The 48,122-nt window shown below is 41.5% G+C and carries 40 protein-coding genes and 1 pseudogene; 14 read left to right on the top strand and 27 right to left on the bottom strand.

What is annotated here, in order from left to right:
- Positions 1–400: 400 nt before the first annotated feature.
- Complete coding sequence (locus H6G08_RS30765; RefSeq protein WP_190550088.1) at positions 401–1,183, bottom strand: ABC transporter ATP-binding protein; 783 nt, start codon at positions 1,181–1,183, stop codon at positions 401–403.
- The gene (locus H6G08_RS30760) at positions 1,173–2,306 is read right to left on the bottom strand and encodes a branched-chain amino acid ABC transporter permease (protein ID WP_190550087.1); all 1,134 of its coding nucleotides are present in this window, start codon (positions 2,304–2,306) and stop codon (positions 1,173–1,175) included. The genes H6G08_RS30765 and H6G08_RS30760 overlap by 11 nt, the downstream gene beginning before the upstream one ends.
- Positions 2,307–2,596: 290 nt before the next feature.
- On the opposite strand from H6G08_RS30760, the gene H6G08_RS30755 reads away from it, so the two are divergent.
- From H6G08_RS30755 to H6G08_RS30745, 3 genes are all read left to right on the top strand, one after another.
- A complete protein-coding gene (locus H6G08_RS30755) occupies positions 2,597–2,806 on the top strand; it encodes a hypothetical protein (RefSeq protein ID WP_190550097.1) in 210 nt (69 codons plus the stop codon).
- On the top strand, positions 2,806–3,063 hold the full coding sequence (locus H6G08_RS30750; RefSeq protein WP_190550085.1) for a cytotoxic translational repressor of toxin-antitoxin stability system: 258 nt from the start codon (positions 2,806–2,808) through the stop codon (positions 3,061–3,063). Before H6G08_RS30755 ends, H6G08_RS30750 begins: the two co-directional genes overlap by 1 nt.
- A 108-nt stretch (positions 3,064–3,171) precedes the next feature.
- Positions 3,172–4,758 carry a glucose-6-phosphate isomerase gene (locus H6G08_RS30745; RefSeq protein ID WP_190550083.1) on the top strand — a complete coding sequence of 529 codons (1,587 nt, stop codon included), beginning with the start codon at positions 3,172–3,174 and terminating at the stop codon, positions 4,756–4,758.
- Between the two features lie 155 nt (positions 4,759–4,913).
- Here the strand turns inward: H6G08_RS30745 and H6G08_RS30740 are convergent, their stop codons facing one another.
- Positions 4,914–5,141 (bottom strand): hypothetical protein, encoded by a 228-nt coding sequence (locus tag H6G08_RS30740; protein ID WP_190550081.1) that lies wholly within the window; start codon positions 5,139–5,141, stop codon positions 4,914–4,916.
- 702 nt (positions 5,142–5,843) lie between these two features.
- A complete protein-coding gene (locus H6G08_RS30735; protein WP_190550079.1) occupies positions 5,844–9,356 on the bottom strand; it encodes a WD40 domain-containing protein in 3,513 nt (1,170 codons plus the stop codon).
- Between the two features lie 363 nt (positions 9,357–9,719).
- Between H6G08_RS30735 and H6G08_RS30730 the strand changes: the two genes are divergently transcribed.
- Positions 9,720–10,280 carry a hypothetical protein gene (locus tag H6G08_RS30730; protein ID WP_190550077.1) on the top strand — a complete coding sequence of 187 codons (561 nt, stop codon included), beginning with the start codon at positions 9,720–9,722 and terminating at the stop codon, positions 10,278–10,280.
- Positions 10,281–10,418: 138 nt separating this feature from the next.
- On the top strand, positions 10,419–14,267 hold the full coding sequence (locus H6G08_RS30725) for a hypothetical protein (protein WP_190550075.1): 3,849 nt from the start codon (positions 10,419–10,421) through the stop codon (positions 14,265–14,267).
- 389 nt (positions 14,268–14,656) lie between these two features.
- Here the strand turns inward: H6G08_RS30725 and H6G08_RS30720 are convergent, their stop codons facing one another.
- From H6G08_RS30720 to H6G08_RS30700, 5 genes are all read right to left on the bottom strand, one after another.
- The gene (locus H6G08_RS30720; protein ID WP_190550074.1) at positions 14,657–15,082 is read right to left on the bottom strand and encodes an HNH endonuclease; all 426 of its coding nucleotides are present in this window, start codon (positions 15,080–15,082) and stop codon (positions 14,657–14,659) included.
- 3 nt (positions 15,083–15,085) lie between these two features.
- The gene (locus tag H6G08_RS30715; protein ID WP_190550072.1) at positions 15,086–15,439 is read right to left on the bottom strand and encodes a hypothetical protein; all 354 of its coding nucleotides are present in this window, start codon (positions 15,437–15,439) and stop codon (positions 15,086–15,088) included.
- Between the two features lie 80 nt (positions 15,440–15,519).
- Entirely contained in the window at positions 15,520–15,666 is a 147-nt protein-coding gene (locus H6G08_RS30710; protein WP_190555535.1) for a hypothetical protein, read from the bottom strand.
- Positions 15,659–15,988: a type II toxin-antitoxin system RelB family anti-toxin gene (gene relB / locus H6G08_RS30705; RefSeq protein WP_190550069.1), complete on the bottom strand. Its 330-nt coding sequence runs from the start codon at positions 15,986–15,988 to the stop codon at positions 15,659–15,661. The genes H6G08_RS30710 and relB overlap by 8 nt, the downstream gene beginning before the upstream one ends.
- Positions 15,972–16,385: a type II toxin-antitoxin system RelE/ParE family toxin gene (locus H6G08_RS30700; RefSeq protein ID WP_190550067.1), complete on the bottom strand. Its 414-nt coding sequence runs from the start codon at positions 16,383–16,385 to the stop codon at positions 15,972–15,974. The genes relB and H6G08_RS30700 overlap by 17 nt, the downstream gene beginning before the upstream one ends.
- 119 nt (positions 16,386–16,504) lie before the next feature.
- Between H6G08_RS30700 and H6G08_RS30695 the strand changes: the two genes are divergently transcribed.
- Together H6G08_RS30695 and vapC are read left to right on the top strand one after the other, a co-directional pair.
- On the top strand, positions 16,505–16,705 hold the full coding sequence (locus H6G08_RS30695) for a type II toxin-antitoxin system VapB family antitoxin (RefSeq protein WP_190550065.1): 201 nt from the start codon (positions 16,505–16,507) through the stop codon (positions 16,703–16,705).
- Positions 16,702–17,112 carry a type II toxin-antitoxin system VapC family toxin gene (gene vapC / locus H6G08_RS30690; protein WP_190550063.1) on the top strand — a complete coding sequence of 137 codons (411 nt, stop codon included), beginning with the start codon at positions 16,702–16,704 and terminating at the stop codon, positions 17,110–17,112. Before H6G08_RS30695 ends, vapC begins: the two co-directional genes overlap by 4 nt.
- A 151-nt stretch (positions 17,113–17,263) precedes the next feature.
- On the opposite strand, the gene H6G08_RS30685 is transcribed toward vapC, so the two are convergent.
- From H6G08_RS30685 to acsF, 6 genes are all read right to left on the bottom strand, one after another.
- Positions 17,264–19,906 (bottom strand): chloride channel protein, encoded by a 2,643-nt coding sequence (locus H6G08_RS30685; protein ID WP_190550055.1) that lies wholly within the window; start codon positions 19,904–19,906, stop codon positions 17,264–17,266.
- 199 nt (positions 19,907–20,105) lie between these two features.
- On the bottom strand, positions 20,106–21,506 hold the full coding sequence (locus tag H6G08_RS30680; RefSeq protein ID WP_190550053.1) for a collagen-like protein: 1,401 nt from the start codon (positions 21,504–21,506) through the stop codon (positions 20,106–20,108).
- 212 nt (positions 21,507–21,718) lie between these two features.
- Complete coding sequence (locus H6G08_RS30675; protein WP_190550051.1) at positions 21,719–22,126, bottom strand: hypothetical protein; 408 nt, start codon at positions 22,124–22,126, stop codon at positions 21,719–21,721.
- A gap of 63 nt (positions 22,127–22,189) precedes the next feature.
- Positions 22,190–23,476, bottom strand: a complete 1,287-nt coding sequence (locus H6G08_RS30670) for an FAD-dependent oxidoreductase (RefSeq protein WP_190550049.1) — start codon at positions 23,474–23,476, stop codon at positions 22,190–22,192.
- Positions 23,477–23,538: 62 nt separating this feature from the next.
- Complete coding sequence (locus H6G08_RS30665; RefSeq protein ID WP_190550047.1) at positions 23,539–24,081, bottom strand: DUF6174 domain-containing protein; 543 nt, start codon at positions 24,079–24,081, stop codon at positions 23,539–23,541.
- 380 nt (positions 24,082–24,461) lie between these two features.
- Positions 24,462–25,538 (bottom strand): magnesium-protoporphyrin IX monomethyl ester (oxidative) cyclase, encoded by a 1,077-nt coding sequence (gene acsF, locus H6G08_RS30660; RefSeq protein WP_190550046.1) that lies wholly within the window; start codon positions 25,536–25,538, stop codon positions 24,462–24,464.
- Positions 25,539–26,417: 879 nt separating this feature from the next.
- On the opposite strand from acsF, the gene H6G08_RS30655 reads away from it, so the two are divergent.
- Positions 26,418–26,909 carry a TM2 domain-containing protein gene (locus H6G08_RS30655; RefSeq protein WP_373462017.1) on the top strand — a complete coding sequence of 164 codons (492 nt, stop codon included), beginning with the start codon at positions 26,418–26,420 and terminating at the stop codon, positions 26,907–26,909.
- Between the two features lie 86 nt (positions 26,910–26,995).
- On the opposite strand, the gene H6G08_RS30650 is transcribed toward H6G08_RS30655, so the two are convergent.
- The 5 genes from H6G08_RS30650 to hemW all read right to left on the bottom strand — a co-directional run bounded on the left by H6G08_RS30650 (position 26,996) and on the right by hemW (position 33,652).
- Positions 26,996–27,649, bottom strand: a complete 654-nt coding sequence (locus tag H6G08_RS30650) for a DUF2996 domain-containing protein (RefSeq protein WP_190550044.1) — start codon at positions 27,647–27,649, stop codon at positions 26,996–26,998.
- Between the two features lie 243 nt (positions 27,650–27,892).
- The gene (locus tag H6G08_RS30645) at positions 27,893–28,927 is read right to left on the bottom strand and encodes a threonine aldolase family protein (RefSeq protein WP_190550042.1); all 1,035 of its coding nucleotides are present in this window, start codon (positions 28,925–28,927) and stop codon (positions 27,893–27,895) included.
- A gap of 353 nt (positions 28,928–29,280) precedes the next feature.
- Positions 29,281–30,528: a glycerate kinase family protein gene (locus tag H6G08_RS30640; RefSeq protein ID WP_242046341.1), complete on the bottom strand. Its 1,248-nt coding sequence runs from the start codon at positions 30,526–30,528 to the stop codon at positions 29,281–29,283.
- Between the two features lie 94 nt (positions 30,529–30,622).
- The gene (locus tag H6G08_RS30635) at positions 30,623–32,089 is read right to left on the bottom strand and encodes an SLC13 family permease (RefSeq protein ID WP_190550040.1); all 1,467 of its coding nucleotides are present in this window, start codon (positions 32,087–32,089) and stop codon (positions 30,623–30,625) included.
- A 381-nt stretch (positions 32,090–32,470) separates the two neighbouring features.
- Positions 32,471–33,652, bottom strand: coding sequence for a radical SAM family heme chaperone HemW (gene hemW, locus H6G08_RS30630; RefSeq protein WP_190550038.1), 1,182 nt, complete (start codon positions 33,650–33,652; stop codon positions 32,471–32,473).
- A gap of 252 nt (positions 33,653–33,904) precedes the next feature.
- On the opposite strand from hemW, the gene H6G08_RS30625 reads away from it, so the two are divergent.
- The 3 genes from H6G08_RS30625 to H6G08_RS30615 are packed head-to-tail and all read left to right on the top strand — an operon-like array spanning position 33,905 to position 38,365.
- A complete protein-coding gene (locus tag H6G08_RS30625) occupies positions 33,905–34,981 on the top strand; it encodes a PIN/TRAM domain-containing protein (RefSeq protein WP_190550036.1) in 1,077 nt (358 codons plus the stop codon).
- Between the two features lie 10 nt (positions 34,982–34,991).
- Positions 34,992–35,147: a hypothetical protein gene (locus H6G08_RS30620; RefSeq protein ID WP_190550034.1), complete on the top strand. Its 156-nt coding sequence runs from the start codon at positions 34,992–34,994 to the stop codon at positions 35,145–35,147.
- A gap of 59 nt (positions 35,148–35,206) precedes the next feature.
- On the top strand, positions 35,207–38,365 hold the full coding sequence (locus tag H6G08_RS30615) for a two-partner secretion domain-containing protein (protein ID WP_190550032.1): 3,159 nt from the start codon (positions 35,207–35,209) through the stop codon (positions 38,363–38,365).
- A 67-nt stretch (positions 38,366–38,432) separates the two neighbouring features.
- On the opposite strand, the gene H6G08_RS30610 is transcribed toward H6G08_RS30615, so the two are convergent.
- Positions 38,433–39,941 (bottom strand): UbiD family decarboxylase, encoded by a 1,509-nt coding sequence (locus tag H6G08_RS30610; protein WP_190550030.1) that lies wholly within the window; start codon positions 39,939–39,941, stop codon positions 38,433–38,435.
- Between the two features lie 147 nt (positions 39,942–40,088).
- Between H6G08_RS30610 and H6G08_RS30605 the strand changes: the two genes are divergently transcribed.
- Together H6G08_RS30605 and H6G08_RS30600 are read left to right on the top strand one after the other, a co-directional pair.
- A complete protein-coding gene (locus H6G08_RS30605) occupies positions 40,089–40,442 on the top strand; it encodes a papain fold toxin domain-containing protein (protein ID WP_190550029.1) in 354 nt (117 codons plus the stop codon).
- A 31-nt stretch (positions 40,443–40,473) separates the two neighbouring features.
- The gene (locus H6G08_RS30600; RefSeq protein ID WP_190550027.1) at positions 40,474–40,857 is read left to right on the top strand and encodes a hypothetical protein; all 384 of its coding nucleotides are present in this window, start codon (positions 40,474–40,476) and stop codon (positions 40,855–40,857) included.
- A gap of 158 nt (positions 40,858–41,015) precedes the next feature.
- Here the strand turns inward: H6G08_RS30600 and H6G08_RS38580 are convergent.
- The 6 genes and pseudogenes from H6G08_RS38580 to H6G08_RS30570 form a co-directional block, all read right to left on the bottom strand.
- Positions 41,016–41,471, bottom strand: a pseudogene (locus H6G08_RS38580) (sensor histidine kinase); the annotation flags it as partial.
- Complete coding sequence (locus H6G08_RS38575) at positions 41,468–41,956, bottom strand: hypothetical protein (RefSeq protein ID WP_190550025.1); 489 nt, start codon at positions 41,954–41,956, stop codon at positions 41,468–41,470. The gene H6G08_RS38575 and the pseudogene H6G08_RS38580, both read right to left, overlap by 4 nt.
- Positions 41,957–42,560: 604 nt before the next feature.
- Positions 42,561–43,355 carry a phosphate ABC transporter ATP-binding protein PstB gene (pstB, locus tag H6G08_RS30585; protein WP_190550023.1) on the bottom strand — a complete coding sequence of 265 codons (795 nt, stop codon included), beginning with the start codon at positions 43,353–43,355 and terminating at the stop codon, positions 42,561–42,563.
- Positions 43,349–44,275, bottom strand: a complete 927-nt coding sequence (pstA, locus tag H6G08_RS30580; protein ID WP_190550021.1) for a phosphate ABC transporter permease PstA — start codon at positions 44,273–44,275, stop codon at positions 43,349–43,351. The genes pstB and pstA overlap by 7 nt, the downstream gene beginning before the upstream one ends.
- A 71-nt stretch (positions 44,276–44,346) precedes the next feature.
- Positions 44,347–45,261 carry a phosphate ABC transporter permease subunit PstC gene (gene pstC / locus H6G08_RS30575; RefSeq protein ID WP_190550092.1) on the bottom strand — a complete coding sequence of 305 codons (915 nt, stop codon included), beginning with the start codon at positions 45,259–45,261 and terminating at the stop codon, positions 44,347–44,349.
- Between the two features lie 136 nt (positions 45,262–45,397).
- Positions 45,398–46,411, bottom strand: coding sequence for a PstS family phosphate ABC transporter substrate-binding protein (locus tag H6G08_RS30570; protein ID WP_190550019.1), 1,014 nt, complete (start codon positions 46,409–46,411; stop codon positions 45,398–45,400).
- Between the two features lie 390 nt (positions 46,412–46,801).
- Here H6G08_RS30570 and H6G08_RS30565 point away from each other — a divergent pair, with 390 nt between their 5' ends.
- On the top strand, positions 46,802–47,584 hold the full coding sequence (locus tag H6G08_RS30565) for a phosphate ABC transporter ATP-binding protein (protein WP_190550090.1): 783 nt from the start codon (positions 46,802–46,804) through the stop codon (positions 47,582–47,584).
- Positions 47,585–48,122: the final 538 nt, after the last annotated feature.

Raw genomic sequence — 48,122 nt, 5'->3', positions numbered from 1 at the left:
TAACGCTACAGGACTAGTAACCTCTACTCTGCTTGGGGAAACCCTGGTAGAGCAAGTAACTAGGGTGAATGTAGAATCCCCGACCCTTTAGGGCGGGGAGTGTCAAAGGTGGAGTTTTAAGCTAATGCGCATCTAATACCAATTCTCCGTGACGATGCACTTTATTTTTTTATGAACCGCCAAGAACGCCTTCTCTGCGAGAGGCTTCCGCCAACGCGTTAGCGTCTCGAAGAGAAGAACGCCAAGAAAAAAGCAAGAAGAGAGATTTTAATTATTTAGTGCAAGTTTATAGAGAATCGGTATAAATTGCATAACTATTAATCAAGGCTGTTAACTGTCAACGGTTAACTGTCAACAGCCCTCGCAATGAATTGTGGAACTTAAAAGCAGAATAGCTGAATTAAGTCCCTAAGTAAGCTTCTAAAACCTGGGGATTAGTTTGAATTTCTGCGGGTGTACCGTCAGCGAGGTTTTTACCTTCAGCTAATACCCAAACGCGATCGCACAAGGACATAATTACGTCCATATTGTGTTCGATAATCAGAAAAGTCATGCCGTCTTGGCGGTTCCAGTGAAGAATGCGATCGCAAATATCATCAATTAATCGCGGATTTACCCCGGCTGCGGGTTCATCCAACAAAATTAACTTGGGATTCGTCATCAGCGCCCGCCCCATTTCTAGCAGCTTGCGTTGTCCCCCAGATAAACCACCGGCGTAATCGTGGGCTTTTTTTGCCAAACCCACTGACTCTAACAAGAACATTGCTTGTTCTTTGAGCTGCTTTTCTTCCTTCGCTACTATATGCGGTTGGAATTGTACCTGCCAAAAATTCTCGCCAGTTTGCTTTTGCGCCGCTAGCAGCATGTTTTCTAGCACCGACAACCGTGAAAGAGTCCGGGCTACCTGAAAGGTTCTGACTACGCCTTGTTGGGCAATTTGGTGTGGTTGGAGGTGATGAATCGGTTCCCCATCAAAAATCACGCGCCCTTTATCTGGACGAATGAAATTAGAAAGTAAGTTAAAAAAGGTAGTTTTACCAGCACCATTAGGGCCAATTAAACCTGTGATGCTACCTTTAGCTACCTCAATGCTGGCATCATTGACGGCTTTAATCCCACCAAAGCTTTTAGACAGTCCAGTAGCCGCCAGTAAGGGAAGTTGGGGTGACTGGTTATTTCCCAAGGGTAAGTTCCTCCTTTTTCCCTAAGATACCTTGTGGACGCCAAATCATGAGTACCATCAAAATTAACCCGATTACCATGATGCGAAATGCACCCAACCGCGCCTCATCTAAGGGAATAATTTTCGGTAAGAGTTCGCGGGTAATGGCATCATAGGCAAAGTAAATCACCGCACCCAAAATTGTGCCGATGTTATTCCCGGAACCGCCCAAAATTACCATGATCCAAGCGTCAAAAGTTAGCTGTGGCTGGAAATTATCGGGATAAACGGCGCTAAGTTGCCAAGCAAAGAATGCACCTGCTATTCCCGCGATCGCACCGCCTAACATCAATGATTGCAGTTTATACCAAAAGACGTTTTTACCTAAAGCTTTGGGAATTTCCTCATCTTCGCGGATGGCTTTAAGAACTCTACCCCAAGGCGATCGCACTAACATTTCCAACCGCCAGAAAACAAAAGCTAAGACTAACAAGGCTACCACCATTAACCCCGCTTTGGGGATGTAGTTATATAGGGTGACGATGCCAGAAATATAAACAATTACCGCCAACAGTCCCAACACAAGCCCCACACTCAGCCGAGATGCGAATTCTTGTTTACTAGTTTTCTTCGTTAAAGTCTCAGTACCGCTAGATACTCTAGTAGTATTTATCCAGCGCCACAATGAGAAAACTGTAACGCCCAAAAGTCCTGTCAGTAAACCCATCATCACAAATCTGAAAAATATATTCGGCGTAGTTGCAAAAGGTATCGGGTAACTTTGCACACCAAAAGCGCCGGAAATCCAGGTATTACCCACAGGTAAATCTTGGTTATTCACCACCAAGCGAATTAGTTCACCCACGCCGATGGTGACAATCCCCAGGTAATCTTCTCGCAGACGGAGAGTAGCAAAACCAATTACCAAGCCTAACAAAGCGGCAACAATAGCGCCGACAATTGCCGATAATAAGATGGGAACGCCCTTTAAGGTCAACAATACCGTTGTGTAGGCTCCCAAGGTCATAAAAGCAATATGACCAAAGTTAATTAACCCCGTGAAACCCCATTGCAAGTTTAGTCCCAAACTGAACAGGGCAAAGGTGGCTGTAGAAATCGCTAAAAAAATTAAATATTCAAACATATGTCATTAGTCATTAGTCATTAGTCATTAGTCAGTAGAGACGCGATTAATCGCGTCTGTACAATTGTCATTTGTTATTCTCCTTATCTTCCTTCCCTAGTCCCTAGCCCCTAGTCCCTACCCTAGCCCCAGATTGTAAGGCATCGTGCCATCTTACGGTTAACGATCGCCTAATTTATGGGCATACTATTTTTGGATTAGCTTAGGGGAGACAAGCTGAGGGTGAGACGCAGCGACACAGAGAACAACAAATGACGAATGACGAATGACAAATGACAAAGGTTAAATTTATGAATTTATTACGAACGAGAATTCATCACTTAATCGATCAATTGGCGGATGAGGATGTACCAACCACTTGGGAAGTTGTCCACAATCTCTATTGTGACTTTTCTATGCTCAAGGCTATAGAAGAAACCAAGCGATCGCAGCAACCGTGGGACATCTTAACTCAGGATGAGGCAATTCGACAGTTAATGTATTGGGGAAGTGAAACTTAGTGATTGTAGAAGTGCGTTATACTAGGTCTTTTTTACACGACCTGAAGAGTTTAGAAACATCTGCTTATGAGCAGGTGTATAATTTTATATTTTACGAGTTTCCGCACCACTGGCAAATGCGTACTCTTCCCCAACTGCGGCAACTTGATAATGATGGTATATTTCACCGCTTCACGGTTGATAATTATTTAATTGGGATAGAAGTCAGAGGTGAAATTGTGAAATTTTTATGTGTCATACCTATGCCGGATGTCTAACGGTAGAGCTTAGATCAACACTTAAAACTGTATAAGGCAAAGCAGGGATCGCTGTAACCTTACATTAAACTGGTTTTTGAAAAACACTTTAAAGTTGAGATTTCCCTTATGGATGCTAAAGCACTTTGGCAACGATACCAAAATTGGTTATATTTCCACGAGGGATTAGGGCTGTATCTTGATGTGAGTCGGATGCGGTTTGATGATACCTTTGTAGATTCGTTGCAGCCGAAGTTTGATCAGGCGTTTGCGGATATGGTAGCACTGGAAAAGGGTGCGATCGCTAATCCGGACGAAAATCGCATGGTTGGACATTACTGGCTGCGAAATCCCGATTTAGCCCCAACTCCAGAACTTACCCAAGAAATTGCCCAAACCTTAGAACAAATCGAAGCCTTTGCCGAAAAAATCCAAACAGGTGCTATTCATCCTCCTAGAGCTAATCGCTTTACTGATATTATCTCCATTGGCATTGGTGGTTCTGCTTTAGGCCCCCAATTTGTTGCTGAAGCCCTGTCTCCCGATTTTCCACCGCTAAAAATTCACTTTATTGACAACACCGATCCCGCAGGAATCGATCGCATTCTCACCCAATTGCGCAACAGTCTCGCCAGCACCTTAGTTTTGGTAATTTCCAAATCTGGCGGCACACCCGAACCGCGCAATGGCATGATTGAAGTTAAAAAAGCCTACGCTGGGCAAAATTTAGAATTTTCTCAATATGCAGTAGCTATTACCAGCGTTGATAGCAACTTAGATAAAATCGCCAAAGCTGAAGGCTGGTTAGCGAGATTCCCCATGTATGACTGGGTAGGAGGACGCACTTCTGAAATGTCTACAGTTGGCTTAGTACCAGCCGCCTTGCAAGGCATTGACATTCGCGCCATTCTAGAAGGCGCAAAAGAAATGGATGATGCTACCCGTGTAGCAGATATCAAAAATAACCCAGCCGCCCTACTCGCTTTGTCTTGGTACTATGCTGGCAATGGTAAGGGTGAAAAAGATATGGTTGTGCTTCCCTACAAGGACAGCCTGCTATTATTCAGCCGTTATCTGCAACAGCTGGTAATGGAATCTTTGGGTAAAGAAAAAGACTTAGATGGTAATACCGTATATCAAGGTATCGCTGTTTATGGTAACAAAGGCTCAACAGATCAACATGCTTACGTACAGCAGTTACGCGAAGGCGTACCCAATTTCTTTGCTACCTTAATTGAAGTTTTAGAAGATCGTCAAAGTCCATCTCCAGAAATCGATCCGGGAGTAACATCAGGCGATTATCTCTCTGGTTTTCTCCAAGGAACCAGACAAGCACTTTACGAAAATCACCGCGATTCCATCACAGTTACTATTCCTCAAGTTAATCCGCGTACTGTTGGCGCTTTGATTGCTTTATACGAGCGTGCTGTTGGATTGTATGCTAGCTTAGTCAACATCAACGCTTACCACCAACCAGGGGTAGAAGCTGGTAAAAAAGCCGCAGCTGCTATTCTTGATTTACAAAAAAGCGTCATTGAAGTGCTGCAAACAGAAAAATCTCCCTTGACTTTAGCAGAAATTGCCGAAAAAGCAGGCGCAACCGAAAAAATTGAGGCAATTTACATAATTCTGCGTCACCTGTACGCCAATCAGCGAGGTGTGGTGTTGCATGGTAATCTGGGACAACCCAGCAGTTTAAAAGTTTCTCTCGGCTGATGGATACCCTGGTTGTTGCCAATGCAACAATTTTTTATCCGTAAAGATTTCCAATTAAAAATACCCAAATTGTAGGGGCACGGCACCATCAAAGGTAATTTTACTGCAAGTCTGTAATGCCGTGCCCCTGCTTGTTGTCGAAATTCAGAATTTTTCTACCTCCGGGAACCACCTTTTTCAGTTTCTTCTAAAGCCCTTTCTGTACGCGAATAAGGGTTAGTTTTTGGCTCCCAATCGGGAAACAAGCCAATTATAAATTCGTTGATTTTTGTTCGAGCTTGGAAGCTGGCAGTACTTAAAGGTTTGGGGAGGAAGCTATCGCCAAAACCTATAAATATCAAGGACAACAAAATAAACCATGTATTAGCTTTTTTGCGACTCATTTTTTATAAGTTAAGTAGTAATATTTGATTCATAGTTTAATCGATATTTTTTGCAAATAGCTATATCTTCATACTATTTGAGTTGGCTTAAAGATAGCATCATGAATTTTTAGCAAAGTGAAAGTAATACCATTTCACAAAAATATGTATGACTTAGGCAGCAAGTACGGAATGTAAGTGAAATTAATGAATTGCCCCTATGGTAAATCAAGGTTTTAACGTCATTTTTGCGTAAGTACCGAGATGATATCAATGTATATTGATTTGAGAAAAAAACGAAAATATTAAAGTTTTATATTATAATTGTTGGCTTTAAAAATAGTCTGCCTAACCCGAATTTATTTTTTATTGCCAAAGTGAGAGAAGCGGTTAATTTACCAAGTTAAATAATTTTTGCTGCGTTCTTCTCAAGCTGAATTATACCAATTCAAATAATGTTTGCGAAAGATAAATTCTTTGTAGGGGCACGGCACCCACAATCTTTTGGTACATACAATAATTTTACTGATGCCGTGCCCCTACAGCGTGGTCTATTTACCTGAAAATAGCTGTAAATTGCAAATAGGATAAATTATTTTGAGTAAGCTTATACAAATTCTATGTGAGGCTGCACATTAACGCCCTCACCCTAGAAGGGTGGGGCTAAACAAACAAAGCCTGCCTTTGCAGGCTAATTATATGCATCTTCATAGAAAATTGGTATTAAATAGCTCCTAATGCTTTGAGGTTCATTTTTTGCCCCTCAGAAATTCCTTTTACCCCGTTAATATTGACGCCTTCATAGGGAAGATATCTGCTTAAAGTTTGCACAGTTTCACCGATTTGCAGATCGTAAATTTGAATTGGTTGTTCTAAAAATGCGATCGCCAGTAAGTCCTTGACTGGATGCCAATGCACCGACATTCCGTGATTTTTGCCCTGGATAATCTGTTCGCAGTCCCCCGTGTCAACATTCCAGATTCTCACTGTTTTATCAGTACAGGTACTTGCAATTTTGTTGCTATCGGCACTCCAGTCCACTGAATAAATCCGCCCATTTGTATGCCCCAGGAAGGTTTTTAAACACTCTCCAGAAGCCACATCCCAAAGTTGAACTACACCGTCGTAGTCTCCACTGGCTAAGGTTTTGCCGTCTGGACTAAAGGCAACGCTACCGATGAAACGACCCACAGAAATGACGCGAGAACAAACACCACGGCTTAAATCCCAAAACCGAACAGTTCCATCTAAACCTCCACTGGCAACTTGATTGCCTACAGAACACCAAGCAACGGAATTTACCAGACTACTATGCCCTGACAGAGTTAATAAACATTGCCCAGAATGAGTATCCCAAAGTTTTACCGCTCCATCACTGGCGCAACTAATCAGACAATTTTCATCCCGACACCAGGTGACTCCCCTTACCCAACTTTGATGTCCCTGCAACACCTGTAAGCATTCCCCCGTCTGCACATCCCAAATGCGAACAGTGGTATCTCCACTGCCACTTGCCATTAAGCGTTCGTCTGGACTCCAGGCAACAAACATCACTTCGTTGCTATGCCCGCAAAAAACTCTCAGACATTCCCCTGTTTGACCATCCCACAGTTGCACTGTATGGTTGGTGCTAGCGGTCAACAGACGAATGCCATCGTTACTCCACCGGACACACCAAGATGAATTACTGTAGCCGCGTAACGTTTTGACACATTGCCAGGTTTGTGTATTCCACAATTTAACCACCTGATCGAAAGATGTACTAGCAAGGATGCTGCCATCCGGACTCCAAGAAACTGACCAAACCCAGTTTTCATGTCCCTGCAACACTTTTAGACATTGCAAAGAGCAATCCCACAGGTTGACAACACAACCATTCATACTTCCCCCTGCTAGTCTCTCGCCATCCGGACTCCACATTAATTGATAAAAAGGCTCTTGGGTGTTAACGGCTTGCAAACATTCCCCTGTTTGCCAATTCCAAAGTTTAACGGTTTTATCGTACCCACTACTGGCGATGATTTTGCCATTGGGATGCATTGCCACAGAAAAAACCCAATTTTCACGGTCTGAAATTACGCGAATACACTCGCCAGTCACCACATCCCAAAATTTAATCGTGCTATCCGTATAGCCTCCTGCCAGCACTGCCCCATCCGCTAACCATGCCAGACTCATAATCCAGCAACTGCGATCGCCAGAGTTACTTCCAAGCTCAGTCAAATGCTCTCCAGTGATAGCATTCCAAACCACAAGTAAGGACTGTTGCCCGCCACAGGCTACATATTTACCGTCGGGACTCCAGGCTAATGCCAAAATGGAACTGTTATAGCCGTGCAAGTCCCGCAGTTTTTGACCTGTGCGGGCATCCCAAAGGCTGACTACGCCATCGACACCGCTAGCTAACATTGTGCCATCAGGATGCCAATCAGCGCCCATAATCCAGCCTTGATGTACCTGGATCGATATTAATGGCTGCATCCCTTCCACCTGCAAAATATGCAGTTCTCCTTTGGTATCGCCAACAGCAAATTGCTGCCCATCAGGACTAAATTTTGCAGATACTCCACCTGCAAAGAGTTGGGTAAAGGTAGATTGAGCAAAATGAGCAAATTGAAAATTAACATCTTTTAACCGCACACCCCGGAAATCTGCGTGGCGAATCTTCAGATGGGAAAAGTCATAGCCAGTGAGGTCAATTTTTAGGCGCAGACACAGGTTAATAAAATTTCCTACTCCATAACCAAAGGTTGATTCTGGATCGTTACGTAATGCCAGCAAAACCGATTTTAAATGCTGCTCTAACTGTGCAAAATTATGCTGAAATGCCGCTTTTAATTTTTCAATTATTGGATTGATAATTAAGCGAATCTGACTTTCGCGGATATAGTCTAAAACAGTTGTTTTTAGAATTAGATAATGGTTAAAAAAGGATGTTTTAAGTATTAATAATTCACTGACAAGCTGGCGAATTAAACAATCTGTGACATATTCCATAATCACGGGCTGTTGGGTATATTCACCCGATCGCCTTTCGATGAAACTGCGCCAAGTGAGCGATTCTAGGGACTCTAACAAACTAGCGCGAGAAACCGCAGGGACAATATCTGCTTCTAGTTGAGCGATCGCAGTCCATTCGCGATTAATTGCCAACCAATACATAATTGTCTGTTCTAGAGATGATAAACGCTCAAATTGTTGCTCTAACAAGCGACGGATACCGTTAAATACCAGGGTTTCTGTCTGTAAAAAGGCGTTAATTTCCCCAGCAAACAAACTCTGAATCGAAGCCGCAATCATTTTTACTGCTAGGGGATTGCAACTATAAAATTCACACAGTTGGCGTTTTTGGGCTTCGCTTCCCACAAGTTGCTTAGAGTCAATTAATTTTAGGGAACTTGCCCAGGAACCTTTGAGAGAAAGCGATCGCACTCCGCCATTCCAATCTTCCAAAATGGCAATTTCCGCAGATTTTTCCCGACTGGTGAGTAAAATACAACTTTGATGACTCGATTCTCCCAGCGATCGCAACAAATCGCTATAGTTTTGGAAATCTGGCTGATAGTAGCCAGCGCGATCGCCTGGTTGTAAGATTGTCTCTTGATTATCCAAAATTACCAAACAGCGATGAGTTCGCAGCCAGTGCAGCAACCGTTCTGACTTTCCTTGGCTGTCTTGCTGTTGGGAAAGGAAAGCAACCAGTTCAGCTAATAAAGTTTCTAAGGGTGGGGCGTTACGGAGACTGCGCCAAATTACAAATTCAAAATCTGTTTGTACCAATTGAGAAATTTTAGCAGCTAAAGCACTTTTACCCATCCCACCCATTCCCACCAGGGCTATGAGGCGACAGCGTTCTGCAATTATCCACTGACTCAGGTTTTCTATTTCTGCTTCACGAGCGCAGAAGTGAGAAACATCAATCGCCTCACCCCAATCTACGCAACGGGGAATTTGCGGTTGGCTATCTGTGATTGGGGGAGTAAATTGAGACAGAATACCACGCAGATTTGTTTTGTTAACTTTGCGACCAAAGATATCACTGAGAAGCTTCCAGAACTTAGGGCCGATATCTCGCTGTAAGTAGTTTATAGAATACCCAGAGCGATCGGCAATTTCCTCATAGGTCAAGTTATTACAAGCACCGAACAACAGAGCAATTTCCACCTCAGTCAGGGTTCTAGCGAGCTTTTGATTGACAGCAGAGTTAGCGATCGCCTGTGCCTGTGCAAACTCCATACGCTTTTAAGTAAATATAATTAAGTATTAATCTTTATCAAACCATACTTTACATACTTTAACTCCATACTTTTCTGTAAAGACAGCATCACAGAGTTTTTGGTAGTTTTTTAAACAACTCCAAGAATTGAATGCTTAATCATGAATCCTACTTCTAAGGTACGCCCTTGTTGATATAGATATTGGCGCTTCTAGTTTGTGGTGAAACGAGAATTAAGCAAGGGTGCTCATATAAGCTTCAGCTATCACTTTATTGATCGTGCGTAAAACCCCACCCACAAGGGGATAGGGCAGTTGATCCTCAGAAGATAGCAATGTAATAAGCCTTTAAGATTTTTACGTAGAGGATATCAAATTATAATCATGGCTCAACAAACGACTTCTCCATCTCCTACAGATCGAGTGCAGGCAGCTCATGCAAATGTTGTTTTTCTGACTAGTGTGCTCTCAGAGCTTAGACTGCAAATCGAAGATGAAAGAGCTAATGTACCGGGATCAGAAGATGTAATCAAAGCTGACATTCTGAAAGCAGAAATGCAGCTTGAGAAAGTAGAGAACAAAATTAATAGAGAAAAACAAGAGTGTAAACAGCGTAAACATGAAATTGATGAATGGAAGCGGTGGTATAGCAGTATTGCTCAAATAGAAAAATCACAAGAACGCGAAAAGTTAGACTTTGAAATCAATTGGCGAAGTCAATCCATTGCTGAAGGTGAAGCCAAAATTAGCCAGCTTGAGCAAGAGAAACTAGCTGCAATCACAAATTTAGAGAAAAGTAAGATCCAGCTTGAAGCGTTTCGTGAGGGAGTTTATAACAATCCCATCGAATCAGATCCTCGATTAATTGAAGCTGAATTAGCTCTTCAGGCAGCTCAAGATGAACTAAAAGCCGCCCAAGCGGAAGAGATTGCCAAGGCTCTATAAGGATTTCTCACAGTCCTACTCCAGAACATAACACTTAGTAAGACATACCTCTAAGTGATGAATTGACTTGCGGATTTGTTTGTAAAGACATCTCTAAATTTTAGATGACGTAAACCAATTATTTGAGGATAAAGCAGGATGAATCTAAGCGAAACCAAGAAAAAGATTGAGTCCAACCTGTTGCAGCAAGTAAACCCGATACAAGGAATTTCCGTTAACTCCACAGCAATTCTTGAATTTCTTAATGGGGTTATGGGCAAGAGTAAACTGGATACTGTTCAACTTTCTCAGCCCGATGAAGATTCTCTGCGAGTGTCGATGACTGAACCCCTTGTTTACCCTATCGCTGCCAATGGAGCAGGCAATTTAGAGGTAAACAAAATTGCATTGACCCTAACCCAAGGAAAAGATGACAAACTTAGTGCAACTTTAGATTTGGATGGAGCATTTCATCTCCAAGTCGGCAATCGCAGCCTGGCTGTACAAGGTTCGTTATCAGATCCAAATAGCGGTACTCTAATGCTGACGGTTACTTCAAACGATATGCCCCAGCTTGCTGAATTAGCTATGCTGATGGGTATTGGCAGCCTGACCGAAAGTTTGAAGTCTGTAGGGCTTAGTCTGCCTGTACTCGAGCAAATTACACTTGGATTGGAATTACTTAACAAAAAAGTAACTCAAGTAATTACTACAGGTTCAATGACATTAGGTGCAAGCACGCTAGATACAACCTGCAACCTGTTGCCAGATCTAGTGATCGAAGGTGGACTCAGGGAGGGGAGTCAACTTACTGTTGCTGATTTATTAGCATCCCTACCGCTAGATCCATCACAGTTGCCGAGGAGTGTACTTCAGACTCTGCGCCTTGTCACCCAACCGAAAGCTAAAATCTACAATGCGGCTTTTACATTGGTGAATGATTGGGATATCGATCTGGGCGGTGCTACTTTAGCTCTGACTGCAATTGAAGGTCAGATTGACTCTGTTGGAGAAGTAGTCACTGCAAAGTTCAATAGTGCTGTTGATATAAATGGAACAAAACTACTCCTAACCAGTAACTATAGCAGCGATCGCGCCTTAGTCTTTGCGGGCGAAATTACGCCAGGACAACGTATCTCCCTCAAAGCTCTGGTGGATAGACTTATGGGGAGTTTGATCTCGTTACCCAATGAAGTACCAAATCTAGATTTAACTGAACTAGCGCTGACTCTAACTCCCAAAACAGGCGAATTTAAAGTCAATGCCGCCGCGATGGAACCCTGGCTCATTCCTGTAGGGATTAATGGGTTGCAACTTGATGACATTACCCTCACCCTCAATCGAACTTTGGTTGAAAATGGCAAAAAAGTAGCAACTGGAGCCATTGGTGGCGAACTTAAAGTGGCTGGTAGTTCATTTCGCGGTAATTACACCTTCCCTGGCGAGTTTGTATTAACTAGCAATGTGCCTGCCCTAAAATTGTCGCCTATTTTGCAGAGTCTATGTGGCAGTAGTATCCTGCACGATATTCCCATACCGACAAGTGTTCTAGCCGTTGATTTCAAAAATATTGCGATTACGATTGCTCCCCAAAGTAAATTTTTCTCACTTAAAGCTGACTCTCCCTTAGGGATAGTAGAACTCTTGGTCAAGAAAATCGCCAGTGATTGGGGATTTGTTGTTGGCTTTTTGCCTCCAACTTCTTGGAAATTCTCCACCATTGCAAAGGAATTAAGTGTGTTGGATGGGCTGAGGTTTTCAGATACAGCAATGGTGCTTTCATCCTCAAATGACCGGACATTAACCCTAACCAGCCTGGATGAAGTTGGATCAGATATAGCGGTGATTCGCGGTCTTAACTTTATCGCCAATTTGAATATGCAAGGGCTGGGGGTTGATGCTCTTCTGGGTATTGAGCAAGTGCGAGTCAAAACGGCAATTGGGGGTAATCCATCCGACATTTTGCTGGAAGCGCAAATTGATGGTGAGTTCAAACTGTCGGAAGGTGTTGCTTTTGGGGATATTCAGTTCCGACTTCAGCCATCACCCAGCAATTTTTCGTTGACGCTCTTGGGTGCGGTCACTGCTATCCTTGATAATAGTACTCTGGCTTTTGTCGGTGGAATGCAGGTGCAGCCTCGCGCTGCTGTTTTTCAGGCATCAATGGTCGGCTTATGGAATGAACCCTTTGGCACAAAAGGTGTGATGATCGGCAATGTTGCCCTGGATTTAGGGGTGAGCTTTCCACCACCGCTACCCACTATCGGCATTGCTGGTACTCTTCAAGTAGGAAACTTCCAAGGTGCTGTCGCTGTTAAATTTGACTCTGCCATGCCCAGTCGGAGTATGTTGGCGATCGCTTTCAACAGCCTCTACTTGATGGATGTGATAAATACTTTCTGTGGTGCATCTGTGGCACGGGCTATTCCCAGCTCTGTCGCGAGTACGATTCTAAAAATTGGCTTTGAAAACGTCAACATTTACATTGTGCCCCAGCCCACTAGCATTGGTGAGTTAACCTTTGAGCAGGGCTTTTACCTACGTGGTACTCTCAACTTCTGGGGGCTACGGGCGACAGCTTCCCTCTCGATTGACTACCTTGAAGGCACAGAACTGAAAGCTGAAGTTGAGCCGATTAACGTCGGCGGCATCTTTAAGTTGAAAGGCTCAAGTGGACAACCGAACGCCTTCCTTTACTTCAAACTGTCGCCAAACCCAACAGTGTCTCCTAAGATAGATATCTCGGGTGCTGTTGAACTTTTGGGGTTGGTCAGCGAAACCCAGTTAAGTTTCTCAGATAGTGGCTTTTACTTCTTGACCCAAGGTAAAATATTTAACCTATTCGAGGCTAACCTGGAAGTGAAGGGTGCAGACTTTAAGAGTAGTAGCGGTATCTGGGTTAAGGCAAGCATGAGAAATGATCTGCTTTCTTACCTGCGAAAGGAAGCTACTGCTGCGATTCAATCTGCTGCCGATGATGCCACTCGCGAACTGACGAAAGCTCAGAATGAGGTCAATAAAGCCCAAAATGAGGTCAATAAGCTAAACAACACTATTGCAGAAACGCGAAAAATCATTGAAGGTGAGCGCGAACGTGATACTCGTCGGTTACAAACTGCTCAAGCGGAAGTCAGCAAAGCTCAGAATGAAGTCAATAAGCTCAACCGTGATATTGACAATATGAGAAATACCATCCAGGGTGAGCGCAATCGCGATACGCAACGGTTACGCGACGCTCAGAACGCAGTTAGGAGTGCCCAAGCTGAGGTTGATAAACTTCAAAACGAAATTAATAGTACTAAGAGTCGTATTTCTCAACTTGAACGCGATATTGCAGATAAAAGGCGTTGGTTCGATAGTTCAAAGTGGTATCAACAGTCCTACCGATGGGCAGAGTTCTCAGCTTATGCCGCAGCTAAAGGCTCTGAAATCGCAGCTCTTTATACGAAAATTGGAGGAATTGAAGCTGCCAAAGCTACTGCTAATGGAGTATTAGAAGTCGCTAAACAAACGTTGCGCGGTATCGAAGCAGGAGCCAAAACTTTTCCCATTGATGCCGATCCTCGTATCATTGGTTTGTTTACTGCCCGTGAAACAGCGAATGGTGCCCTTGAATTAGCAAAACTGACATTGCGGGGCATTGAAGAGGGTGCTAAAACCTTCCCGATTGACGCTGATCCTCGGATAGTTGGTTTGTTTACCGCTCGTGAAACAGCAACCGGTGCATTGCAGGTTGCCATCCTTTCGTTAGAAGGCATTAAAAAGTCTGTTGGAGCGATGGCGACTGTTGGTCAATTCATTGCTGAGGTTGGCTTAGGGGGACTGCTGGATGTTAAGTCTGCACAGTTTGAAGGTTCACTGCAAGCTACACAAGGCGGTAGTGTTATGATGGCTATCGAGGTTGTGTTTATGAAAGGGCAACCGCAGCATCTGACCTTAGGTTTCAATTTTATAAGTCCAAAACAAGCTGCACTAGAACTAGCTAAAAAACTCTTACCTGCTCAGTAATATCAGATTCGCCTATTAGAGGTTTGGGATCGGTGATTTGAGGCGTATAACCCTGTGGGCATGGTTACGCTTAAGCAAAAGCATAACGCATCAGCGATCACTCTTTTAGCTTGATTTGGATAAGCGAGCGCTCATATCTAGAGTAGTTATGAGCGCTCGCTGAATTTTTTAGGCTAGTGCGATCGCCAATATTGTAGGCTATGTTAGCTGCGAGAGTACGGCATCGCCGAATTATGGTTTATTTACTAAATTTGGGCAAACTAATCAACAAATCTCAATAGTGCGATCGCCGTTTGGGTAACGTAAGGTTCAAGCAATTTTGCAATGGACAACATAATTGGCGATCGCTTATTTCAATTACTTGCAAAGCAATTTAGCCATCACCCTCATTAACAGTCGGGCACAATTAGCACATTTGCTTGTAGCAGCACCTTTCGTTCTTCCACACGTTCCGGACGATTCATCTGTAACAATCGCACCGTCACCCGCCCAATCGCAGTCAACGGCTGAATTTCGCCATCTTTTAACTGAAAATGGTCGTACCAACGATCGTGACGCGGCTGATACAACCTCACAATTTCTCCATTGCTGGGATCGATTGATGTCAAGTCGCTGCCTTTATACTTATTGCAAATTGTACAGGCCAGTGCCAAATTAGTTTCGTCTGTTTGTCCACCATGCTTTTCGGCAATTACATGATCGACTTCATGAGGCACAAGAACCGCAATTTCCGGTATTAAGCAATACTCACAAGCATGATTAGCGCGATCGCAAACTAAGCGTCTGAGCGCTGCTGAGATGTATGTTTTGCTCATCCGTTACAACGCCTTGAGCTTCAGCAATGCTTTCGCCTTAGCCATCCGCACTAAATGTTCAACATATTCATATTGCTGCCAAGCTTGTTGTTCTTGGTCTGTTAATCCCACCGTTCTATTCTTTTCTAACAAGCTGGTAATTTGCTGTTGTAACGCCTCAGACGGCTTCAATGCCAAAATTTCCTCCCCAGAGGGAAGATTTGCCAAAAACTCCAACACTTCTGCCAAGCCAGAAAAACCAGATTGACCAATTGCGTTCCATTCTCGCAATCCCAATTCTAAAATCTGGGGCAACTGGTCTTGTAGTGGACTCAGCCTGAGTGCCAACTCATCGGGAATGTCAACTCTAATCTGCATGATATGGCGTTCAGAGCTTGCAAAATATACTCCTGATCTTAGCCCATCTCACCGATTCTCTGGGTTAAATTGGTTTTGCGTTAGCGTAGCTTACCGCAGGTATCGCCAATCTTGTAGAATTCGCAATTCGGCGAGAGTACGGCATCGCCGAATTGCAGAATTAGCGATCGCTGTTTAAGCTTGATTTGGATAAGCGATCGCACAAACTCATTTCCCAATTTATGCACTACGCTGTTCAGTGTGATTTTCATCAGGCGCGATGGGAATCAGATGAACCTCCAACCTTTGATTAAGCGCATAAGCAATTTTTTGCAGCATGGAAAGCGAATGTCCCTCATACTCAGCATCTTCTAGCCGCGCAATCACCGACTGTTTTGTGCCAATGCGATCGGCAAGTTGCTGTTGAGTTAATCCTGCTTGCCTCCGAGCATGATAAATAAGTTGTGCCAGTTCTGCATTTAATGAAGATTCCTCGATCATTTCCGCCATTTCCGGATCTTCAGAAGTCATTTGTTGCAGAATCTTCAGTGCATCATTTGTCTGAGCCATTTTCTATTTCCTCTGTGTAGGTATGAATTGCTGGATTGACTTCAAATTCAGTCTTTCGCTGAATCGCTCGCTCAATTTCCATATCAGGTTCCATATCAGGGACTTGATTCTCATCTTTCGCGATCGCATGAGCTAAAATCGCTACATTCTGTCCAGAAAAGAAGTATAAAATGCGATACTGCACCCGGACATGTTTTGCCCGTAATTCATAAATTCCGTCACGCAGATAATCTGCCGCAGGTCGTCGCAATTCGTAACCTGTACTTGCCAGTTGTTGAATGCGAGCCACACAGTTGGCATAGCCTTTACGATCTTGCTTCAGCAGCATCTTCAGCCATTCCAGAACCGGAGCTACGCCATCTCGATCTTGATAAAAAATAACTCTTGTTTCGGGCACAGTTTTCGCGCCTTGTAATCTATATCTACTTTATCACAATATTGCTATAAATATGGTGCGATCGCTCCTAGCAGAGTGCGCTACTATCAATTTAAACAGTTGTTGGATGGGAATTAATTGTGGCTACACCACTAAACATCAACGAAGCTTTACTACAAGAGGCGTTGGCACTTGACAACCAGGTGAGCATTGATTCTCTGGTGGAAACAGCACTGCGCGAATATATTCAACGTCGCAAACGGCTAAAAGTGTTAGAACTCTTTGGTACTATCGATTATGACGAAGGCTATGACTACAAACACCAACGTCAGCAAACATGAGTGCGATCGTTGATACTTCAGTTTGGTCACTGGCTCTGCGTCGGAGAACGCCACCTGATTCTTCCCCTATCGTCGCAATATTACAAAATTTAATCACTGATGACCAAGTTGCAATGCTTGGCGCAATTCGCCAAGAAATTCTTTCTGGAATCCGCAATTTTGAACAGTTTACCCGTCTGCGAGATTACCTGCGAGGTTTCCCAGATTTAGAACTCATAGCTGAAGACTACGAACTCGCAGCAGAGTTTTTCAATACTTGCCGCAGCAATGGTATCCAGGGTTCAAATACTGATTTTTTGATTTGTGCAGTTGCTCATCGTCGAAGCTACAGCATCCTGACTACTGATAATGATTTTTACACTTTTCAGACACACATTCCCATTATTCTATTGCCTGTTGACGCTTAGAAAACATCTTGGCAAGCTATTTGGGAAAACTGAGCGATCGCCTAAGCTTGAGATAGTTGTAAGCGATCGCCCTATAGCTGAGATAGTTGTAAGCGATCGCAGAATTTTTGAGACTAGTGCGATTAGCAATAACGATTTAATAGTCAATACCCTAACTATTAACTGCACCTCTGACCAAAATCACTGTACTTTCGACACCAGAAGCGATCGCTTCGGGAATATTACCTTGAATTGCTTGCTGTAATAATCCTTCCCTGGAAGCACCTAAAACAACTACATCATAACCTTCGGTTTTCACGAGGTTAATTACACCTTGAGAAACAGAATCAGCTTTCACCGGCGAAGCCACTACAGTACTAGATAGCTTCCGACGGCGAATTAATTGACGAATGGCTTGTTCTAAAACTGTCATGTCTGGTGCTAATTCTGACGGTGTGAATACCCTGGTAAGGCGAATTTGCGGATCGTTTCCTAATGTCACCAAAGCAGGGAGTAATTTAATTGCTATCCTTGCATTCGGCCCGCCAGCCATTGGTACTAGCCAACGGTTAAAACTATACTGATTGTTGACTGTTGACTGTTGACTGTTGACTGTTGACTGTTGACCATTACCTAATTTCACTAAAACAACATCGCAGGTAGCTTGGCGAATGATGGTATCAACAACTGTGCCAAAAATCCTACCTGGGGTAGATGTGTTGCCTTTCCAACCCATCAAAATTAAATCTATGTGGCGTTCGCTGATGGTTTCTAAAATTGCTTGGGCAACATCGTGAGCTACGCGAATTTGTGTATGTAGGGGAATTTTCCACTTTTTCGCTAAGACTTCCGCTTGTCTAAGTAAGCGGCGACTTTTTGCAGTTCTGACTTGGGTTTCTGTGGGCGAACTGTGGCGCGAGACTAAAATAACTTGGACGCACTCTATCTCATAATGGCGATCGCGGGCTATAGCTGCAGCCATTTGTAATAAAGTCCCGGCTGTTTCGGGATTCGCCACTGTCACTAATAATCTGCCTCTGCCAATATTGGGCGATCGCGTTTGATAAACTACATAAGATGGTTCCGGTTGCGGCCCCATAGTTGCATTTTCGCAATTTAAATGATCGGCTTCAGCTCTGATAATATCTGCACGGGTAATAATCCCAATCAGTTTGCGCCCTTCAACTACCGGTAAGCGACTAATTTGATAGCGATCCAGCAAATACAGCACATTTCGCAGATTGTGTTGCGGTGTGACTGTGATTGGCTTGGATGTCATCACCTCTCCAATCGATGTATCGTTGGGTAAGTTGCGATCGCGAACTTTGAATAAATCTGATTGAGTAATAATTCCGACTAATTTACCTTCTTCGACTACGGGAAAACCCCGATGATGAGAACGAGAAAAGGCTTGAAGCGCTTCCTCAATAGTCATCTCGACATCGAGAGTTTCTACTCGCTGTTGCATTACTTCTTTAGCTGTTAACTTGGTCATGATCCCTTCTATAGGGACGTTTGCAGCTAGGGTAATGCCTTTTAATTTTAAAAGTTTTTCATACAAAGAACCCGGTACTACCTTCTCTGCTACTAAGTAAGAGGTGACAGAGACAATCATTAACGGTAGCACCAAGTTAAAATCTGCTGTCATTTCAAACACAATCACAATCGCTGTGATTGGGACTTTAGAAACGGCGCTAAAAAATCCGCCCATTCCCGCTAAGGCGTAGGTAGTATGGGAATCGCCGCCTAAAAGTTGAGATTCAAATACACCGACAATATGACCTAAACAAGAACCTAAAATGAGACTGGGCGCAAATAACCCTCCTGGCGCGCCAGAACCAAAGGCTACTAAGGTAAGAACGAATTGAGCAACAAAGGCGATCGCAGCTAATAAAGCATTGGACTGTCCTGTAATTAAATATTCTCTTAACCCAGTATTATCGCGGAAAGATGCTGGCAACATTGCCACCACACAACCAGAGATAAAACCAGCTAAAGCAATTCTGAGCGGTAAACTAACATGCAATCTCCGGTAGGCTTTAATACTAAATACTAGACCTTGATTAAATAAGGCAGCCAATAACCCTGCTAAGACACCCAAAATTAAGAAGAAAGGAATTTCCGGCAGAGAAAATTGACTAATGTATTCGGTGGAAGGTAAATTCAAATCCAAACTGCGACCACCCAACAACCGAGAGATTACCCCACCAATAAACGAGGCAATAATGGCAGTTCCGAGAGTAATTCCCGATAAATCTTGCAGTAACTCTTCCACAATAAACAATACGCCAGCGATCGGTGCATTAAACGCCGCCGCCAAACCAGCACCGGCACCCGCAGCAATCATCTGTCGTCGGTGATCTGGGGAAGTAGGAACCCAGCGACTCAATCCCGCCGCTAAACCTGCACCGACATGAACAGTCGGGCCTTGTCGTCCAAGAGTCATCCCCGAACCCAACGCAATAATCGCACTGATTAACTTCACAGCCGCCACGCGCCAAGATAGTGTCATCGGCACATTCGCCAGCGTCGCCTTGACTTGGGGAATCCCACTTCCGGAGGCTTCTGGGGCTAAACGCTGCACTAACCAGCCAGAGAGAAACCCAAAACCCATACCCACTAAGGGTAAAACCACCCATGCTGGTAAAATCTGGGTACTATGAACTCGCCAAGTACCCAACCATCCCGACCCCACTTTGAGAAACACCGCCGATAAAGCAGCAACAATACCAATAACAGAAGCTTCTGCGATCGCTAAACCTCTTCTAGGCTGCCACAGACTGCGAATGCGCTGAGTCAGAACAGGAAGCGACATATAAATCTAAATAAAGAATTAATACATAAAATCATATTTTAGATTTGGTAATCTTTGTTAAAGAGTCAACAGTCAATAGTCAACGGTCAATAGTCAACGGTGAACAAGTCTTATAGCAATTTGAAAAAATAATGCGATAGATACATAACCTCAACGCCTTGTTCTGTCTGGATTCTTAATTTTTAATTTTCAATTGGTATTACCTTCTGCGAATCTGACCTTGCCAATTAATGCTTTGCTTGGCTGAACGTCCTCCTAGTGAACGAGTGGCGATGACTTCAATATCAACATTAACGCCAGGACTAAGGGCGGTTGCGGGAATTGGCAGTTTACCTAAAGCGAGAATAAAACGATTATAATCGCGAGTCACAAGTTCACCAGGGAGATCGCCTTCATATACAGTGCGGAAATCAGAGAAGCCGGAAGAATTATCCTGTGCCCGGAATTTTACGCGGAACTTTGTCAGCAGGGCATCAGATTTAGCGGCTAAATCGACTATTTTTAAATTGAGATTTTGTTCTGCGCCAGCAAATTCCGCTACTGCTAAACGTGTTACATCCTTTTTAGCAATTGCATTATTTACTGTAAAAGTAGTCAAATTCGCCTCAGTTTTACTGTTACCATCAACCCATAAATCTTCAGGAAAAGTTACTTCAACTTGTTTATTATCGTTTAAATTTATTGTTGCCACCTGACCCGCAAAACTGCTGATTGGTTGTCTATCTTGCCATACTAGCTGAAAATTTCCTTCTAAGCGTTGGTCAAATTCGCGGTACTCATCGGCGATCGCGGAACCAGGTGCAAGTAAAACATTCGCCCCTGTCTTGATATTCCACTTATTTTTGGAAAGGTTAAATTGCTTTGCGGCTAATTCCGCAACTGCTACTTGTAAACTGGGAACGTCCGCCGCTAAGGATTCCTTACCTTTGACAATACTCAAAGTGCCTAAGCGACCTCTGTTACCATCACTACCATCCTCACCAGTCCGTCCATCTTGACCGTCATGGCAGCGATAAGTTTTTTCCGTACACTTATAATCTGGGCTACCAGGAGTTCCCGTACAGGTTTTAACTTCCCATTTGCGACGGCGACAATTACAACCTTGAGCGCCATTAGCGCCTCGTCCACCGCGTCCGCCTTCACCACCAGTCGCCCGGATGGAGATTTTGCGTAAATCTTCCAAATTCTTGTAATAAACAGTCAAGGAACCACCATTTCCTCCATCACCACCTCTACCACCTCTACCACCATCACCGCCATTTGGTGCATGAATATCGTGGGATACATCATCTGGCTGATTACGACAGGAAGGGCGATCGCCTCTTTCACCATCTTCTCCATCTTCGCCATTTTGACCAGACAAATCGAGATTTACAGGCGAACCATCTACAACAATAGTTTGGTTTTCACCGTTGCGCCCACTTCTACCAGAACGCCCATCGCTACCTTTACTACCATCTGTGCCATAATCTCTATCTGTTATTCTGTAGTCGTCATGAGCAGATGCAGTACAGAAAACCGATCCTGAAGCAGGTAATAAGCTAGTAAATAGGCAGAATATCAACAATAATGGCAGCTTATGTAATAAACCCTTCTTCATCTCTATATATCTCAAATATTTATCACTATTGCTATAAATGACGCTAATTTTGTGTATTTGCTCCCGATGAGCTTGGTATGAGGAGCGATCGCTTAAAATATATCCCCATCATCCACCAAGGGTTGAAACTTGTAGAGATGGGAAAACCTCCTATCGACAACTTACGATTTTATTTTTTAGTGTTCCTGCAAGTAAAATTCGTTTAATTACTTTCAACTTTTACGAAAAATAATGATGTATGAATTACTCTTGACTTGAAGAGACATATGTTTTTGATCGATAGAAAATATCTGCCGTTTAACAAGGTTGGAACTAGGGGAATATTTCTTGAATATATCCATCAATGAGAAGTTCCAGCCTAGCAAATCTAAATTCAATAATGAATTGGGGTTATTGTCATTTATGAGATGTAATGTACTATCCTTTACATACCAGCTTCCCGTAAACTTTGAACCTAATAAACCAATCGCTGACATGGTAATCAAGTTTTTTCCCTGCACCATTATTTGATAGGTGAAATTTTTTTGAAATTCTTCAAAATATGAAAAACCATTATGTTCATATTGCCATTTACCAATGACTAATGATTCTATTTCTTTATCTGAATAATCATGGGTCATGTTAATATCAATTGTTTGACAATAAAAAGTTTTGCTGCATCTGGGTTGATTAATGGCGAATTGTCATGAGGTACGCAGCTGCGATCGCTTAACTTTGTTAATCCAACCCTGGCTAAGGCTTAAAATTTGGGAATAAGACAAATTTTCATCTTGCAGTAGATCGAGAACAAATGGCTTCACCCATTGCGGGAACCATTTATGCAAGAGTTTACCCGTCATCAACCGCAAGACAAACTCAATTGCTAGTATCTTTGTTGGTGGGAACGAATAATCTGACAATTCCTTCAATGCATGGGCTTCAGGAACTCGGTGGGCAGAAAAGGCGGGTAAAGCTTGCGCCCAATCATCCTGATACTGTGCCAAAAACTGCTCAAAAATCAGCACATCCTCTAAGGAAGCATTGCAGCCTTGCCCAATTGACGGCGATACTGCATGAGCCGCATCACCAATCACCAAAATACTATCGCCCTCATGAAAGCGATCGCAACTTACGGTTACCAACCGCGCCACCGGACGCTGTAATAACGCTTCTGCCTCATCTGCTGACATTAATTGCCCGATAAGGGGAAATTTATCTTTAAAAAACGCTAATATCTCCTCTTTACTAGATAATCCGGCTAAAGGGTTTTGCTGGGCATCAAAAACAATCATCCCATTAAGGCGATCGCCTGGTTGGGGTACCATCATCATCCGGGTTTTGTTGAGATTCCATGCATGGATTTTGTCGGCTTCCAACTCTAAACCCAGCGCTGGATTGAATCGCGGTAGAATTACTGTTTTATAGGCATCAGGTACATAGCTTTGTTCGCAATGCAAACCTGCATCTTGGGCTAAATATTCTCGAATCCGCGATCGCGCTCCATCTGCTGCTACCAAGCGATCGTAAGTGAGAGTAAAAGCTTCACCCTGTTCTGGCTGCAATATTACAGTTTTCGCTTTCCGATCCACTTGCAGACATTGACAGCCAAATTTTACTCTGAGTTGTTCTGTGGTGTAACTTTGAGTCAAATGTTCCAACAAAATCATCACCAGACGATTGCGATCAATAGTCATAATTGGTACTGCACGGGAAATATCACGAGCTTTACCTGACTGACGATAAATTTTAGTTCCATTACAAAATACACTAGCAGCTGCGATCGCCTCTTCTAAGCCAGCAATAGAGCGGATTGCTTTTCTACCCCGTTCCTGAAGCGAGATAGGAAAGGTACGTTCTGGAGATGTATCCATCAAACGCGGATCGGAACGTTGCTCATAAATTTCGACATTATACTTGCCCCGACGTAACAAATAATGAGCAAGTAAAAGTCCAGCCGGGCCTGCTCCAATAATGACAATTTTTTGGAGCATAGACTTTCCCCCTTACGCTGATTGATCGCAATTAATACTACTACTTATTGTTTCTATTGAGCTTATCTTATAGTTGTAAGTCTACTAACCTCAACTTTGTGTCCGAGAAAGCCAATTAATGTGCAATAACTCCCAGAAAATTGATGTTTCCAGTAATCAAAATATTGCCAACGCTGTTCTGGCTTTAATTTAAAGTCAAGTTGAATTGGATAACCGTATTTAGGATCGTAGTTTGCATCTATACGCACTGGCCCGTCACACGCACAGCCATTAGGTCCGCATTTTTCGCCATTAGCCGCCGATTCTATCTCCGTAAATAAATTAGTAATAGTATGTAGAGGAATTGTTTGACAAGTATTTTTCTTGACAGCAATTATTTTGTCATCTTTAATTTCTACCTCTTGCTGACAATTGTGGCTAGAATAATTGAAAGTTGCTTGATAATGTTTAATATTTTGTGCTTCCCACTTTTTCTTAGCTGCTGTTAGTTCGTGGGTAGATGAATTTATGAATAATGCACGGTTAGTAAAAATTGCTATCCCACCACTGAATAATAAGCCAATAATTATTGCCCATTGTAAATAGGGTTTATTGATATTAGACATAGTTTTTTATCTATATAGATAACCATGAAATATGTTGATTATTTACATTTTGCATACTTTTTCTAAGTTAACTATTTTCACATATATGTGAATAGTACCCTTGAGGGTGATATAGCAATTGCCAATTATTGTTTATGACATTAAGCTAAGATAAAAGCCTTTCAAGTCTGTCAACGGTCAATAGTCAACAGTGAATAGTCAACAGTCAATAGTCAACAGTCAATAGTCAACAGTCAATAGTCAACAGTCAACGGTCAACAGTCAATAGTCAACAGCTATAAAATTTATATCCCCGATTTTTCAAATAAATCAGGGATATATACAAAAAATGGCTCTGTGCGAACACAGAACCACTAAAAAACTAGCAAAACCGTTATCAATTAACGAGCCATACCTTGAGCAGAAACCGCGTCAATCGGTTTAATCAGGTATAACTTGAGCATGTGCCAACCAATGGAGGTTAAAAGGGGTAATTTTTGGAAGAATTGCAGGAATTTGGGAGTATTGGAATTAGCGATCGCATTTAATTTTGCCATCTTCTCTACACAATCATCCAAGCGTTGATAAAATTCTGGATGATCTACATCCAACATCAACGGGAAGACTCTTCCTGCAGTTTCATTAGTTTTTTTGATGACGTAAATGTCATATTCCCGCGCATCCAAGCCAATAGAGGCGTAAAAGTCTTTGCGTTGGATGTCATTGAGGTACATGGTGACAAATACCGACAACAGGAAGAAGCGACTCCATAGTTTAGCCTTCCAATCGTTGAGCATTTGTGGCTGGGATTTCATGATTGCATCGAAGAAATCACCATGACGGTTTTCATCCTGACACCAGTTTTCAAAGAAACGGAAAATTGGGTAAATCCGGTCTTCTGGATGTGCTTCTAAATGGCGATAAATGGTGATATAGCGCCAGTAACCAATTTTTTCTGAAAGATAAGTAGCATAGAAGATAAATTTCGGCTTAAAGAAGGTATAAGCGCGACTTTTTGTCAAAAACCCTAAATCTAAAGAGAGATTAAAGTCTGACATTGCTTTATTTAAAAAGCCAGCATGGCGTGCTTCATCCCGTGACATCAAATTGAAGCATTCAGCTAAAACTGGGCTTTTATCTTTTAAGCGCCGTCCCAGTTCTTTGTACAGCAAAAAGCCAGAGAACTCGGCTGTACAAGAACGTTCTAGAAATTCCACGAACAAACGGCGAGTTTCCCCATCAATATGATCCCAGGATTGTTCAAACTCGGCATCCCGAACAAAATGATGGCGGTTGTAGTCTGCACGAAACTCTTCGAGAATGGCTATTAATTCGTCTTCATTGACGGAGATGTCCATCCGCGCCATTTCATCAAAGTCGGTGGTGTAAAACCGGGGTGTTAAAAGTGTTTCTTTTGCGGGGACTTTAATCCCTGGTCGCAATTCGTCAAAGCCTGGTTTTTTGAGGGAATCTACCATGTCTTAATTTCTCTTTTGTCTTTATTATCTTGAGTACACCAACAAAGCCAAGAATTTTGGCTGTCATTAGGCGCTTCTAGATGACAATAAACCATTCGTATAAAATTCAGTCTACCAAGTTGCTGGATCAAAACAAGTACAAGAAAAGTTAAGAGTTGCAACAATCAACAATATTTTTATATTTGGCTCACGGCGATTGGGAACTGGTAGTCATGATTTGCGCGTCTATTCTGGAATGAGATTCAGCCCCACTACTGACTCTATGGCTGGAGTTCATCCGCACCAGCCGCATTTGCATAGACAAGATACTACAGAAGTAACCTAGATGTTGTTTCCGCAACAAGGTTAGTTAGAATTTGTAGTAAAACCACGATAGCAACAGAGCTTTTAATGAGTAATCATTCAGATAAGCTGCAACTAGGCTGGGAGCGATTTCAAAAAGCTGGTAACGACCCAGAATTACTCGGTTATGCACTGATCAGTTTTCACGGCGCGCTAGAAGACTATTTTCGTGATTGGTTGAGTAACAACAATTTTATCGATCCCCAAATTCGCCACAGAGTCCAAGATAAACAACAAGTGCAATGGAAAGAATTGATCGATCTGATGCAACAGTATGGAGGAGTGAGCCTAGAAACACGTAATAGTATCCTCAACGCCAACAGGTTACGTCAGCAGGTTGCACATGGTAGTCGGTTTTCCGGAACCCGTGCTGATGTTGAAGCCTATGCTAACCTTGTACAACAACTGATGGATAATTACCAGGGCGCAGCTTTTGCTTCCAGAAACCCTCGTGCCGCTAGTAATTACAGTTCCCCAAATTATAACCAACCTGCTTCTTCTCAGATCTCTAACGCTATCGACTCGTTCACAAACGAAATTAAAACTCTCAACAATAATCGCCTAAGTACTTCTTACATTTTGTGTGCTTTCGGCCTATTAGGCATAGGCGGACTGCACCGATTATACAATGGCAGATTCGCCACAGGTGTGTTGTGGCTTTGTACTGGTGGATTGTTTTATGTTGGTCAGTTGGTTGATGTCTTCTTAATGCCTGGTATGGTTGAGGAATATGAAGCCAGACTGAGATCTAGAGCAGGTATCTCACCTTTCGGTGTACCAGTAAATCAGCCTGTAGTCGCCACTCAAGTTCAGCGCCCTAATGGTAATCAATTGATGATTAAACTGATCGAAGCTGCGGAAAATAATGGTGGTAGATTAAGTGTGACTCAAGGTGTCAAAGCTACAGGCGCTAACTTCGCGGAAGTGGAAACTGCGCTCAAAGAAATGTATAAATCAGGTTATGCCAGAATAGATAACGACCCCGATACCGGAGCCGTCACCTATTATTTTCATGAGATATCTAGTTAATTGTCATTTGTCATTTGTCATTGGTCATTGGTCAACTGACAACTGACAATTGTACAGACGCGATTAATCGCGTCTCTAACAAATTATTAATTTCTACCTAGCCATTTTTGACCGTTCAAACGTTGAACTAAGCCAAATACCAGTAAGTCAAGGGTGATTTTCCGTTCATCAATTAAGAATGACTCAAAGGTGCTAGGTTTCTTGCCTTCGTTACAAGAAAATCCCTTTTTACCTTGAATATCTTCATCGGGAAAATAAACGTTGAACTGGCGTAAACCGTTTTGCCAACTACCTACAAGTTGCCAGCATTCTTCACCAGATTCAAAGCCAGTGATGGGAACTTTTTGTTTAGCAACAGATAGTTGTAAATCTGCCACGCCTTGCTGAGTAATTGCCTTTTGTACAGCAGGTAAGTATTCTTGCTGGATGAACTCTACAAAAGGCTTATCTTCCACGGCGGGAGCTTTTTCTTTTTTAGCTGCGGCTTTGGCGGCTGGTTTTTCTTCTCCATCTGCTTGAGCGGCGGGTTTTTCGCGCTTCGGTGCAGTGGTGGTTTTAGCAGCATTGGGGTTAGTTTCTGGGTTTGCTGCTTTGGGATCTGGCGTGTTGGCAGTAGGAAGGCTGGTTGCTACTGGTTCGTCAGTGCTAGGAGCGTTTTCTTCAGCGACAGTAGGGGCCTGTTTGTCAACAGTGCTGGGAGCTACCTCTCCCGCTTGATTGTGATTGGTTTCGTCTGCCATTGCTCAGGTCAATCCTTTATCTAGCTTTCAGAGCGATCGCTCACCTTATGGTATTAGTTACTTTCATTTTGGCATAGGACAGCTTCCCTATAGCCAGCAAATCTAATTTCCTCAGCCATAGCTAAGGGAAGGGGAAGAAGGACAAGGGGGACAAGGAGGACAAGGAAGACAAGGGGGACAAGGGAGAAAAGTAACCAATGACAAATGACAAATGACAAATGACCATTGACTATTGACTATTGACTATTGACCATTTTTGATATCATTCACTAATTCATCAATTCTGGTTTGTGTGGTGTTCCAAGAACACATAAAACGAACTCCACCCACGCCAATAAAGGTGTAAAACTGCCAACCCTTATCTTTGAGAATTTGAATTGTATGTTCTGGTAGTTTGGCAAAAACAGCATTAGCTTCTCTAGGAAACATCATTTCTACGCCATCTATACCTAATAATTTCTCCTCCAAATATGCTGCACATTGATTGGCGTGACGGGCATTTTTTAGCCAAGCGCCAGTTTCTAATAAACCCAACCAAGGAGCAGAAATAAACCGCATTTTAGAAGCTAATTGACCAGCTTGTTTACAACGATAATCAAAATCTTCAGCTAAAGCTTTGTTAAAGAAAATAATCGCTTCCCCTAAAGCCATACCATTTTTGGTACCGCAGAAACACAAGACATCTACACCACTTTTCCAACTAATTTCTGCAGGACTTAGATTCATGGCGGCGACTGCATTCGCAAACCGCGCTCCATCCATGTGAATTTTTAAGTTATATTTGGTTGCAGTTTCTTTAATAGCTAAAAGTTCATCTATTGTATATAAAGTCCCTAATTCAGTTGCTTGCGTAATACTAATAACTTTTGGTTTAGGATAATGAATATCTGTGCGTTTTGTGACTAATCCTGCTATAGCTTCGGCTGTTAATTTACCATTTTCGCCTTTAGCTAGTAGTAACTTAGAACCGTTAGAAGCATATTCCGGTGCGCCACATTCATCTGTTTCTATATGGGATGTTTCATGACAGATGACGCTGTGATATGACTGACAAAGTGCAGCTAAAGATAAAGAATTGGCTGCTGTACCGTTAAAAGCAAAAAATACTTCGCAATCTATTTCAAAAAGTTCGCGAAAATAATCGCTGGCTTTTTGCGTCCAAATATCGTTACCATAAGCGGGAGCGCTACCTTGATTTGCTTGCAGCATATATTCTAAAGCTTCCGGGCAAATTCCAGAGTTATTATCGCTAGCAAATTGTTCTGACTGATTATGCATAATTTTAACTGTGCTGGTCTTGTCATTTGTTAGCTGTGAGGAATTTACAGCCAATGAAAATTTTGTGATTAGATATTATTATAAGGGCACAATATTATTGTGCCCCTACCTATATGGATTACTTGGAAGCAGGTGTATTTAAAGGAAAATGAATCAATTCAAAATTCAAAATTCAAAATTCAAAATTAAAGACAGCCACCCACAAGGGGGAGCCAGTCTCGTGGGCGGGTGTCCCGACTTGAGAGAACTGGCGTTGGGGTTTCTACCTACCTTGCGAAACAAGGATTTTTTCGCCCACTAGGGGCGAGGTTTTAAACCTAACTTTTTCCAATAAAATTTGCTAAAACTTCTGATTACACATTATTGCAACTAGCCAGATAACTAGCTCTAGTTTTGAATTTTGTTGCTGGTTTCTCGTATGGCATCTTGAATTTTGGATTTTTAAAACTGCTAATTTGCCGACCAACTAACAATAACCTGCCTACCTGTTCGGCAGCATTTGTTAACAATGTTGCGGTTTGAGAAAGGGCTTCACTCAATTGACAAGGATGAGTCAAAATACTATTAAAATAATCAATTCCTTGTTGGAAATTAATTTCTGCACCATCACCAATAGTTCCCACTAGGGCAATTACAGGTAAGTTATAACGCTTGGCACGCTTGGCTACTTCCGCAGGAATTTTACCGCGTGGGGTCTGAAAATCAATGCAGCCTTCTGCTGTAATGACTAAATCAGCGTTGGGAATCAGATTATCTAATTCCAAATACTGCATGACGATATCATAGCGTGAGTGTAAATTAGCGCCAATTAAAGCATGTAAACCTGCACCTAAACCACCGGAAGCACCACCACCTGGGATGAGTCGCACATCCATATTTAAATCTGTTTTGATGACTGCGGCGTAATGTTCTAGCGCTGAAGCCATTGCTTCTACTGTGGCTGGAGATGCGCCTTTTTGCGGGCCGAAAACTCTGGCTACACCCTTGTCACCACAGAGGACATTATGCCAGTTACAAGCCACATCTATTTGGACTTGATTTAAACGCGAATCGCGCTCAGAAAAATCAATGTGTTTGAGTTTAATTAATTCTCCACAACCCAAACCTAACTCGTCGCCATTTTCATCCAACAGCTTGACACCTAAGGCTTGAGCCATTCCCGCACCACCATCATTAGTCCCAGAATCACCGCAACCAACTAAAATTCGTTCTGCACCAGCATCTAAGGCTGCTTTGATTAACTCCCCTACACCGTAGGTAGTTGTCATCATGGGATTGCGCATATCGGCGGGTACAAGGCGTAACCCAGCCGCAGCAGCCATTTCTAAGACAGCAGTTTTTTTCGTGGTTCCACCTAAAAAGCCAAAGTGAGATGGTACTTGTTGTCCCACAGGGCCAGTTACTTGTAGATGATGTAATGTCCCGCCTGTAGCAGCTACTAGGGTTTTGGTAAAGCCTTCACCGCCATCTACTAGAGGTGCTTTAAAAATATTGACATCGGGTAAAACTCTAGCAATACCTGTAGCTATGCAATCAGCTACTTGTTCGGCATCAAGACTTTCTTTAAATCCAGAAGGAGCGATTAGAATGTTTAGTGTCATTATAATTTCCTGCGGCAATCCAGCCGCTTTTTTTGTGATTAAATCGGGAGTGGAGAGTCAGCAATTCAAAATTGAAAATTCCACAATTGCTGACTTAGAAGGATAAACCTACCCAACGCCACCAGGTGTAATAAAACAAGAGAACTAAAGCGAGGTGAATAACAATCATCACTGAACTTAGCCGGAGTAAATCTGTTGCTTGAAAACCATCTGTGTCTGCGTCTTGATAAACCATCAATGCTTTGGAACTGACAGGGAAGGTGAGACAATAGTCCATTCCTAAGGTGCTAAGAAATAAGACAGCAACAGGATTGATATCGAGACTGCTAGCGAGGTACAGCAGGGGGGGAACTAACGCTGCGGCTCTGGCTGTGTGGGAAGTCATGTAGATATGAGAAGTTAGACTAATGATGGTGAGCAGTAGCAGAATGAGAAACTGAGAATTGGCGCTGTTGATTTCACTGAAGCGGAAAACATGCTCAATAATCCATTCCGATGCACCAGAACTAATTAATGCACGTCCTAAAACCAAGGTTGCACCGACAAAAATAATCAGGTTCCAAGAAACATCTTTGACTGCATCTTTCCACTTTATGACACCAAGATTAGGTGCGGTAAGAATCATGGCTCCGATGATGGTGACGGTAGCAATTTCTAAACCATGCCATTGTTCGGTAATCCACAGCAACAACATGAATAAAACAATGAATAATGTTTTGCGTTCGGGTAGAGATAGAGGTGTTGGTTGTAAACATTCAACATTTAACTTTTGTTGACAGCGTTTTTTGTCGAGAAATAAACCCATGATTACCCAACAAGAGGCATAACTGGCAACAATTCCAAAGGGTAAGCCATAAATTAACCACTGGCTAAAAGATATATCTTTTCCAGAAATTTCTGCTAATAAATCTTTAGCCACTAAATGAGAACCGGCACCAGTTAAGGAAGCAATTGTAGACACTAAGATAATCGAAGGCATCAACAATGCTAGAGCGCGACGGGTACGTCTATCCTCTATGGTATTGGCGATGCTGCGAAAAATTGGATGGGTGACAGCAGCACGTCCAGAGGTAGAGGGAATCAAAAAAGATAAGGGAATTAAAACTGTAGTTAGCAACCAAAATAAACTACTAATATTGTGGGCTTTAGCTGCGACTGCTTGAGTTAGTCTGGTGGCTAAACCAGTTTGCTTAACTGCGCTTCCCAAAATAAATGCACCTATCATTAACCAGATAACGTCTGAACCCAAAGATGCAAAAAATTGTTCTTGGGAAATACACCCAGTTAACAACAGTAAAAGCACAGAAATTAAGGCTATGTAAGCAGCATTAATTGAGGTTGTTGACCACAAAATTACAGTCAGCAGAAATACAAATATAGTCACCCGTCCTTTGATAGATAAGTCATCAGCGAGAAATACTATGACACTAGATATAGATGTTAAAAACAGTGCTAATAGTGATTTCTTCTGACCAGGATTGGCACGGCGAAAATATTGCAAAATTTTAGCTGATTGCTGTTTGATTGTGATCCCATTACGCTCATCGCCATCTATTTTCATTGCTTTTATTTATGCCTTATTTGGTATATTTAATTTTTGTGACTTGTTTGCATCCTGGTAAAAATAAGTGGCCGCGAAATCTTTATTAACTTCGCCTTAAATTAATTTTAAACAGGAGTTTATGATAATATAATGAAGGAAATATGAGTAAATTCTCATGAAAATATCAAAAAAAATGGCGAGATCAGTGCAGTTTATCAGCAATAAAAAATAGCCGTTGAATGATTACATTCAACGACTGATTGTGTCGATTAAATAGCAATATGTCGAACTAAAAAATAGCTAAATATTGACTATGGTTATGAGCTTTTTAACAATGAGATTTACCCATGCAATGGCAGCTTTTAAGAGGTTTATTTTGCTCATGAGCTGCGCTGTTATTTAACCAAATTCGGCAAATAATTCTGCTAAAACTACGTTAGAAAATAAAAAGCCCTGAGGATCGCTTAAACGCAATCTGCCATCAACAATTTCTACCCAACCTTTATCAAAATAGGGTTGTAAAAATTGATAGATCTGTTCTACTTTCTCATTTCCAAATGCCACGGCTAAGGCTGCTAAACTCATCCCTTCAGGTAGACGTAATCCCAACATAAAAGTTTCTAACAAAACTTCATTAACTGGTGTAACTTCACAATCGACTACGCAACCAGCTTCTACCCATTGGTAATATTCTTTAGTTTTACGGGGACGAGTGAAGCGTTTTCCGTCAATATAACTAGCTGCACCCATCCCAAAGCCATAATAAGGGCGGTTTTCCCAATACACTCGATTATGTTGGCATTGATGACCTGATTGTGCGTAGTTAGAGATTTCGTAATGTTCGTAACCTGCAGATGTTAAAGCTTGTTGTGCCATTTGGTACATTTGCACTGTGGTTTCATCTGTGGGTAAGGGACTCGCACCGGGTTGATAGTAACGCCCAAAAGCTGTACCTGGCTCTATGGTAAGGTCATAAATTGAGATGTGGGTAGGCGCGATCGCAATTGCCTTTGTTAATGAATCTTGCCAATCTCCTAAAGACTGATGCGGTAACCCAGAAATTAAGTCTAAACTCAATTCGGGTATCTCGACTTTGCGGACTAACTCTACAGCTGCAAAAATATCTGCAATTGTATGCGATCGCCCTGCGACTTTCAGCAACTCTGCTTGAAACGCCTGTACGCCCAAACTTACCCGATTTACCCCTAACCTGCGGTAACCAGCTATATGTGCTAAATCAAACGTTCCTGGGTCGATTTCCATTGAAATCTCCGCCCCTGGTAAAATACCAAAACGCCTGTCTAAGGCTGCTAATATTTGCTGTAACTGGTCTATCGCCAATAATGAAGGAGTACCACCACCAAAAAAAATCGTCTTTAAGGGTTGACCAAACGACTGGGTGATGCCGATTTCTTGAATTAGCAGCTCTACATATTGGGAGATAGTACCAGATGTTTCTCCACGAGCGCGATCGCCCACAACATATATCGGAAAATCACAATAAAAGCACCTCCGTCTGCAAAAAGGAATATGCACGTAAGCAGAACTGGGAAGGCTATCAAAATTAAGTTTTTTATCCATTGTGAGAAATAATAAAATTAATCATCCAGAGAATTACCGACAATAAAAATTAGTAGTTTATTTACGAGTTTTATCGTTTTACAACAAAACAATTAAGAATATGAAGGTAAAACTATTTCGTTATAATATTTGCAGATATTGCCTGCTTAAACCCCTAGAGTTAAGTAAACATTTATCAATCTCATTTGCAGATGAAATAAAAAATACTTAAACTCTTTCGGTTAATACAGTTGCAGGAAAAACCAAAAAACCATGCTAGATGCAATTATTATTCTCTCATTTATCCTAGCAGCATCGGGGATCGGGTTCTATAGCATTGAACTACTACCCAATGGTTCGCTAGACCGAGTAACAAACATAGAAGCTTTACGCTTAGTTGTTGCCGTTTTTGCCGCTATTATTGGCGGTGCAGTGGGGCTGAGTTTCCAAACTACCTACCGTCGCTTAGAAGCACAAGTCAAAGAAATGCCTCTGGAAGTAATTCTAACGCGGGCGATTGGTTTGGTAATTGGACTATTATTAGCCAACCTCATGATAGCCCCGCTATTTTTGCTACCTATCCCCCCGGATTTTAGTTTTATTAAGCCTTTAGTTGCAGTTGTCGGCAGTATTATCCTGTCTGTGACTGGGATGAATTTGGCTGATACCCACGGGCGAGGTTTGTTGCGATTTATTAATCCCAACACCGTAGAAACTATGGTAGCGGAAGGAACTCTCAAACCCGCCAATACGAAAGTTTTAGACACTAGCTGTATTATTGATGGTCGGATTGAAGCACTTTTAGAAACCGGCTTTTTAGAAGGACAAATTATTGTCCCACAGTTTGTGTTGCAAGAATTGCAACAAGTAGCCGATGCGAGTAAAGACCAAAAGCGGGTAAGGGGAAGAAGAGGATTAGAAATTCTCAACCGCATTAAAGAAGCTTATCCCGATCGCATTCTCATTAACCCAGCAGATTACGAAGATATTTCCACAGTCGATGCCAAGCTGGTACGATTTGCTCAAGAAATTAACGCCACGCTGCTGACTAACGATTACAATTTATCGAAAGTTGCTAGCGTGCAGAAAGTCCCCGTATTGAATGTCAACGATTTAGTTAACGCCGTTCGTCCCACATATTTACCTGGCGATAACCTAGATTTGAAAATTCTCAAAGAAGGGAAAGAACCCAGCCAAGGAATCGGCTACCTTGATGATGGCACAATGGTTGTCGTGGAAGAAGGTAGTAGTTATGTAGGTGGAGAACTGCGAGTTGTAGTCACCAGTGCTTTGCAAACTACAGCAGGACGCATGATTTTTGCAAAACCACAGGCTTCAGCATTGGCATAAAGACAATAGAATGTTTAATTTAAGTGTATTAGCCATCGGTGTAGGTTATCTGCACCGATTGTTGATTAAATTCATAACCCCAGCTTTGATTAAAAGTTGGGGTTATTTGTGGTTATGGCATTTAAAAGATTTAAAAACCCTGCTTCCCTATGAGGATGTTATTTAAACATCGGTTATGGGCACTATAACACTATCATTCTTGGGAAGAGATTTAATTCAGGATCTATGAATAATCAGGCAGAAAATTTTAATAACAATCTATGGATAGTAAACAATCCTAAATTCAAAATTCTTTTATTTTGTATTTTATCTTCAGTTTATCTAACTCCAACCTTAGCCTCTGCCCAAATTGTTCCTGATAATACAATCTCTTCCCCATCAGCAACGGCTACTGTCGGTAATACCACGGAAATTACTGGCGGAACCAAATCAGGTAGTAACTTATTTCATAGTTTTTCACAGTTTTCTGTCCTCAAAGACACCACAGCTTGGTTTAAAAATGATGTAGATGTCTCTAATATTATTAGTCGTGTTACTGGTGGTTCTATTTCGGATATTAATGGTTTAATTCGGGCTAATGGTACTGCCAATTTATTTTTAATTAACCCCAATGGTATTGTTTTTGGTGCTAACGCCGCTTTAAATATTGGTGGTTCTTTTTTTGCTAGCACTGCTGATAGTATTAAATTTGCTGATGGCAGTATTTATAGTGCAGTTAATCCCCAAGCAGCACCTTTATTAACTATCAATACTCCTGTAGGTTTACAGTATGGCGCAAATCCCGGTGGAATTATCGTCAATGGAGATGGTAATAAACTATTTATTGATGAATTTTTTGCCACTTCTAGAGATAATAGACCTGTAGGAATAGCGGTACCATCTGGGCAAACTTTAGCATTAGTCGGTGGTGAAGTTTCTCTCGTGGGTGGTAATGTGACTGCCGCTCAAGGTAGAGTAGAAATTGCTGCTGTTAAAGATAGTTTAGTTACTATTAATTCCACAAATTCCGGTTTATCTTTAAGTTATCCAGGTGTGAATAGTTTTTTAGATATTAACTTAAATAAAGCCGCTTCTATTGATGTTAGTGGAGAGGGAAGTGGTAATGTTCAAGTAATGGGTAGAAACGTAAATGTAACTGATGGTTCGGCAATTTTAGCCAATACAGAAGGCAGTTTAAATGGAGGTGCGATTCTGATTAATGCCAGAGAATTGCTACAGGTAAATGGCTTTAATCCTGATTCAGGATTATCTACTATTATCTCTACTGATGTTTCTACAGGCGCAACAGGCAATGGTGGCATCATTGATATTACTACTAACAAATTAATTGCTACAGATGGCGGACAAATTAGTAGTAATACCTTTGGCTTTGGAACTGGCGGTACAGTTAATATTCAGGCTAGCGATATAGAACTAATTTTTGGCGGGCCTTTAGGGCCTAGTGGGATATTTGCTAATACTGATTCTGGTAGTGGCGATGCTGGCAAAGTTAATGTTGTTACTGAAAATCTTTTAATTAGTGATGGCGCACAAATTTCAACTACTAGTTGGCCGGGTGGCGGTAAGGGTGGCGATATTAATATTACTGCCAAAAAAACTCAAATAATTGGTGCTGCTTTTGATGAATTTGCTAGTGTTTTATTAGCGACAACTTACTCTAATGGAGATGGTGGTAATATTTATTTAAAAACTGATACTTTAGCAGTAAAAGATGGGGCGCAGATTGGGAATAATACTAATCTGGGTGGGAATGCTGGTAAAATAGAAGTTATTGCTAACAATATAGAAATTAGCGGCACAGTTGCCGGAAAATTTGCTAGTGGCTTATTTAGCAATGTTGAAGAAAATGCCACAGGTAATGGTGGACTGCTAAGAGTTGAAACGGCAAATTTAAAGTTATTTGATGGTGGTGCTATAGTTTCTAAAACTAACAGTTCAGGTAATGCTGGACAGATAGATATTGATGCTAAAAATATAGAAATTCAGAGTAAAGAAGGTAATGTATTACCGACAGCTATTGCGGCTGATGTTCAGACTAACGCTACGGGTAGTGGTGGTAAATTAACGATTAATACCGATATTCTATCTTTAAAAGATGCTGGACAAATTGCCACTAGCACTTTTGGTAAAGGTGACGCTGGAGAATTGATTATTCAGGCAAAAGATATTAGTTTAGATGGTTTTATATCTAGCGCTAGTAGTGGCATATTTAGTAATGCTAGTAATAACGCTAATAGCCAGGTTATTAGTCAGGGAAATGGTGGTAAATTAACTATTAATACTGAAAAATTAACCATCGCTAATGGTGCGACTATTGCTGCAAGTAATTTTCGCAGTCGTAATCAAAGTATTTCTCCAGGAGATGGTGCAGCAGGGGATATTCAAATTAATGCTATCTGGTTAGAAATGTTGAATAATAATTCAGAAATCCCCAGTAGTATTAATGCATCAACTTGGAAAGGTGGTGGTGGTAATATTCAACTGAATATTCAATCGTCAATTATGGCTAGTAATGGTAGTGCAATTACTGCCGAAACTAGAGGTACTGCGAATGGCGGTACAATTCGCGCTAATACTAATTTGTTGGAATTAAATAGCGGCGCATTTATTAGTACTAGTAGTATTGGTTCAGGTTTAGCTGGTGATATCTTTATTGATGCTAACCGAATTCGCACCGATGAAAGTCAAGTTATCGCTACTTCCACTCAATCGGGTGGTGGTTCAATTAGGCTGAATAGTAATTTACTGTTATTACGTAACAATAGCCTAATTAGTAGTAGCGTTACCGACAGTACAGGGGGTGGTGGTGATATTTTTATTAATTCCCGGTTTGTTGTCGGTGCAAATAATAGCGATATCCGCGCTAATGCTGTTTTGGGAAATGGTGGTAATATTTTTATTTCCACTAATGGTATATTTTTAACTCCCGATAGTGAAATTGATGCGAGTTCGCAATTTGGCGTTGATGGGGTTGTAACTGTAACTAACCCAGATGCAGATAATAAAATTAGTATCCAAGAATTACCGCAAGATTTAATTGATGTTTCTCAGCAAGTAGTTGCTAGTTGTAAGCGCAACCGCGACAATCAATTTGTGATTACAGGGAGAGATGGATTACCACAAAATCCTACTCACATCCTCAACAGTCAAAATTCTTGGCATGATTTACGTAATTTTGCTGTAATTGCTGGTAATAATGGTATAGAAGCAGCCAGGGGAATTAACAAAGCAAATCTACCTGAAAATAATGATAAGGCTACTAGAATAGTTGAGGCGCAAGGGTGGATAGTTAATGCTAATGGTACGGTGGAATTAGTTAAACAAGCGCCTGATGTGACTTATGTAACATCTCAACAGGCTGCACCCTATTGTGCTGGTTCGTGATGTTGGTAATTATGGGGGCGGGGAAACCCACACAAGGGCGGGGTTTCCCCGCCCCTACGAAAACGGATCACTTCATGTCGTAGCCAAACAAATTTGGATCAACTTCACCTAATTGCAAATCTGCTAACCCATACTCAGCCCAGCGTCTATCAACCATCGCGGCGACATCGGAATCTGATTCTAGTGGCGCGCCCCATTCGTGGTCGGTTTCTGGGGGAATTTTCGTGGTAGCATCAATTCCCATGCGTCCGCCTAAACCAATTTTCTCGCTGGCAAAATCTAAGGTGTCAAAGGGTGTATTTGGTAAGATAAATACATCCCTGGTGGGGTCAACTTTAGAACTAATTGCCCAGACAACTTGACGGGGATCGCGAATATTTATATCTTTATCAACCACAATTACAAACTTGGTGTAAGTAAATTGGGGTAAAGCACTCCAAAACGCCAAAGCAGCGCGTCGTGCTTGTCCGGGATATGCTTTATCAATGGAAATAATCGCCGCTTTGTAACTCAAAGCTTCCATTGGTAGGAAGAAATCAACAATTTCTGAGACTTGTTGGCGGAGAATTGGGGTATAAATTCTATTCAGCGCGATCGCCATCATAGCTTCTTCTTTAGGTGGACGACCGCTAAATGTTGTTAAGTAAATCGGATTTTTGCGGTGTGTCATGCATTGAAAGCGAATTAAGGGCGAATCTTCCACACCGCCGTAATAGCCCATATGATCGCCAAAGGGGCCATCAGGTAACATTTCCCCTGGTGTAATTGTTCCTTCTAAGACAAATTCTGAGTCGGCGGGAACTTCCAAATCTACGGTTTTGCATTTAGCCAACTGCACCCCAGAACCGCCATACAGCCCAGCAAATAGCCATTCTGATAAATCTACAGGTATGGGTGTAGCGGCTGCCATAATAATTAAAGGATCTACACCAAGTGCGATCGCAATTTCTAATTTTTTACCCCGTTCTGCAGCTTTGCGTAAATGTCTCGCCCCACCCCGCACCGATAACCAATGTACGGTCATGGTATTTTTAGATTGCAGTTGTAAACGATACACACCTACATTAGGCGTACCAGTCTCACAATCCTTGGTAATTACTAGCCCTAGAGTGATAATCTTGCTAGCATCACCGGGATATGGACGTATTAAAGGCAACTTAGTTAAATCTAAATCGTCCCCTTGAATTACCACTTGCTGACAAGCGGGGAAAAAGTCGCGTCCTGGTTTAGCTTTGAGGACATCAAACAGCACCTTACCAAAATCGATGGCTTGGGAAATCTTCTTTGGTGGTTTGGGTTGTTGCAGCATACTCAGCTTTTTACCCAGAGTTTCTAACTCTTCTGGCTGCTGCATATTCATCGCCCAGCAAATCCTTTCCACAGTTCCCATCAAATTCACCGCCACCGGGAAGGATGCACCTTTGACGTTTTCAAACAGTAAGCCCGGCCCGCCTTGTTGCAGCATCCGGTTAGAAATCTCCGCAATCTCTAAATCTGAGTCCACTAAAGCAGAAATTCGCTTTAATTGCCCTCTTTCTTCCAGAAGTTTGATAAATCCCCGCAAATCTCTCGCCATTGTTTTAGTAAAGCTGAATAGTTAAGAACTGTGAAGCGTTCTCTTATATTATTAGCTATTCTTCACCGTTTCACACCGCAGAAGATGCGTCAAGCATTTAAGCTGAATTAAGGCAAACGAATTGATATCTAAGGTCAGGGTGCGTGGGTGAGTGGGTTATCTGATGAGGAAATATACCAGGAAGTAGGTAAAATCGTAGCAAATTTTCAGTTATATGAATGTTATGAATGTGCTAATGCTGTCATGCATTGGCTAAAACAAAATGATATTCCAGGAAGGATGATTAAAATTCAAACAGCTTTTGGTGAGGATTATATAATTAGTAAACGTCTAGAATCACAGGGAATAAACGATTCGATTACCTTAAATGGGATTCATTATAGTGTGGAGGTGAAAGATAAAGTATTTGATAATCTCTCAATAGCAGGATTAAATTTTAGGGATTGGTTTAATGATTTTGAATGTCCAAGCGGAGAATTTTTAATTGATTATTTAGATTAAATAGGATAAATAATCATTGCAGGTGATGGAAATGAGTAAATTATTTGAGATTTTGCAGAAAATTCGCACCAAACCAGGTATGTATCTGGGAAAAGCTTCTGTTAGCGATTTGTTTCATTTCTTAGTAGGTTTCAAAACAGCTTTGAGAGAATTAGGAATTGAAGCTACTAAGGAAGAAATGGATTTTTATCGAGAGTTTCAACCTTGGGTACAAAAGAAATATCAGGTATCAACCTCAAATTCTTGGGCAAAAATAATTATGCTCCATTGCGCTAATGAGCAAGAAGGTTTCAATACTTTCTACAAATTGTTAAGTGAGTTTCAAAATCGCCAGAAAAATTTAAAGGGAGATTTATTTGATAAACAATCTTCAGCAGAAAATAAACCAAACCTAGAAGAAGTGATTGGTAGATAAAACTGACTATAGCAATCCTAAATCATTGGTGAAATTTGCTACTTCTCGGTTTTTCTATAATCCTTGGCGTACTTGGCGTCTTCTCTGCGAGACGCTACGCGAAGGCGGTTCATCAAAAAAAATATTTTCACAACTCAGATAGGATTGCTATATAGATCCTAAGCAATTTTATACATTACTTGTCGCACGGGAATCTGCACGACAAACTCAGTCCCTTGCCCAGGAGTTGAATAACAATCAATTTTGCCGTTGTGTTTCTGGGTAATAATTTGATAGCTGATAGATAATCCTAATCCAGTACCTTTACCTATGGGTTTGGTGGTGAAGAAGGGATCGAAAAGTTGAGAACGAATTTCTTCACTGATACCGATGCCATTATCCGCGATCGCGATCGCAATCCAGTTATCATTGCTAGTAAAGGTGCGAATGGTAATTTGTGGTGTAGTGTTAGCGGTAGATTCTTCCAGCGCATCAATGGTATTACTCAGAAGATTCATGATCGCTTGATTGAGTTGGCTGGGGTAACATTCCACCATTGGTAGTTGTCCATAATCTTTGATAATTTGAATTGTGGGATGATTGGGGCTAGCTTTCAGGCGATGTTGCAAAATTAATTTTGAGTACGGTTACCATCGTTATCCGTTAAGTAAGTTGTGCAATTTTTCTCAAGGCTGGGTGTTTTCGGGGCAATATCATCGATAGTGACAGTTTTGCCATCAAAACGAGCAGCACCAGCACCTTCCCCATTAGGAAGATACAAACCAATATAGGTGAAGTCATAAGCCTGCATTTGCTGCCAAAAGTACTTGCCAACAGTTTGGCGATCGCGTACATTCAGCAACCCCATGCGAATGGCATTAGCATTAATCTGGTTAACTTTATGGGGAACCGATAGATAGGCATCTAAATGATTATCTACCTGACTGCTGGTTCGCTTCATCAACTGTTCTGCTAATTCCTGAACCGCTTTTTCTCCATTTTTGAAAGACAAATATCCCACTAACCCCACTGCACCAAACACTTGCGCCACAAAGGGAACAATCAGCACAAGTTGTAATGGTAAAGCGCGAAATTTACTAAATGATGGATGGGTCTTCATAAAATGGGAAATTTTTCCTCATTATGCCAGCTATAGGTGTGGACTGGAATTCACCACCAACCTTAACTAAGATAATTCCCCAAAAATTACCCGCCTTAACACAATTTGCTCTTGTGTTTTCGCCATCAACACTTTAGTGGGTGAATTTCTCCACAGATTTTGTCCTGACTACAAACTCCGGAAAATTAATTTCATGAATATCGAGAAAAAATTTTTTCTTGCAAAAAGATTTTTTAACAACAACTTAACCAATTTCTTTACTTTTCTTAACTGCCAATACCGCACAATTTGGTTAACCTAAATAAGGATAAAGCATTATTTATTACAAATAAGCGTTAACCAGATCAAACATGGCCAGAATATAAAACACAACCCTGGCAGGTAGTCTAACTATTTGACCCCTGCTGGGTTTATCTATTTGTAAATTTTTTAAGTAAATTAGGCTACATTGAACTTAACAGAAATTTAACGGAGTAGCGATTTCCCTCAATACACAATTTCATCCATTCATAGCGAATTGACTTAGGAAATACTCTGCGAAACTTTGCGCCAACCTCCGCGCTCCTTTGCGTTGAAAAACCTATCAACTTATGCAAAGCAGTACTTAACCAAATAATCCACCAACATAGTCTGCGGTTTTTTGATTTGCTGGGTAATTAAAAATCGCCTCTGTCCTGTCAAATTCCACCAATTCCCCCAAATACATAAACGCCGTATAGTCAGAAACACGAGCTGCTTGCTGCATATTGTGAGTCACAATTAAAATTGTCACTGTTTGCTTGAGTTGGGCAATTAATTCTTCAATACTAGAAGTGGCGATTGGATCTAAAGCCGATGTAGGCTCATCAAATAAAACAATCTCTGGCTCAGTTGCTAAAGCACGAGCAATACAAAGCCTTTGTTGTTGTCCACCAGAAAGATTAGAAGCTAAATCCCGCAATCTATCTTTAACTTCATCCCACAAAGCAGCACCGCGCAAAGCCTTTTCAACCTTCTCATCAATAACCCGGCGTTTTTTTTCACCTCTTACCCGCAAACCGTAAGCCACATTTTCATAAATCGATTTCGGAAAAGGATTAGGTCTTTGAAAGACCATACTAATCCGCATTCTCACTTCAATGGGATCGACTTTATTACTTAACAAATTAATCCCATCCGGTGCTAAATTAATTTCTCCTCGATAACGATTTCCCGGATAAAGGTCATGCATCCGATTGAAACAACGTAACAAAGTAGTTTTACCACATCCAGAAGGGCCAATTAATGCTGTTACTTGTTTCTCAGCAATAGGGAGATTAATATCTTTCAAAGCATGGACTTTACCACCATAGTAAAAATTCAGATAATTAACCGCAGCCTTAATCGGTTTCTCTACAGTTGAAGATGTTTTTTCTACCATTTGATTGTTTTGCGTAAACGATAGCGGAGATAAATAGCTACAGCATTCATAGCCAAAGTCATAGTTATCAAGACAATCCCCGCAGCAGCAGCATTTGCTTGAAATGCTTCTTGGGGACGAGATACCCAATCAAACATTTGAATTGGGATTACAGTAAAAGCTGATGATAACCAAGCAAAAGAAATAAACGGAAATTCACTTTTAATTGGCGAATCTGGCAGAAAGGCAATAAAATTTAGTGCGCCAATAGTTACAAGCGGTGCAGTTTCCCCAATAGCCCTTGCTAAAGCCACAATAATTCCTGTGAGAATGCTACCAGTGGCATAAGGTAAAACATGATCCCAAATCATTTGCCATTTAGAAGCACCAGTAGCATAAGCAGCTTCGCGGATACTATTAGGAATCGCCCGTAAAGATTCACGAGTGGTAACAATAACCACAGGTAAAACTAAAAGTGCTAATGTTAATCCTGCCGTGACTATACTAGAGCCTAAATTTAACCCATAAACAAATAAACCCAGAGCCAAAAGACCGTAAATTATTGAAGGAACGCCAGCTAAATTAGTGACATTAATTTCGATAAAATCAGCAACCCAATTTTTGCGGGCATATTCTTCTAAATAAATTCCTGAAGCTATGCCAATAGGAATTGCCGCAGATGCCGTCACTAGCATGACTAAAATTGAGCCTACCCAAGCCGAAAGAATCCCCGCATTTGCTGCCCTCCGACTAGGGAATGAAGTAAAAAATTCCCAAGAAAGTCGCGGCAATCCATCACTAAATAAGTCAAATATTAATGCGAATAGAGTAATAATTCCCACCAACATTGACAACAAACCAACAATACCAAAAATATATTCAGACAGCTTATTGCGGTTGATAACAGCGCGGATATACCGCATATTTTGAGTGGTCGCCATAACGAAATTCTTAATTAACTATTGTACAGACGCGATTCATCGCGTCTCTAACAACCGATTCATCGCGTCTCTCAATAAATCTCTCGATAACGCTTTGCCAGAAAATGACCAATGATATTAAATACCAAAGTCATCAGCACCAGAGATAATCCCACAGCAAAGATAGTTTCGTATTCCAAACTTCCATGTGGTAAATCGCCTAAACTAACGGCGACAATATAAGCTGTCATAGTTGCAGCTGGTTCCATTGGGTTCAGGGTGAGGTTGGGTTGACCGCCAGCTGCGATCGCGACTATCATCGTTTCACCCACAGCGCGAGAAATCCCCAAAATATAAGCTGCTGATATCCCCGAAATCGATGCTGGGACTACAACTCGTAAAGCTGTTTGCAAGCGGGTAGCACCAGTTGCATAGGAACCTTCGCGCAGATGTGCCGGTACTGCTCGCATCGCATCTTCACTCAAAGAGCTAACATAGGGAATAATCATCGTCCCAATGACTAAACCCGCACTCAACATATTAAAACCAGGTAATTCGGGGAATATTACCTGCAATAAAGGCGTCACAAATAGTAAGGCAAAATAGCCATACACTACTGTGGGAATTCCCGCCAATAATTCTAAAGCTGGTTTGATAACTTCTCGCACTAGCGGTGGTGCAAATTCGCTCAAATAAATAGCAATAATTGTTCCTAGTGGGATTGCTACTATTAAGGCAACTACTGTAGTCACTAAAGTTCCAGACACCAAAGGCCAAATACCATAGTGCTTGTCATCAAACAAAGGCGTCCATTGAGTATCTGTGAGAAATTCCCAAATCGGTACTTTCTGAAAAAACAAAATCGATTCGTAAACTAAGATAGCGACAATCGCTATGGTAGTCGCCACAGAAGATAATGCTGCGAGAAATAAGACAAACTCAATCGCCCGTTCTCGAAGATTACGTAATAGCTTGGGAGAAAGTCGAGTTGGTTTAGCACCAATCATGTTACAGGATAGCGATCGCTCTTGCAAAAATTAACTTCAATTAATATCAAGAGATAAGACAAAGAGAGGCGAAAACCTCCCTTAAATCACTCTTGAATTTGAACCAATTCAAAATTCAGAACCTGGGAAACTTTGTTTAGTCTTTAGCGTCACGACGCAATAGTTCGTCAATCTTTAAACCAACCGCTTCTTGACCGCCAAATACACTACCAAATCTCTTTTTATTAAAATGGCTTTGCGCTGTAGTATAAGCTGAACTTGGTAACGCCACATATCTCACTTCTTTCGCTAACTTAGCAGCATTCTGCAAATAAAATTGCACAAACTGCTTCACCTCTGGTTTATCAATAGATTTGGAACTGACATAAATAAACAGAGGGCGAGATAAGGGACTGTAACTGCCATTTTTGACTGTAGCGTCTGATGGTAATACCCCATTAATTGCTACAGCTTTGAGTCGTTTGCTATTTTCTGCATAATATGCATAACCAAAATAGCCAAGGGCATTCTTATCACGAGAAACGCCCTGTACCAGAACGTTGTCATCTTCACTGGCGGTAAAATCACCCCGACTAGATTTAGCTTTACCAACCACCGCTTCAGTAAAGTAGTCAAAGGTACCAGAATTAGTCCCAGGGCCAAATAACTTCAGTGGTGCATTGGGGAATCCAGAACGAACTTGACTCCAGTTATTCACCTTACCTTGCGCACCAGGCTCCCAAATTTTCTTGAGTTCAGCGACTGACAAATTCTTCGCCCAGCTATTTTGCGGGTTAACCACAACTGTTAAAGCATCATAAGCTACTGGCAATTCTACGTAACGAACGCCATTTGCTTTACAATCGCTGATTTCTTTTTGCAGAATAGGACGGGAAGCATTGGATATATCTGTTTCACCACGACAGAACTTTTTAAAGCCACCACCAGTACCAGAAACACCTACAGTAACTCTGACTCTACCGCTTTGAGCTTTTTGAAAATCCTCTGCTACTGCTTCCGTAATCGGAAAAACAGTACTAGAACCATCTATTTGAATTGTTTTCACACCTTGGGATTGAACCGCAGACATTGTTAATCCAAAAGTGGCAGCTACTACTGAAGTTACACCTAATACCGTCAAGCTGTTAAGCTTAGAGTTTATCTTGTTCACCAGGATGCTCCTAATTTATCAGACCTGCGATTGCCGTCGAATCGCTATCAAATGACAATAATTGTCTGAAGTTAAAAAATTGTGAACATATTTGTTAATTGTTCACTGCCTGAAATTTGACTTACTCAGGTAATATAAAAGTTAACCAGTGGTTATATGGAGGGTAAGTTGTAATCGTTAGTAAAATAATTGTTTGTTAAAATCTAAATTTTTTCTTTATGTGCTAAATGCAATTAATGCATTAATGATTTAACGATGTCTCATAAACCCATCTGTGAATTTACAAATACTTTACAAATCTTTTGCCAATAAAAGAGTAGAAATAATTTCATAGAGAAAGAAATTGTAACTGTTCTGCCCAGTCAGTTTTGCTATCAAATATTAGCGATGATGAGTAAATTAGTACCAGCCATAAGAGTCAGCAATTTTAGTTTTTATTACGATACTAAAAAGATACTTGAAGATATATCGCTAGATATTTACCAAGACAGAGTCACTGCAATTATTGGCCCTACTAATTGTGGTAAATCGACTTTTCTCAAGTCTCTTAATCGCATGAACGAATTAGAAGCAGAAGAAGTACGCATTCAAGGTAAAGTGGAATTTTTTGGGCAAAATATTTATGAGCGTCGTGTTAACTTAAATCGAGTACGTCGCCAAATTAGTATGGTATTGCCAAAACCAAATCTCTTTCCTATGAGCGTATATGATAATGTTGCTTATGGGGTGAAACTTGTAGGATGGCGACCAAAAGCAGAATTAGATGAAATAATCGAGTCGGCTATTAAAAGCGCTAATCTTTGGGATGAAGTCAAAAATAAACTGCATAAATCAGCTTTGGATCTTTCTGGCGGACAACAACAAAGATTGTGTATTGCTCGTGCTTTAGCCGTCAAGCCAAAAGTTCTGTTAATGGATGAACCTTGTTTTGGCCTCGATCCCATTGCTAGTACGAAAGTTGAAGAGTTAATTCAAAGTCTACGCTCTTATTACACAATTGTAATTGTTAGCCACAATATGCGGCAAGTTACTCGCATATCAGATTTTACAGCTTTCTTTTGTCTTAATGAAAATCAAACTAGTAAGCTAGTTGAATTTGGTAGTACCTATAAACTCTTTTCTAATCCCTCAGATTACCGCACCCGCGATTACGTTTTACCACGTATGAATTAAGTGCTTTCTTATTCATCGTAGTTAGCCCTTCGCTCACGGCTTTTCTGGGAGAAGCTGCGCGCCAAGCAAATCTATGCCGTTAAGATAATGCTTTACACTTAGGGTCATGACAGAGTATGAATTATTTTAGCCGTTCTACTTATCGTAAATACAAGGGTTTAAGACCCCTGCGTGTATACGTAGTATTATTTTCAGACGGGGATTTAAACCCCGTCTGAAAATGTCTTGAATTTTGAATTTTGAATTTTGAATTTTGAATTTTGAATTGTTAATGTGTGCCTTGATTGCTAAAGTTGCAACCAGTTCCTCACATTCAAAAAACATCAAGTCTCTATTAGACCTGCCTTAAAAATAGGAGATAGGATATAGGGACTAGGCACTAGAGAAAATGGATTTTTATTGTTTTTTGTGAGCGTAGCTCATGGAGTCTCTTGCATAAATATTTTTTGTCTCAAGCAAAGTCGCATTCGGCGTTTGCGACTTCCAGAAAATAAATTATCCAATTTCCGAGAAAAGATATTTTTATTTTTCTCCCTGC

Origin of the sequence: Calothrix anomala FACHB-343, assembly GCF_014696435.1 — a bacterium.
Taxonomy (GTDB): Bacteria; Cyanobacteriota; Cyanobacteriia; order Cyanobacteriales; family Nostocaceae; genus Aulosira; species Aulosira anomala_A.
This window is presented reverse-complemented; position numbering and strand designations above follow the sequence as displayed.

What these genes read in the sequence shown, in the direction of transcription:
- H6G08_RS30720 (WP_190550074.1), bottom strand. Translation starts at nt 15,082, where the DNA reads ATGAGCAAAACATACATCTCAGCAGCGCTCAGACGCTTAGTTTGCGAT.
- H6G08_RS30760 (WP_190550087.1), bottom strand. Translation starts at nt 2,306, where the DNA reads ATGTTTGAATATTTAATTTTTTTAGCGATTTCTACAGCCACCTTTGCC.
- H6G08_RS30725 (WP_190550075.1), top strand. Translation starts at nt 10,419, where the DNA reads ATGAATCTAAGCGAAACCAAGAAAAAGATTGAGTCCAACCTGTTGCAG.
- acsF (WP_190550046.1), bottom strand. Translation starts at nt 25,538, where the DNA reads ATGGTAGATTCCCTCAAAAAACCAGGCTTTGACGAATTGCGACCAGGG.
- relB (WP_190550069.1), bottom strand. Translation starts at nt 15,988, where the DNA reads ATGGCTCAGACAAATGATGCACTGAAGATTCTGCAACAAATGACTTCT.
- H6G08_RS30665 (WP_190550047.1), bottom strand. Translation starts at nt 24,081, where the DNA reads ATGTCTAATATCAATAAACCCTATTTACAATGGGCAATAATTATTGGC.
- vapC (WP_190550063.1), top strand. Translation starts at nt 16,702, where the DNA reads ATGAGTGCGATCGTTGATACTTCAGTTTGGTCACTGGCTCTGCGTCGG.
- H6G08_RS30640 (WP_242046341.1), bottom strand. Translation starts at nt 30,528, where the DNA reads ATGACACTAAACATTCTAATCGCTCCTTCTGGATTTAAAGAAAGTCTT.
- H6G08_RS30735 (WP_190550079.1), bottom strand. Translation starts at nt 9,356, where the DNA reads ATGGAGTTTGCACAGGCACAGGCGATCGCTAACTCTGCTGTCAATCAA.
- H6G08_RS38575 (WP_190550025.1), bottom strand. Translation starts at nt 41,956, where the DNA reads ATGAAGACCCATCCATCATTTAGTAAATTTCGCGCTTTACCATTACAA.
- H6G08_RS30565 (WP_190550090.1), top strand. Translation starts at nt 46,802, where the DNA reads ATGAGTAAATTAGTACCAGCCATAAGAGTCAGCAATTTTAGTTTTTAT.
- H6G08_RS30625 (WP_190550036.1), top strand. Translation starts at nt 33,905, where the DNA reads ATGCTAGATGCAATTATTATTCTCTCATTTATCCTAGCAGCATCGGGG.
- H6G08_RS30650 (WP_190550044.1), bottom strand. Translation starts at nt 27,649, where the DNA reads ATGGCAGACGAAACCAATCACAATCAAGCGGGAGAGGTAGCTCCCAGC.
- pstC (WP_190550092.1), bottom strand. Translation starts at nt 45,261, where the DNA reads ATGATTGGTGCTAAACCAACTCGACTTTCTCCCAAGCTATTACGTAAT.
- H6G08_RS30610 (WP_190550030.1), bottom strand. Translation starts at nt 39,941, where the DNA reads ATGGCGAGAGATTTGCGGGGATTTATCAAACTTCTGGAAGAAAGAGGG.
- H6G08_RS30620 (WP_190550034.1), top strand. Translation starts at nt 34,992, where the DNA reads ATGTTTAATTTAAGTGTATTAGCCATCGGTGTAGGTTATCTGCACCGA.
- H6G08_RS30755 (WP_190550097.1), top strand. Translation starts at nt 2,597, where the DNA reads ATGAATTTATTACGAACGAGAATTCATCACTTAATCGATCAATTGGCG.
- hemW (WP_190550038.1), bottom strand. Translation starts at nt 33,652, where the DNA reads ATGGATAAAAAACTTAATTTTGATAGCCTTCCCAGTTCTGCTTACGTG.
- H6G08_RS30730 (WP_190550077.1), top strand. Translation starts at nt 9,720, where the DNA reads ATGGCTCAACAAACGACTTCTCCATCTCCTACAGATCGAGTGCAGGCA.
- pstB (WP_190550023.1), bottom strand. Translation starts at nt 43,355, where the DNA reads ATGGTAGAAAAAACATCTTCAACTGTAGAGAAACCGATTAAGGCTGCG.
- pstA (WP_190550021.1), bottom strand. Translation starts at nt 44,275, where the DNA reads ATGGCGACCACTCAAAATATGCGGTATATCCGCGCTGTTATCAACCGC.
- H6G08_RS30600 (WP_190550027.1), top strand. Translation starts at nt 40,474, where the DNA reads ATGAGTAAATTATTTGAGATTTTGCAGAAAATTCGCACCAAACCAGGT.
- H6G08_RS30685 (WP_190550055.1), bottom strand. Translation starts at nt 19,906, where the DNA reads ATGTCGCTTCCTGTTCTGACTCAGCGCATTCGCAGTCTGTGGCAGCCT.
- H6G08_RS30745 (WP_190550083.1), top strand. Translation starts at nt 3,172, where the DNA reads ATGGATGCTAAAGCACTTTGGCAACGATACCAAAATTGGTTATATTTC.
- H6G08_RS30715 (WP_190550072.1), bottom strand. Translation starts at nt 15,439, where the DNA reads ATGCAGATTAGAGTTGACATTCCCGATGAGTTGGCACTCAGGCTGAGT.
- H6G08_RS30670 (WP_190550049.1), bottom strand. Translation starts at nt 23,476, where the DNA reads ATGCTCCAAAAAATTGTCATTATTGGAGCAGGCCCGGCTGGACTTTTA.
- H6G08_RS30645 (WP_190550042.1), bottom strand. Translation starts at nt 28,927, where the DNA reads ATGCATAATCAGTCAGAACAATTTGCTAGCGATAATAACTCTGGAATT.
- H6G08_RS30675 (WP_190550051.1), bottom strand. Translation starts at nt 22,126, where the DNA reads ATGACCCATGATTATTCAGATAAAGAAATAGAATCATTAGTCATTGGT.
- H6G08_RS30680 (WP_190550053.1), bottom strand. Translation starts at nt 21,506, where the DNA reads ATGAAGAAGGGTTTATTACATAAGCTGCCATTATTGTTGATATTCTGC.
- H6G08_RS30615 (WP_190550032.1), top strand. Translation starts at nt 35,207, where the DNA reads ATGAATAATCAGGCAGAAAATTTTAATAACAATCTATGGATAGTAAAC.
- H6G08_RS30635 (WP_190550040.1), bottom strand. Translation starts at nt 32,089, where the DNA reads ATGAAAATAGATGGCGATGAGCGTAATGGGATCACAATCAAACAGCAA.
- H6G08_RS30740 (WP_190550081.1), bottom strand. Translation starts at nt 5,141, where the DNA reads ATGAGTCGCAAAAAAGCTAATACATGGTTTATTTTGTTGTCCTTGATA.